Here is a 53,628-nt window from a genome sequence, read left to right as displayed (position 1 = left end):
AACATCAACTACTACATCACTATCGACATCGACGGTTTCGACCCGTCCATCGCCCCCGGCACCGGCACCCCGAGCCACGGCGGCTTCCTCTACTACGAAGTGCTGGAAATCATCCAGGCCCTGGCCAAGCGCAGCAAAGGCAACATCGTGGGCATGGACCTGGTGGAGGTGGCACCGGTGTACGACCCGACCGGCATGACCTCGATCCTCGCTGCGCAGCTGCTGCTCAACAGCATCGGCTTCATCTTCCACGAGCGGGGCAAGGTGCGGGCCGCCGCTGAAAGTGAAGTCTCTCCAGCCTGAACATCGAAACCACATAACCCGGCAGTGCATGACTGCCGGGCAGAGAGAATAAAAATGGACACGATCGTCAAAAATTACCTGCAGAAGTTTGGTGTCAGCGAAGCCACCCAGACCTTCCTTAGCAAAGCGCAGAAGATGTTCATAGGCGGTACCTGGGTCGACGCCAGCGACGGCCAGACGTCCGACGTCATCGAGCCCTCGACCGAAGGCCTGATCACCCGCATTCCCATGGGCACCACTGAAGACCTGGACCGCGCCGTGCAAGCCGCCCGGGCCCAGTTCGACGGTGGCGAATGGAGCCAGGCAAAACCGGCGCAACGCGAACGCCTGATCCAGCGCCTGGCGGATTTGATCGAACAGAACGCCGCGGAGCTGGCGCAAATCGAATCGATCGACATGGGCAAGTCGGTCGCCTTCGCCAAGGACGTCGATATCCAGGGCACCGTCGATACCCTGCGCTATTTCGCCGGTTGGGCCACCAAGCTCCACGGCCGTACCGTCGAGCCCTCGCTGCCGGGTAATTACCTGGCCTATACCCGCAAGGAAGCGGTGGGTGTGGTCGGCGCCATCGTACCGTGGAACTTCCCGCTGCAAACCATGGCCTGGAAACTTGGCGCGGCGCTGGCCACCGGTTGCACCGTGGTGGTCAAGCCCGCTGAGCTGACCTCGCTGTCGGCCCTGCGTTTCGCGCAACTGGTGCAGGAAGCGGGCATTCCGGACGGCGTGATCAACATCGTCACTGGTCGCGGCAGCGTGGTCGGCGCGGCCATGACCACCCACCCCGGCATCGACAAATTGACCTTCACCGGTTCCACCCCGGTGGGCCTTACCGTTGGCCGCGCGGCGCTGGACGACATGAAGCGGCTGACCCTCGAACTCGGTGGAAAATCGCCAGTCATCGTGTTTGCCGATGCCGACATTCCGGCCGCGGCACAAGCGGTCGCCAATGGCGTATTTTTCAACTCCGGGCAGGTATGCGATGCCGGCACGCGGGCTTATATTCATAGCAGCGTCCATGACGAATTCCTGCGTGAGCTGATCGCCTATACACGCACCCTGAAAATGGCCCCGGGCCTGGACCCGGACTGCTTCATCGGCCCACTGGTGTCAGCCCTGCAAAAGCAGCGCGTGAGCGAATACATCGAGACCGGCAAGGCCGAAGGCGCCGAACTGGTGTACGGCGGCCAACCGGTCGATGGCCCGGGGTTCTTCGTCGAGCCGACCATCTTCGCCAACTGCCGCAACGACATGCGCATCGTCCAGGAAGAAATCTTCGGTCCGGTGCTGGTGACAGCAAAGTTCGATGATGATGAAGAGGCCCTGGCCCTGGCCAATGACTCACCTTTTGGCTTGGCGGCTGCCCTGTACTCCAACGACCTGGGCAAGGTGCATCGCCTGATACCACGCCTCAAGGCCGGCTCGGTCTACGTCAACGCCCATGGCACCCTCGACCCGTCGATGCCGTTCGGTGGCTACAAGCAGTCCGGGTTCGGCAAGGACCTGGGCGCCGAGCAGCTCGATTACCTGCTCGAAACCAAGGCGGTGTGGATCACCTTGCCGTGAGTCATGGCTGACTCTTGAACGACACAAACCCTGTGGGAGCGAGCCTGCTCGCGAAGAGGCTGGCATATCCAGCATCAATGTCGCCTGAAACATCGCCTTCGCGAGCAGGCTCGCTCCCACAGGTTCCCCACCAGGGATGTCGTTCACCCAAAAGAACGCGGTTATCTCGTCATGATCTTCCAACAATAAGAGTCCATCATGAACACTAACGCCAAGTCCGCCACGAGTGTGTCCTCCCTCGACGACAAATCCGTTGTCGAGGGGCATTCGATTGACTTCATCCCCGAGAACGAGCGCACCGACAAACTGTCGAGCCAGGGCCCGTTCTGGTTCCTCGGCAATTTCACCTTCTTCACCATGACCATCGGCTTCGTCGGCCCAAGCGTCGGCCTGACCGCGCTCTGGACCACACTCGCCGGCACCCTGGGCATCATGTTCGGCACGCTGTTCATGGCGTTTCACGGTTCGCAAGGGCCGCACCTCGGCTTGCCACAGATGATCCAGTCCCGCGCGCAGTTCGGTTATCGTGGGGTGATCCTGGTGCTGCTGGCGACGCTGTTCGTGTTCGCCGGGTTCAACATCGTCAACCTGGTGCTGATGATGCAGGGCCTGCACACGCTGTTCGGTTTCAGCCCCGCGGTGATCGCGGTGGCGGTGACCCTCCCGGCGGCGGTGTTGGCGATCCTCGGCCATGACTGGATGCACCGCAGCTTCAAATGGGCGTTGTGCCTGTCGCTGCCGCTGTACGGCCTGGTGACCCTGGCGGTGTTGATGGGCTGGGTGCCGGACGCCGTGTTGCCGGCGCTGGCCGAGGGCGAAGCGGCCCCGGCACCGCTGGGCTTCAACTGGACCGGTTTTATCGCGCAGTTCGCGGCCGCGGCGAGTTACAACATCGCCTATGCCCCCTACGTGTCGGACTACTCGCGTTACCTGCCGAAGAACACCTCCAGCGGCAAGCTGATCGCCGTGGTGTTTCTCGGCGCTTCGTTGTCCGGCGCGTGGATGATTTCCGTCGGTGGCTGGCTGGCCGATCACCTGCACTCCACCGATGTACTGGTGGCCCTGGGGCAAGTCGGCAACACCGTGTCGCCACTGATGGGCACGGCGGTCGTGGTGGTGACCATCCTGGCCTTCCTGCCCGTGATCGCGATGAACATCTACAGCGCCAAGTTGACCACCCTGACCTGTGTCGATTCGATCAGGCACATCGAGCCGACCCGCAAGGCGCGGATCCTCGCCATCGCGTTCGTAATCCTGCTGCAACTGGGCGTGGCCCTGAGCATCCAGAGTTCCGGCAAAGGCCTGTCGGTGCTCGGCATCTACCTGGTGGTGATGCTGTACTTCCTGGTGCCCTGGACCTCGGTCAACCTCACGGATTATTTCTTCGTGCGCAAGGGCCGCTACGCCATCCCGCACTTCTTCATGCCCCACGGCAACATCTACGGCAGCTGGGGCCTGCGTGGCATTGCCGCCTATGCCATCGGCTTTATCTCGATGATTCCGTTCTTCTACATCTACGACGGCGTCGAACAACGCGAAGTGTATGTCGGCCCGCTGGCCAAGGCCCTGGGCAGCATCGACATCGCCTGGCTGGTGGGGCTGATCGTCTCGGGCCTGGCGTACTACTGGCTGAGCCGTTCGATCGACCTTGCGCGCGAAGAGGCCGTTATCCAGCAGGTCGAAATAACCTCCCCGCAATACACCACTGGCGACACGCTGACCCATAAACAGCAACCACGGCCGGTATTCACTCAATCGACGGTCGGGAGATAGCCATGACCACGCAAAAATACGACTACATCATCATTGGCGCAGGCTCGGCAGGTTGTGTGTTGGCCAACCGCCTGAGTGAAGACCCGGCCACCTCGGTGCTGGTCCTGGAATTCGGCGGCAGCGACAAGAGCGTGGTGATCCAGATGCCCAGTGCGTTCTCGATCCCGATGAACACCAAGAAGTACAACTGGCGCTACGAAACCGAGCCGGAAACCTACCTCAACGGCCGGCGCATTCATTGCCCGCGGGGCAAGGTGCTGGGGGGATCATCGTCGATCAATGGCCTGGTTTACATTCGCGGCCACGCCCTGGATTTCGACGAATGGGAATCCCTTGGCGCCCAGGGCTGGGGCTACAAGAATTGCCTGCCGTACTTCAAGCGCGCCGAAAGCTACGAGTCCGGTGGCGACATTTATCGGGGGCAGACCGGACCCCTGCACACCACCAATGGCAACCACATGAAAAATCCGTTGTACGGGGCCTGGGTCGAAGCCGGCGCGGAGGCGGGCTACATCAAGACCGAAGATTGCAACGGCTACATGCAGGAAGGTTTCGGTGCAATGCACATGACCGTGAAAAATGGCGTGCGCTGCTCCACGGCCAACGCCTACTTGCGTCCGGCCATGGGCCGTCCGAACCTGACGGTGATCACCCATGCGATGACGCGCCAGATCATCCTCGAAGGCAAGCGTGCAGTCGGGGTGATGTATGACCACGGTGGTCAGACCCACCAGGTTTATTGCAACCGCGAAGTCCTGATCTCGTCCGGGCCGATCGGTTCGCCGCACCTGCTGCAACGCTCCGGCATCGGCCCGGCCGAGGTCCTGCGCAAGGCCGGGATCGGCGTGCGCCATGACCTGCCGGGGGTAGGGGAGAACCTGCAGGATCACGCCGAGGTGTACATTCAGTTCGGCTGCAAGGAACCGGTGACGCTCAACAGCAAGATGGACCCGCTGAGCAAATTGATGATCGGTTTGCGCTGGCTGCTGTTCAAGGACGGCCTGGGCGCCACCAACCACTTCGAGGCCGGTGGTTTCATTCGCTCCGAAAAGGGCCTGCGCTGGCCGGACATCCAGTTCCACTTCCTGCCGGCAGCGATGCGCTACGACGGCAACAAGCCGATCAAGGGCCACGGTTTCATGGTACTCACAGGGCCGAACAAGCCGAAAAGCCGTGGTTATGTACGGGCGCGGTCGGCCGATCCGTACGAACACCCGGAGATTCGTTTCAACTACCTGGAGCGCGAAGAGGACCGCGAAGGCTTCCGCCGCTGCATCCGCCTGACCCGGGAGATCATCGGCCAGAAAGCCATGGACCGTTTCCGCGACGGCGAAATCGCTCCCGGAGCGCTGGTGACCAGCGATGAAGACCTCGACGCCTTTGTCCGTGACAACCTCGAAAGCACCTACCATCCGTGTGGCTCGTGCCGCATGGGCGAGGACGACATGGCGGTGGTGGATTCCGAGCTGCGGGTGCATGGCATCCAGGGGTTGCGGGTCATCGACTCTTCGGTGTTCCCGACCGAACCGAACGGCAATCTCAATGCGCCGACCATCATGCTCGCCGAACGGGCTTCGGACCTGGTTCGCGGGGTGAAGATGCTGCCAGCGTCGGATGTGCCGGTGGGGCTGGTAGAGAATTGGGAAAACAGCCAGCGCACGACCTTGCCAGGACGTAACGTGCGCGTTTAAGCAAATCCTGTATGGGAGCGAGCCTGCTCGCGAAAGCGATGGACCAGTCAACATCAATGTTGAATGTCATGGCCCTTCGCGAGCAGGCTCGCACCCACAGGAAAAATTCGATTGCCATTGCTAGGCTCAAACTCCCAAGACCGCAATGGAGCACCCTCATGGCTATCCTGGCCCTGCGCGCCGACGCCTCCCACATCGACACGATCGCGCCGTTATTCGACGCTTATCGTGGCTTCTACGGCCAGCCGTCGAACCTGCCCCAGTCCCGCGACTTCATCGCCGAACGCATCGCCCGCGACGAGTCGGTGATCTTCTTCGCCGAGGACACCGACGGCCAGGCGCTGGGTTTCGTGCAGATGTTCCCGACCTTTTCCTCCATCGACGCCCACCGCACCTGGCTGCTCGGCGACCTGTTCACCAGGCCCGCCGCCCGGGGCAAAGGTGTTGGTACGCTGCTGATGAATACCGCCCGCGACTTTGCACGGTTGATGGGAGCCAAGGGCATGACCCTGGAAACCGCCACCGACAACTTCAGTGCCCAGCGCCTGTATGAGTCACTGGGCTATGTACGCGATCCGGGCTACTACACCTATTGCCTGGACTTGAAACAAGACTAGGTTCAAAAAAAGCGGCAGCCTCGACGAGGCTGCCGCTCTGGAGGCAGGTTTTCATCTGCGGCGAAACGCGGCGCTTTTCGTCCATTGCAAGCAAGCTTGCTGTTGAAATTTTCTCAAGCTGCTGGCTGTTTTACTTCGCCGAACACCGGACGAAAGAAGGAGCGTTCATAGCTGAGGATGCAGCGCGTTTCTTCTGCGTACTTGAAGGCGGCGATGCATTCCGCATCCTTCATAGACTGTTGGCGATACGTTTCGTAGGCCGCAAGGCTAGGGAAGGTGAACATGGCCAGGGCAACGTTGTTGGCCCCTTCGGACGGCAGGAAGTAGCCGTGATGCTGGCCGCCGAACTTCTCCACCAGTGGAATCCACAGTTTGCCGTAGTGTTCGAATGCATCGAGCTTGTAGGGGTCCAGCGCATATTTCAGGTAGCAGGTGACCATCGGTTTTTTCTCTCTGACAGGTTAGCTATGTTCGGTGGTTGAATCGTCCGGCAGGTCGGGCAGAAGCCGCGCCGCCACGTTTGCGACAGCCTCGCCGCTGGTATCGCGCTTGAGCCATTCGGCCGGCGGCCAGCCCACCACGTTGAGGAAGGTTCGGGAGAACGAGGCTTGCGAACTGTAGCCGACTGTCGGGGCGATGACTTTGATCTGCACACCATCGCGCAATAGATCCTGGGCCAGTTTCATTCGCCAGGCGGTGACGTAGCCCATCGGCGAAATTTCCATGATCCGGGTAAAACAGGCGGCAAATTTTGACCGCGACATATTCGCAAGGCTGGCCATTTTCTCTACGGTCCAGGGCGCCTCGGGCTCCTGGTGAATGCGCTTGAACACTGTCCCGAGGCGCCCATCCTGAAGGGCGTAGAGCAAACCGCTGGATATCTTGCCCTCGCTGACCGAGCGGCGCACCAGGAGCACGAACAGGTATTCGAGCAGCAGGTTCAGGGCTTTGGTTCGACCGGGGGCCTGGTCCTGAAATTCATTGATCAGGGGGCCGAGCAGGGGCGTGAGGTTTTCCAGTTGGCGAAAGGCAAACACCAGGGTTTCCTTGAGCCCGAGCGGGAAGGGCTGCAGGGAGTTGCGTCCGAACTGGAACGAGGCGCAGATCAATTCGGCGCCCTCGACCGCGCTTGAGCGCAATTGATAACGGCAGCTGCTGGGGCAAAACAGCACACTGGGCTCGCTGATCGAGATCGTTGGCAGCCCCGGTTGCACCATGTGGATACCGCCGCGACGGATCACATGGATGAACGCCATGCCCGGCGGCTTGTCGAGCACCAATGTGCCCACCATGGGGCCGGAAAAGAACAGCCGACCCTGCAGATGTGTGCGCTCGAAGAATTCGGAAAGGATATCCATGTTGGAGACGCCTGGGTAAAGACGCTGTACGTCCTGGCAAAAGAGGAACAGGGCGCGACCGTAGGATGACGTTCTCGCCGATGGTAAACAACACCCCTGCCGGGTGCCATGGCGCAGCGCGATTTTTCCATCCTTGAGCGGAGTCAACTGTCATGAGCAACGATTCGATTCGCACCACCGCCCCGTATGCCGACCCGACAGAGCCTGCGCTGCCGGACCCGGGCATGCAGCTCGACCTGGCCCGCGCAGCACTGGTGGTCATCGACCCGCAGATCGACTTCCTCAGCCCCGAAGGTGTGAGCTGGGGTGTATTCGGCAAGAGTGTAGTGGAGCACGATGTGGTCAATCACCTCGGGCAGTTGTTTGCCGCTGCCAAAGAAGCAGGCATCACCGTCGCTGTTTCCCCGCACTATTACTACCCGTGCGATCACGACTGGCATTTCGGCGGGCCGCTGGAAAAGGTCATGCACAGCATCTGCATGTTCGATCGGCAGGGGCCGCTGAGCCTCGACGGTTTCGAAAACTCAGGTGCCGACTTCATGCCCGGGTTCAAGCCCTACATTCTCGACGGCAAGACCATCATCGCTTCGCCGCATAAAGTGTACGGCCCTGAAACCAATGACTTGGCGTTGCAACTGCGCAAGCACGGTGTTTCGCAAATCATTCTGGCGGGGATGGCGGCGAACCTCTGTGTCGAGTCGCACCTGCGTGAGTTGCTGGAGCAGGGCTTTGAAGTGGCGGTGGTCCGCGACGCCACCGCCGGCCCGAGCACGCCGGAGGGCGATGGCTACCTGGCTGCGTTGATCAACTACCGTTATATCGCCAACGCCCTGTGGACCACGGCGCAGACGCTGGACTATCTCAAGACCTGATCGCCCTGATACCAGGGGGGAGACGGCTGTACCCGATTTACTGCAGGAGCGAGCATGCTCCGGGCGGCGTTCCGACGATGGTCGTCAACGATGACGCGGGGAGCCTGGCACCCCGCGGTGCCCTCAGGTTTCTCGCGAGCATGCTCGCTCCTACAGGTTCCAATAACGCTATCGTGATCTGACCTCCCGTGCCGATCGCCAATCAGCGACATTCCATGCAGAAGTAGGGCATGACGTCGGAACTGGCATCGTAGCCATTGCTGCCATCGGCGTAATGATTGTGCCGCAGGCGGTCGGAGCCGCCTTCCGCCACCCTTGTCCCGCGCATCGAGTTGTATCCGCCTGCGGCAACGTTGTTTTGCTTCAGTCGATCGGAACCGTCCGATGCCAGTTGCCGCTCGCGCAGGCGTTCGGCGCCGCCCTCGGCCAGTTGCCGTTCTCTCAAACGATCAGCCCCACCTTCGGCGACCTTATTCTGCTTGAGCTGCCGTTCTCTCAGGCGATCGGCGCCACCTTCGGCGACCTGATTCTGCTTGAGACGCTGCGCACCATCGGCAGCCAGTTGTGGTTCCTTGGTGCGGTCTGCACCCCCCTCGGCAGCGTTGTGCACGGCCGTGTGGGCGCCGGACGTTCCGGCGCCCGCTTCGGCGGCCTGTGCGTTGGCCGCGAGCAAACCGAGGGCCGAAAAGAGGGCAAGTCCTACTGCAAGGCGGGGGGTGTTCATCATGTTCACCTAATGAGTCACGGGATTGTTCAAGCAACAAGTGGGCAGGCAGGAATGCCGGCTATTGCAGCCCTGACATTCGATGCCTGCATCTTAATTGCCTGAAAAATCCCGTCACTCATGCATAGGTTGTCCAGATCAACATCCAGGTATTAGCCGCTCATACGCAAGTATGCCGAGCGACTTTCAATCGGCAGGCAACACGGGCGGCTTGCCCTGGTCCTTCAACAGAAAGACGACGAATTTCGCCGGCTTGTCCTTGCTGGCATTGCGGCCCACCGTGTGAATGTCGTTGGGGCCTTCATGGAAGCTCTGTCCGGGCATCAACGTGACTTCCTTGCCACCCTTGACCCCCATGACGATCGAGCCTTCGAGCACATAGATGAAACCGTGGGCGTCGTGTCGATGAACCGGGTCGGCACCGCCCGGCGGGTATTCAACGGTGAGCATCAGCACTTCCTTGCCGGGGTAATCGGGCAGCGCCGTGACCGACACTTCCTTGACATCCGGGTGCGGCGCGTCGGCGGCCAGGACCCGGGCTGGCAGGGTGGACAGTGCAAGCAGGGCGAGGAGAACGTGGGTTCGCATGGGACTCTCCTGAATGTGTACGCGGTTTGCCTTATTAGACGCCAGCGCTCTTGAGCCATTGATCGAAGTGAATCTTGCCGAGGATGGGATTGGCGCCAGGGGTCAGTGACTGGTCGTTGATGATCGCGCCGTAATATCCGGCGTTGTCGTCGGTAATCACTTCACGCTGATCCTTGGTGTGTTGCAGGTAGGTTTTTGCGAACGACACCAGAGGTTGTTTGTCAGGGCCAGCCACTTCCTCGATTTTGCCGGTGGGCGCCGCCACGGCAATTTTGGCCAGTGCCGCGGCGACATCGGCCGAGGCGATCGGCTGCAGGGCGGCCGATGTCAGGCGAATGGTGTCGCCTTGTGCGCCTGATTGTGCAATGGCGCCGATGAACTCGAAGAACTGCGTAGCGCGCAGGATCGAGTAAGGCACACCGGCTTTCTTGATGATCTCTTCCTGGGCCATCTTGGCGCGAAAGTAGCCGCTTTCGAGCATCCGCTCCGTGCCCACTACCGAAAGCGCGACGTGATGCTTGACCCCGGCGGCCTTCTCGGCGGCGGCAAGATTGCGCCCGGATTTTTCGAAGAATTCCAGCACGGCGGGATCTTCGAACGAAGGTGAATTGGCGACGTCGACCACCACGTCGGCGCCTTGCAGCGCGGCCTGCAAGCCTTCTCCGGTGACGGCGTTGACGCCGGTACTCGGCGTGGCGGGCACCACATCATGTCCGCCTTCGCGCAGGAGTTTGCACAGTTGTGTTCCAATCAAGCCCGTACCGCCGATGACGACAATTTTCATGTTTGAGCCTCCGTCTGTTGGTGTGGCATGCCACGCACGTCGTGAGTAGCTAGTCTAGGCGGGCGAACGCGGGGCGTGGGTTGGCGGGATGGACGGCAGGCCTTGGCCTCGCGCGTCTGAAAAGCTTCGGTTCAGGGCCTTGGCCATGCTCAAATGGCAGCCATTTTTTTGCTTCGGGCTGGAACTGGAAATGAACAAAGTGGCGGTGATGACCCTCGTCCTGATCCTCGGTGCAGGCCTGTTCGCCACGCAAGCGAACGCGCAGGGCGATGCCGAGGCGGGCGGTAAACTGTTCAAGCGGGTGTGCGGTGGCTGCCACCAGATCGGCGAGTCGGCGCGGGCGTTTTTTGGTCCGCAACTCAACGGTGTTGTCGGACGGGTTGCCGGCAGCACCACGGACTATCAGTACTCCGACGCGATGAAATCGTCGGGCATTGTCTGGACGCGTGAAAAACTGGCGGCGTACATCGAGGACCCGAAAGCCGTGGTGTCGGGCACGCGGATGATTTTCTGGGGGATCAGCGATCGAGAGAAGATCGATGATTTGCTGGCTTACATCCAGACCTTCCCGGCACCCTGAAAACTGGCAGATGTACCTCGACCTGTAGGAGCTGCCGCAGGCTGCGATCTTTTGATCTTGCTTTGGCCCTGGAAAAATCAAAAGATCGCAGCCTGCGGCAGCTCCTACAGGGGTGCATTTTTAGCGACGCAGTTCAGCGCAATGGTCCTGCTCCGGTTGCGCTGCCGTATACCACACATAATCCGCGCTGTCGGCGCTCACGGTCTTGCCCACTTCAGCCAGCACCAGCACTGCGTTACCTTCGCCAGCGCCGAGGTCCTGCAGGTGCAACGGCACCCCCAGATCCTTGCGCACATGGAACGCCCCGGCCAGCAACAGCGCGGGCGTCGGCGCCGCCAGCAGACGTTCGGCCATGCGCCGGTCACGCTGTTGCTGCACAGCGAGCATCGCCGGCATTTGCGCTTCGGGCAGCAAGCCGCAATGGGACGCGCGGATATCGTCCAGCAATGTCGCTTGTACCCTTTGGGTAGTGGACGCTTCACCGCTGAGCGGCGGGCGCTGTCTGTAGATCTGCATGATCTGCGCCCGGTCCAGGTTGGCCGACAGCAGGGGGTAGGGTTGGCGCAGGGCGTAGGTGACCAGTGCGCCGTAGACGCCCCAATCCCAGTTGGCCTGCCAGGACAGCGCCTGGTAAGCGTCGGCCGGTGGTTGGCCGGCACGGGTCGCGGCCTGGGCCGCATCGACTTTTGCCTGTTGGTCGGGGTTGAGCATTTCCATCAACAGGCTGCCTTGTGGACGTTGGGCCGCCAGTTGGCGCAGCAGCCACAGTTGCAAGGCATGGTGATCCGGATTGTCGTGTTGCTCGCCGACCAGCACCCGTGGCGCAATCGCCAGGCGCTCGACCAGCTCCTGCGGGGTGAGGGCGCGTCCGGTGGCGAGTTCGCGGATCACCCCGAGATCGGCGTGATCTCGCCCTTGCGGGGCGATTGCCGATGGAGGCGCTGCGACGTAATGGGTTTGGCAGGCAGCCAGCAGACTGACCAGGCATAGCAGCAGAATACGCATCGGTTTTCCTCGTTAGTCGGTGGTCCCTACGCTCGCATTAGCGATAGGGGGCGGGAATCAGCGCGCGATAATCAACGGATGACCGCGTTCCGGATGCCGCTGAATCAGCACCTGCAGCCCGTACACCGCCTCCAGGGCCTGGGCGGTCAGGACTTCATCCGGTGGACCATAGGCGTGCGGGCGACCCTCCTGCAACAGCAACAAATGATCGCAATAACGGGCAGCCAGGTTCAGGTCGTGCAGGATCACCAGCACCGCCGCACCACGCCCGGCGAAATCGCGCACCGCTTGCAGAATGGTGTGCTGGTGCAGCGGGTCGAGCATCGAGGTGGGTTCGTCGAGCAGCAGGGTCTGACCCTCGGCACCCGGCCACAATTGCGCGAGCACCCGCGCCAGGTGCACACGCTGGCGTTCGCCACCGGACAGGGCCAGATAACTGCGTCCCGCCAGGTGCAGGGCGTCGGCGGCGCTCAGGGCCTGGGCGACAATTTGCGCATCGCGCACGCGCCCGCTGGCATGGGGCAGGCGACCCATGCCCACCACTTCATTGACTGAGAAAGCAAAGTTCAGGCTCGAACTCTGGGGCAAGACCGCCAGGCGTCTGGCTCGCTCCTGGCCCGGCCAGTCGGCGATTGCACGTTCGTCGAGGCTGACCGTGCCTGCGTTGGCCGGCAGCTCATCGCACAAAGCGGCCAGCAGGGTGCTTTTACCGGCGCCGTTGGGGCCCAGCACGCCGAGGACTTGACCCGGATGCAGCTCGATGTCGATGTCCGCCAGTACGGTGCGATTGCCGCGTCGCACCATTAAATTGTTGGCTCGCAGCATCAGGAGCGCCCCCGTACCAGCAGATAAAGGAAGAAGGGCGCACCGATGAGTGCGGTGACGATGCCGATCGGCAACTCGGCCGGCGCCAGCAGCAAACGCGCGACCAGATCGGCCAGCAACAACAGGCTGGCGCCGGCCAGCAATGAAGCAGGCAGCAACACCCGATGATCGGGACCGACCAGCAGTCGCATCAGGTGCGGTACCACCAGGCCGATAAAGCCGATCAGGCCGGCCGCCGCCACTGCGGCCCCCACACCCAGCGCGGTGCACAGCACCAGCTCAAGCTTGATCCGCTCGACATTGAAACCCAGGTGGCGGGCTTCGGACTCCCCCAACAGCAGCGCATTGAGCGCCGCCGCGCGCCGCGGCAACCACAACGCCACGCCCACCGCCACGATCAGCAGCGGCCACAGGCGCGGGTAACTGGCGCCGTTGAGGCTGCCCATGTTCCAGAAGGTCAGGGTGCGCAGCGTGGCGTCATCGGCCAGGTAGGTGAACAGACCAACCCCGGCCCCGGCCATGGCCGTCATCGCCACGCCTGCCAGGAGCATGGTGGCGACGTTGGTCTGGCCGTCGCTGCGGCCAAAGCGATACACCATCGCCGTGACGATCAGGCCACCGGCGAAGGCGCACACCGACAGCAGGTACGGCTCGATGGCCGGCGGCAAACCGCCCAGCAGACTGCCGCCGACGATGGCGACAGCCGCACCCAGCGCCGCGCCGCCGGACACCCCGACCAGCCCCGGGTCCGCTAGCGGATTGCGAAACAACCCTTGCATGGCCACGCCGGACAACGCGAGCACCGAACCCACCGCGATGCCGAGCAAACTGCGCGGCAGGCGAATCTGACCCAGAATCAGCTGCGCCTGTTGGCTGTCGCCTCCCTCCACCGGCAATCCGAGCAGCCGCAACCCGGCCAGGAATGTATCGCCCAGCGGCAGGCTGACCGGCCCCAGGGCCAGGGACAGCCAGAACACCAGCAGCAATAACAGACCCAGGGTAATCAGCATCGGCCGTGGCCGAACGATGGCCGTCATCGGGCGCTCTCTGTTGTCGGGAGCCCGGCCATGTGAACCTGTGCCGACGGATAGAATGCCTTCGCCCGCGGGTAACCGACGCTCGGCACGCTGTGCAATGGGCGCGGGTGCTGACTGGTGCTGTCGACGCCCACCAGCTTGCCCTCGCCAGCGAGGGCGACCACCCATTCGCTGAAGGCGCCGCCGGCACTGACCCAGCGCCGGGGCAGGGCGTCGGCCATGGTCATTTGGCTCGGGAGCAGGCCGGCGCAGGCCTGCAGGCATTTGATACGCATCAGGTCGCTTCCTTAGTCGATCAGTTGGGTGACCCATTCACCGTTGGCATCGAAACCTTCGAAGCCGGTGATGATGCCATCGACGCCCGGCTCGCGCACCCGTGATACCGATGACGCCGGCCTCGGTCGCTTGATCCGGACAACTGGCTTGTGCAGGTTGCGGCAACCAGGGATCAGCCTTGCGCAACCCATAGTGGTCGTTGGCCTGCCAGCGATGTGGCCCGAAAGATCAACCCAACGTGCCGGCCCCTGGCAATGTCATGTCTTCACCCTGCAACCCGGCGCTTCAAGGCCCGTTCAATGCACGCCAGCAGCGCATCGGTGTTGAACGGCTTGGAGAAATAACCTTCGGGTTTACGCACGCGGGCACTGAATTGTGGCGGCAGGCCGGGCTTTGCGGTGATGAACAGGGTAGGAATATGGATGTTTCTGCTCGCCAGGGACTCGTACATTTCCACTCCACACATGCCTGGCATCTGGATATCCGACACCAGGCAGTCTGTCTGCGCAGGTCCGCTGGATTCCAGGAACGCCCAGGCACTGCTGTAGGTCTTTACGGTGTAACCATAAGAGCGCAACAAACTGTCCAGTGAGACAAGAATGAGTTCGTCATCATCAACAACTGAAATAATAGCTGGGTTGAACATGTAGAAACCTGCGTCATTGCGAGTGGCGCTAATGGGAGCCCGTCATACCGCCAAGGTATGTGCTGCACAAAAGTGCAGGAACCTGCTTGGGTATGTGCAGTTGTTTTTTGCGCGGTGGTTGCGATGGGTCGCTTCTGTTGATTGCCTCACCCTGGCTGGTCATGGGGCAGGTTGTTCTCGATCATCGACAGAAAACGCGCGTTGCGCCGCACGCATTCTTCAAAAAAACGCTTGCTCGCATTGTCCTTGTTGGCGGTGGCGGATGCACGGTAGTCACGCAGCAAGGCATCGACGGCCCGCAGCCGACGCATGCCCTGACCAATGCTGGTCAGGCAGTCGGCAAAACACTGCGGCCCACAGGCGTCATTCAGGAAATAGAGCGCCGCGGTATCGGCGTAGCCCCCGAGGTCGGTGATGCCGCTGATGAGAAAATCGGCATAGTCGGTATTGGCGCGCACCAGGCGATGGAACAACTGTTGCACCGGCAGGAAGCTGCCATTGCGCACTTTCTTTTGACCCAGCCTGAGTTGCGCGAGCATGCCCAGCGTAGTGCCCAGGATCTGCGTCAATGCGTCGATGATCTCTATGCGTTCTGCGGTCGACAGCGAGGTATGCGCGCCATAGCGGCTGAGGCGCAGCGGATGACTGACGAAGTACAGCTTTTGCAGTGCGTTCATGGCAACCATCCCCAGGTCAGCGCATTGGCGCGATGAGTGGATTTTTTCGAGGTGACCAGCCTAAAGCGATGGACCCGCGATAACACTCCTACCTCAAGACACCGCGCTAGCACATGGGGTCAGGCCCGTCATACCTGGGTATGAGCGGCGGGATACTGCGGCACAACAGCGGGTTCACGGCATTGATAGACATTGCCGGTGTCGATGTCGCCGGCTCCCGGCGCCAGGTGGGGAGGAAGATGCTCATCGTGTCTGGGGGCTGTCAAAGCAATCGCAAACAGCATCTGCGTGCCGACCCCCAGGGTGCTGTCGACCCAGATCCGGCCGCCGTGAAATTCAATGATCGAGCGGCAGATCGAGAGGCCCATCCCCAGGCCGGTGGGTTTGGTCGTAAAGAACGGATCGAACAACGAGGGCAGGATATCTTCGGCAATCCCGGTGCCGGAGTCGGCGATTTCAAGCACCGCCTCGTTGCCCTGGACGGAGGTGTGTATGCGCAGCGTTCGTGGGCGGTCATGCACGTTGGCCATGGCCTGGCAGGCATTGATGATCAGGTTGATGATCACTTGCTGCAGTTGAACCCGGTCGCCCTTGATGTGAGCGCCGGGTGCACCCAGCTGCAGGTGCGGGCGAACCTGATGGTTGCCGATGTCATGTTGCATGAGCGCCAGTGAGTCTCGGACGATCTCGTCGAATACTTCGGCCTTGCGTTGCACATCGCTCTGGCGCGACAGCGCCCTGATACAGGTGATGACATCGCTTACCCTGGATGAATTCTGGATGATCCGGTCCAGCGAACGGCGGGCTTCTTCGAGGTTCGGCTCGGGGCGGTTGATCCAGCGTTTGCACGATTCTCCGCTGGTGATCACCGCCGCCAGGGGCTGGTTGATTTCATGGGCAATGGTGGCGGCCAGTTCGCCCATGGATGTAATCCGCGTGACATGGGCGAGCTTGGCCTGGGAATGAAACAGCGCTTCCTCCGATTGCCGGGATGCAGTCACGTCCATCAATGCGCCGACGTATTCAACGCGCCGGCCATGGTTGAACAGCGGATTGGCGAGCATCTGCACCTGCTTGATCCGCCCATCGGGCATGACCAGCCGATATTCCACTTCGATCAGGTTTTGCCGGCGTGCAGCCTGTTCCAGAACACTGTCGACGATGGGCAGGTCATCGGGGTGCATGCGCGCCCTGACCATGGCCAGGGTCGGTGCGACATTCAGCGGGTATTCGAAAATGCGTGAGGCCTCTTCCGACCATGACAGCATCACCGGGTCATCGATGATCAGGCCGATACTGCCGGTATGGCTGAGTTTCTGGGCACCCAGGAAAAACGCCTCTTTGCGCCGCAACGTATCGCTGGCGCGCTTGCTGCGCAGCGCCAGCAGGGTGATGGTGGTCAGCGCGATCAGGCAGCGCACGAAACCGGCGATGAGCCTGTGATCACGATACCCTTCATCGATGATGAAACTGGCGCTCAGGATGGCCATGCAACTGAAGGCAACGGTCAGGAACACCGGCACGGAAAATATGCTTGCCGACATGAACACCAGCGTGATGTACAGCAGGGTCGGCGCGACATCCAGGTCGAGCAGCGAATTGGTAATGAAGATCATGCTGCCGACGGCAATGGCGGCCAGCCAGGCGACGGGGTCTGAAAAAAAAAGTTTCTTGCAACGTTTAATGATAGACATTTGTTCTTCCGGATTTTTGCTATCGAACGGCAACTCACAAGGCATCGGTGATGCCGGGCAAACTCTTTGAAGTGTTGGTGTTTGATCGGACTGGAGAAAAAACGCCCGCCAGAAAAACCAGTGGCGGGCGCTTGGGAAAGGCCCCGGGCCAGCAAGGAGTGGGCTGGTCGGGATACAGGCGTAGACTTCACATCACCCGGCGAGGCCAGGTGGCTGAACGAGCGGTTGGCGCCTCAGGCGATTGAGCGTCAGCAGGCGCAGTACATAACCGAGTTTGATGGCGGTGGGCCCCAGTATCGTCATGGCATGGGCCATCACCAGGCCGGGCAGCGACAGATGCTGATCCAGGCCGTAAGCCAGAATGGCGCCGACGACCAGTGCGACCAGCCCTGCGATCAGCATGACGTGCGACAACTTCAAGGCCCGATGCGGATGCTCAAAAAAACCAGACATGTCGATCACCTGCGTCTTGCAGTGCCAGGGTGTAGGGTGACGGCCGTGGTTGGCACGGCCGTATCGATCGTCCTCAGGCCACCGGAATCAACGGATCGGCGGCCGCCAGCGCCACGGCTCGATCAGCCGCCGGCGGATAGATCCACAGGGTGTTGATCTGAGTCTTGAGCTCCTTGGCTTCTTGCTTGATCAGCTTGACCTGGCGATCCCAGCCCTCGGTGAATACAGCGCCCCAGGCGCCCAGGTCCACGCAGGTGACATACTTGGGTTGGCTGTAGGCGATCGGCTCGACACCCAGCAACTCGGCGGCGACGTTATTGCCGGCATAACGACCCAGGGCGATGGCGTGCTGGCAGGACATTGCCGCGAAGTTGCCCAGGTCGTCGGTGGCGGCATAGGCCACGTCACCGCTGGCGTACACATCGGCGTGACCGCGCACCTTGAGGTGCTGATCGACATGCAGGCGGCCCTGATGATCGCGGGTACCTTGCACTTGCTCGGTCAGCGAGTTGGCACGGAAACCGACGGTCCAGATCACCGTGTTCGACTCGATACGCTGGCCATCGGCAAGGGTGACGCCGTTGGCATCGACCGCGGCCACAGTGGTGTTGAGTATCCACTGGATGCCCAGGTGCTCCGAGGCTTCAACGATCGTAGGGCGGATGCCGTCACCCAGGGCGGCGCCGATTTGCGCGGCACGGTCAACCACGACGACCCGGATGTCAGCGTCTTCACCGAGTACGGCACGCAGGCGCGCCGGCATTTCGGTTGCTGTTTCGATCCCTGTGAAACCACCGCCTGCCACCACTACGGTGTTGCGGGCCGCACTGACCGGCTTGTCCTTCAGGGATTTGATGTGAGCTTCCAGGCGAGTGGCGGACTCGATCTCATCGACATCGAAGGCGTGTTCCAGGCCGTCGACCGGGGGACGCATCAGCTTGCTGCCAGCGGCCAGCACCAGGCGGTCGTAGCCCAGCTTGCCCTGGATACCTGCGGCGTTGACGTAGCTGACCTGTCTGCTGCTCTCGTCGATAACCTCGGCCGACCCCTTGACGAATTTCACCCCCACGGCGTCGAACAGCTCGTCCAACGGTGCCTTCATGGTGTGCACGTCAGGCTCGTAGAAGCGCGGGCGGATGCGCAGCTCGGCCTGAGGAGCCAACACGGTGATCTCGACGTCATTTCGATCGTGCTTGTCCAGCAGACGGGCAGCGCTCAAGGCGCTCCAGACACCACCGAACCCTGCACCAATAATCAAGATTTGCTGTTTCATTGTTTAGCTCCTGAAGAACAATCGAGGGCGTGAATAAGTTATTGCCGCACGTCCGCTGTGGCTGATTGTTTGCGCTGTCGTTCACAGCACGAAACATCGGGATCGGCTTGATCTGCAACAGATGTTATTCGAGGGTGATAACGCTGGCACTGCTACATAGGGTCAGCCCGGGTATGACTAGGTATTAATGAGCTATACCAAAGTGTTAGTTGCCTTGATAAACAAAGATCAGTGGAGTCTCGCGAGCACTGCTTCGATACAGGCGAGCAACTTTTCGGTGGAGAAGGGTTTGGGAAAGAAGGCAATGGGAATCCTGGCATGGTTACCCGGCGGCCGCTGCGCGCCGGGGTTGCCGGTAATGAAGATCACCGGGATATGTATGGCCCTGGTCGCCAGTTCTTCATACAGGGCGATCCCGTCCATTTGCGGCATTTGTATATCGCAGATCAAACAGGACGTAATAAACGGACCATCGGAATCGAGAAACTCATGGGATCCGCTGTAAGTTCGAACTGTATATCCACTGGAACGCAAGAAACTGTCCAGGGCCATGCGAACCGCTTCATCGTTGTCGACTACGGCAATCATTGCCTCTTTGTGCATAGTGGTGACCTGCGTAGTCGCGCAAAATACTTGGAGTCACTGCGCCATCAATGCAAGATACGCCGTCATGATCGGGTGCACAGTATACGTGGGTATATTCATCGTATAGCGGGCTGGGTCGCCAACACCTCGGCCATGCGTACCAGATCGGCAAAGGAGCGCGCACCCATTTTGCGCATGGCCTGGCCGCGGTGGATCTTCACGGTGATTTCGCTCAGGCCGATTTCGCCGGCAATCTGCTTGTTCATCAAGCCCGAGGCGGCCAGCGCCATGACCGTTTGTTCCCGCGCGGTCAACGTCTGGTGGCGCGCACGCAATTGTTCGGCATGGCGCTCGGACTCGCGACGCTGCCGGTCGCGGCTGTGGGCAGCGCAAACCGCATCGATCAGGTCCTGTTCGCGAAAGGGCTTGGTCAGGAAATCCACCGCGCCGGCTTTCATTGCCCGTACCGTCATGGCGATGTCACCGTAGCCGGTAATGAACACGATGGGCACGTTGATGCCGGCGGCGGCCAATTCGTTTTGAAAGTCCAGGCCACTGCTGCCTTGCAACCTCACATCCAGTACCAGGCAACTGGCCGTGTCCGGGCGCGGGTACTTCATGAAGTCGGCCACCGAGCCGAACAACTCGACCCTCAAGCCGATGGAACGCAACAGGCTGCCGAGGGATTCGCGCAGTGGCGCATCGTCGTCGACGACGAAAACCATGGAGTCGTTATGATTGATTTTGTTGAGGGGGTGTTGTTCGTTCATGGCTGGTTTCCAAGAGGCTGGACATGCAACCGCCCGGCGCGGTGTTCCTGGCGAGGGGCGCAACATTAAATGCAGGTTGGGCGGGCGGCACTCATACCTGTGTATTAGATGGCCGCGGCGTATCCCGCGTCGTTGGCGACCCGTATCGGCAAGGCAAACAGAAACGAGCTGCCCTGGCCTGTGGTGCTGGTGGCCCAGATCCGGCCCGCGTGGTAATCGATGATCGAGCGGCAAATGCACAGTCCCATTCCCAGGCCGTTTTCCTTGGTGGTGAAGAACGGTGTGAACAACTGCGGCAAGACCTCGCTGGCGATGCCCGGACCCTGGTCGGCCACCTCCAGCACGGCCTCGTTATCCTTTACCCAGGTGCGGATCAGCAGTGCCCGTTGTGTGGCGTTGACCGAGTCCATCGCCTGGCAGGCGTTGACGATCAGGTTGATGATGACTTGCTGCAGTTGCACGCGATCGGCGCTGACCTGGCCGCCGAATGCGTTCAGCTCGATGTTCGGCTTGATCTGGTGATGGGCCAGTTCATAGCGGAGCAGGCTCAAGGTCTCGCTGACAATGTCGTTGAGCGATTCGTTTCGGCGCAGCGGATCGCTCTTGCGCGACAAGGCCCGAACACGGCGGGTGATTTCGGTGGCTCGATGGGCGCTGGCGATGATTCGCTCCAGTGCCTGGCGTGCTTCGGCCAGATCGGGCTGCGGGCGGTTCAGCCAGTTGCGACAAGCTTCGCCGCTGCTGGCGATCGCCGCCAGCGGTTGATTGACTTCATGGGCAATGGACGCTGCCAGCTCACCCAGGGATGTCACGCGGGTGACATGGGCCAACTGGGTCTGGGCGCGGAACAGCGCTTCTTCGGCCTGTTTGCTGGCGCTCACGTCCATCAGCGCGCCCAGGTATTCAATGCGCCTGTGCCGGACGAGGAGTGGGGTGGCGAGCATGTGCAAATGCTTGACGCGTCCATCGGGCATCAACAGGCGGTGCCTGACTTCGATCAGGGTCGCATGGCGCGCCGCCTTTTCGAAGCCGGCCAGCACCAGGGGCACGTCATCGGGGTGGGTGCGCTCCAGGTACAAGGACGCCGAGGCGGGGGCGGCCGCCGGGTATTCGAGTATGCGTGCCACTTGCTCCGACCAGCTCATGCTCGCGAGGTTTGCGTGAAAGCCGAAGCAACCGGTCTGGGTCAGGCGCTGGGCACCGGTCATATAGACTTCCTTGTGGCGCAGGCTGTCGGATGCCTGCTTGCTGCGCAGCGCCAGGAAGATGATCGCCGCCAGCACCGTCAGGCTGCGCAGCAAGTCCGAGGTCGATTCCCAGCGGTAAAAGCCATCCTGATACAGGCATATCGACGTCAATGCCACCATGCAGAACAGCGCGACCACGATCACCGCACTGATCGACAACAGGTTGATTGCCATCAGCAACAATGCGATGTACAGCGTCGTGGTGGCGTAGTCGACCCGGGTTTCGGTATTGATCAGTATCCCGCACGCCACGATCAGCCCCATCAGCCATACCAAGAGGTTTTCCAGGGGCTTGAGACTCAGGCCGGGCGTTAGGCGAGACGTCCTTTTTTCGCCGCGGTTGTACAGCATCTTGCTGTAGATTCCTTTCACGAAGGTAGGTGCGCTGCGTGCAGTGGCAGGCTTTTTTGTCGGGGTGTCGATCATGCGCGCCTCGGTTGTTCGTTCGGGCTGGAAGCGGAGAATCGGTTCGGTATCCTAGAAGCACGGGGTCTGATTCCGTTAGGACAAAAAACCCGAAAAAACTGCCGCGGTGATCGACTTGGGCGTTTTCCGCAGTAACGACTAACCCCTTCATTGCATTGGTTTTTTTTGGCGAGGGTCATACCGAAGTATCAACCTGCCCACCCAACGCATGATCCTTTTGTCCCCAAGTACGACAGACGTTTTTCCTGCGCGGCCATAACCTGTCCAGGCACCTTCCCGAACTCAAAGGCCGCGTGCCGGGTAGCGAACCTCATGAACAGAAATGACCTGCGTCGTGCCGACATCAACCTGCTGGTGGTTTTCGAGACGATGATGCATGAGCGAAATGTCAGCCGCGTCGGTGAAAAGCTGTTCCTCGGACAGCCCACCATCAGCGGTGCCCTGGGCCGCTTGCGTGCGCTGTTCGATGACCCGCTGTTCATTCGTTGCGGTCGAATGATGGAACCGACCGCACGGGCCGAGGAAATCTTCGCCAACCTGGCACCGGCGCTGGACGGCATTGCCGCCGCGTTGAGCCGTTGCCAATCGTTCGACCCGCGCACCAGCGAGACAACGTTTCGTGTCGGCCTGTCCGATGATGTCGAATACGCGCTGCTGCCGCGGCTGTTGCGCCAATTGCGCATCGAGGCACCGCACATCACCTTGATCGTGCGCCGTGTCGATCAGCAGCAGATGTCGCACAGGTTGGGCAATGGCGACATCTGCGTGGGCATCAGTCACACCGACGAGCTGCCGGCCAACGCCCGGCGCAAAGGCTTGCGGCCCATCCGCCCGATGCTGCTGCGCGCTGACACCCGGCCGGGAGTGCTGGGGCTGGACGAGTTCTGCCGGCGGCCCCATGTGCTGGTGTCATCCATGGGCAATGCGGCGGATGACACCGACCACGTCTTGCGCCTGCTGGGCCGGCAACGCAAAGTGGTGCTGACCGTCCCGCAGTTCAGTGTGTTGCCGGGGTTGCTGGCGCAAACCGACATGCTGGCGATCGTGCCGGATTACGTGGCCAAGGCGGTGGTTTCGATGGGAGGCATGCGGGTTGAGCCGGTACCGTTGCAACTGCCCGTACCGGAACTGTCCATGGCCTGGCGCGCAGCGGTGCACAACGACCCCGGCCAGCGCTGGTTACGCTCGCGCTGCTGTGCGTTGCTGGGTGAGCCGGTCGAGTTGCAGGTGGTGCCCAAGACTCGGCCGGCGTTGCACAACGATCAGGCTTTGCTGGCGGCCAGATAGGCGCCGAGCCGCCGGCCCATTTCCTCGCCCAGTGCCTGCAAGCCACTGAGGGGGCGGACCATCACTTCGAAATCGACGATTTTTCCCTGCTCGTCAAAGCGGATCATGTCGATGCCCTTGAGCTGTTTGTCGCCGACCCTGGCGCTGAATTCCAGAATCACGTTCAAGCCGTCGGCGCTCGCCAGTTCGCGATGATAGGTGAAATCTTCGAACACCTTGGACACCGTGTTGAGAATCATCGAAACCACCGGTGCCCCGGGATACGGAGTGTGGGCCATGGGCGAGCGAAACACCGCTTGCGGGTCCAGCAACGCAGGCAAGGCCTTGAGATCGCCGGTGCGGATCATCGCGTGCCACAGGCTCAGGGACTCTGCGGCCTTGGGATGCAGTTGCAGTTCAGACATATTCAACTCCTGTTTTTTGTTGTTGTTCAAAACGTGCAGAACACTTCCTGCAGGAGCGAGCACGCTCCGGGCGGCGTTCCGACGAAAAACCTGAGAGCGCCGCGGGGTGTCAGGCTCCCTGCGTTATCGTTGACCTCCATCGCGAGCATGCTCGCTCCTACAGGGGGGAGATTGGTTTCGATCATAGATCCGTGATGCACAGCTCCCCTGTAGCGCGGATCAACGCCTGGCCATGCAGGGCATCCTTGATCAGGCCCGAGCGCTGCTCAGCCAGCCACTGCGGGCATTCGGGGTCGACGCGATAGGGTACGAAATCGGCGTATTGCTGCAGCAGACGGGCTTGCAGCTCATCCTGTTTAACGCGCAATTGAGTCAAGTCCGGCCTCGGCAAGTCGGGCGCCTTGTGCGCCGCTTGCCATTGCGCGATCAGTCCGTATTGCACCAGTTTGTTGGCTTCGATCTGTGCGGCGATCAAGTCGGCGGCTTCGTCCGGGTTCACGTTGCTACCGGTTGCCTGCTTCCTGGCGTTGTTGATGAGCAGGGTTTCCCGTGCGGTATCCTGGATCGGTTTGCCACTGTCCCACTTGGCCAGCGCCACCATATCGGCGACTTCCAGGCGCTCGTTGATGGTGTTCAGCAGTGGCTGCAGCGTTTCGGGTGCCGGGGAGGGCGTGGCGGCATGGGCGACGCTGGCGAGTAAGCCGAACAGCGAGCAAGCCAGGACTTGCGGCAAGCGTGGGCAGTGGAACATAAGCAACCTCTCGGGCACGGGATGCGCATCAAGTCTTATGTATCACAGCTGAGTCAGATGAACGATAGTTCAACGAGTACTTTCGCAATATCCCGGTTGCGCCTCAGTCGCCGGCCAGCATCCGCTCGATCTGCGCCAGCTCCCAGGTGCTGAGCAAACTCACAGGGTCGGTACCGAAACGCTGCCCACCGTCGAACGCACGGCCATCCGGGCTCTGGCAATGCAGGCAGTGACGCAAGTGAAGGTGGTCGACATCGAGGCTCAAGCGCCAACCTTCGATGTCGATCAATACCGGACCGGCTTGCCCGTCAAGTCGCCGGAGCGGGCGCAGGCCCAATGCGGCGTCACGCAGTTGCTGGTAAATCTCTCGGGCAGTAAGGGGCGGCACAGGTGTCTCCGGCGGGATGGCGGCATGGCCAGAATCGGGCACTCAGGATAGACGATCAAGAGCCAGGGGTAGAACCCTGTGACAAAAAAGCCCGGCTGATCAGGCCGGGCTTTTTTGTGGGTGCGGTGAAGCGATGGGTTCAGGCGACAGTGTTGCCTTGCAGGCGGTCGGAGCCATCGGCAGCGACAGTGTTGCCTTGCAGGCGGTCGGAGCCATCGGCAGCGACGGTGTTGCCTTGCAGGCGGTCGGAGCCATCAGCCGCGACAGTGTTGCCTTGCAGGCGGTCGGAGCCATCGGCAGCGACAGTGTTGCCTTGCAGGCGGTCGGAGCCATCAGCCGCGACAGTGTTGCCTTGCAGGCGATCGGAGCCATCGGCGGCGACAGTGTTGCCTTGCAGGCGGTCCGAACCATCGGCAGCCACACGATTCTCGATCAAACGATCCGAACCACCCTCGGCCACCCGGCTTTCAATCAGACGATCCGAGCCACCTTCAGCCACGACTGGCTGAACAGAGGTAGCAGCAAAAGCGTTAACTGCGAAAACCGAGAAAGCGATGCTGAGGAGGGTTTGGCGTTTCATGATCGTGTGCTCCGGGGTGTAGTTGTTTGGTATGGAGCTGATGTTACGCCGTGGAGTTTTTAAGAGAACTTCATTGAGGTGATGGTGAACATCGATGCGATTGATAGAGTCAGTGGCCTGCCTCGTGTAGGCATGATGATAGAGCGCAGCCTGTCGTCGGCAATGGCGCTCGACCAGGAACGCAGGGGTATGCTGGTTTTTTGCAGGTTCCGCACTCTGATCGAGAGGATAAACCGATGCACGACTATTACGATCTGGGCACCTACAGCCGCCCCGTGACGACGAGCTCAGCCCAAACCCAACTCTGGTTCGACCGCGGCCTGATGTGGTGCTACGGCTACAACCACGACGAAGCCATCCGTTGTTTCCAGAAGGCCCTGGAGCACGACCGCAACTGCGCGATGGCCTACTGGGGCATCGCCTATGCCTCGGGGCCCAACTACAACAAGCGCTGGGACGCCTTCATCGAACAAGAGCTCAAGGAGGCCGTGGCCCAGGCGCGACTGGCGACACAAATCGCCTTGGTGCACCTCGAAGGCACGACGCCAGTGGAGCAAGCCCTGATCCACGCGTTGCAGCAACGCTACCAGGCCGAGCAGACGAGCGACGTCGATGAGCTCTTCACCTGGAACGATGCCTATGCGGGGTCCATGCGCGATGTGTACCGGCGATTTCCCGACGATCCAGATGTGGTGGCGCTGTTCGCCGAAGCGCTGATCGACCGCACGCCCTGGCAGTTATGGGACTTGAAAACCGGCCAGCCGGCGGCTGGCGCCGACACCCAGGAAACCGTGGCCGTGCTCGAGCGCGCCCTGCAACGCATGGAGGAGCACGGCGACGCACCGCACCCCGGCGTGCTGCACATGTACGTCCACACCCTGGAAATGTCGCCATTCCCGGAACGGGCCCTGCGCGCGGGCGATATCCTGCGCGACCTGGTGCCAGACGCCGGACACCTGCGCCATATGCCGTCGCACATCGACCTTCTCTGTGGCGATTACCGCGGGGCCATGATCACCAATCACCGGGCAATCCAGGCCGACAGTCTCTATCTGGCCAAGGAGGGGCCAATCAACTTCTACACCCTGTACCGCAGCCACAATTACCACTTCAAGCTCTACTCGGCGATGTTCCTCGGCCAGTACCAGCCAGCCCTGGAAGCCGCCGAGCAACTTGCCGAAACCATCAAGGAAGACCTCCTGCGGGTGGAAACACCGCCCATGGCCGACTGGCTCGAAAGCTTTGTCTCGATGAAGGCCCACGTGCAGATCCGCTTCGGCAAATGGCAAGACATCCTCGCCACACCATTGCCCCAGGACCCGGCGCTGTACTGCGTGACCACGGCCATGCTGCACTACGCCAAAGGCGTGGCCTTTGCGGCTTGTGGGCAAGTCGCCAACGCCGAGACCGAGCATCACCTGTTCCTCGAGGCCTGGGCCCGGGTGCCGGACACACGCTACCTCTTCAACAACAAATGCAACGATATCCTGGCGGTAGCCGCGGGCATGCTGCGCGGCGAAATCGAGTACCGCAAAGGCAACGTCGACGAAGCTTTCGCTCACCTGCGCGAGGCGCAATCGCTGGACGATCACCTGCCTTACGACGAGCCCTGGGGCTGGATGCAACCGGTGCGCCACGCACTGGGCGCGCTGTTGCTGGAACAGGGCAGGGTGGAAGAAGCCCTGCACGCCTATCGTGCCGACCTGGGCCTGGACAACACCCTCAGTCGCGCCTCATGGCACCTGGATAATGTGTGGAGCCTGCACGGCTACGTGGAATGTTTGAAGCGCTTGGGGCGCGATGCCGAGGCGGCCGCTGCGCAGGTTCGCCTCAACCTGGCGATGGCCCGTGCGGATGTGGAGATTTCGGCGTCGTGTTTTTGCCGCAACGGCAAGCGTTGCTGCCGCTAGGTGCGAGGTTTGCCTCAAGCCTCGTTGATCTGGCTGACACTGGTGATCTGACCGTTCCAGACCATCTCGTAATGAGCGGTCTGGATGATCGAAGAGACAGGCCTTGGCGTCATCAACGCCCAGCAATCACTGCCTGGCAGACGCACCGAGCGATAACGCAGGCCCGGGCAGCCAGCTTTCCTGATTGCCCGGCCCAGTGCGTGGGAATGGCTGTAATCGTCAGGCGCATACACCGGATCGTTGATCGGCAGGGCGGTGGCGTCCTTCATCCCCGTATCCATGAATGAACACGACAGTCCCCTGAACACAAACCGCTCATAGTTCAGGCCCGATACCTTCGACCAGTACAGGCTCTGGTGATACCGCACCTCGGCCAGTGCGGTTTCCATCGAATCCGCCAGGTACAACACCCCATAGCTGCCATCGCTGAACCGCGAGCCCGCCGGATTGATGTGCGTGAAGGGCGCGGTGGCGTACGAGCAGCCAGCAATCCCGAACGGGATTTCGCTCCGTGGGATCAACTCAAGCTCACCGACCTCATTCTTCAATCGGGGATTGGTCAGCGCCTGGATCTCGAAAAGCACCTCGAATTCATCCGCGTTCGCCACGTCGTCGAACAATGCAATCGGCGGAAATTTCGAATTGACCAGCCGGTAAGCCTGCAATGCCTGCCCGGCAAACACCGCCAGCTCGCTCAACGTCACCATTGTGCGCCCCGCAGCATATCGATGCGCCGAAAGGTCTCGTACAGCGAAATCATGTCGCCCTGGGCCATGATCACCAGCGGCGAGCGCCCATTGAAAAACTCGTTGTCATTGGCCATCGAGACGAAGCCATAGACGTTGTCCGGATTGTCGAACACCAGGCGCAACGTGGCGTGAATGTTCAACACAAGACTGATGCGCTGCATCTGGTCCGCATCCAGCGCCACCGCCCAGTCGGGGTCATGCTGGCGTGCACGGGTATAGGTGCTGCGGGAAACGCGCAGGATACGACAGGCCTGCTCGCTGCTGGCGTGCCACTTTTCCAGAATGCCCACCGCAGCGCGCAGGCCGGTGACGCATTGGTTTTTGCTGAAAGATTGGGGCTGGGAAGCGACGGCCATGTGCATTACCTGTCTGTGAATCCTTAGATTCAAACATAAGGATATTGAGTCTGCAGAACAAGCGGCTCTCGACCAGCGGCGGCCTGCAGGAGACAGCGGTACGGCGAACCATGCACTGCGGTGTATCAGTTGCACCGCGTCATCGTCCTTCGCCGGCAAGCCTGGCTCCTACGGGCGATGACCACCCATCAGCCAGATCCCGCTTGCGGGGCGGACCACTAGACTTCACAGGGGGGATGAAGTCTACGCAACTCAACTCAGGAGACCTGTGATGAACAGTGCATCTTGGCTGGCGTTGGTAGTGGCGGCAGGGGCGATTTCGGGCTGCGCGAGCAGAAACGAAATTGTCGATGTCCCTCTCAATGCTACCCCGCAAAACGCAGAGCATATCGCTCGAGCCACCCTCAGCCCGGTGGGCGATCAAACCAGCATCTGGCTCACCGTCGGTGGAGTCCCCCACGACATGGCGGTATCCAGCCGTCTCGACACCGCAATCTACGCAGGCTCGTGCCAGCAATTGGGTGCGCAACCGGCGTACAAGACCCGCCAGGCCAATAGCGTCGACTACCCATCGCTGGCCCCGCGTACGCAGTATTGGGCCCAGGCACCGGTGGCGCTGAGCGACCTGACCAAGGGCGGTTATGCCTTGCTGGTTCGCACTAGCCCGGCAGACGGCAGCCGCGCACTTTTCTGCGGCAACATCAGCGCTGGCTAGGGGCGCATCAGGCAAGCCGTTCGGTACTGTGGCCTGCGCAAGTAGCGCAGGCCATGGCCTGGGTTCAGAAGATTGCGCCGTACCCGGCGGCCATCACGATGAGCGTAAGAAAACAGGCTAACTGAACGAAAAAGAAGCTGAACCGGACTGCCACGAACGCATTGGTTTGCTCATGGCAGACATTCACCAGCGACTGACACACCCGGGCAACCAGGATGACTATCGACAAGTAGTTTACCGTGGGGCCTGCGACGCCAAGGGCGGAAATCACCCACACGATGACGCCAAACACAGGCAGGTTTTCCACGCAGTTGGCGTGTGCCCTTACCCCGCGCCGATACCAATCCTCGCCCTCGAGCCGATCGCTTCGGAAAGAGGCAATCGGCGCATTCGAGAACAGTATCCTGGCCCAGCGATAGACCCCGACGGTGGCCATTAACAGCAGCAACGTCCAGGTCGCGAACCCAAGCAGCATCCACATCGGTATCGTCATGGCGGCCAGCCTCGGTCAATGGCCCATGATGGGTGACAGAGCGGTGTTGATCCGCGACATCTGGGCTGGCGTTGTCATGCGCGTCAGCAGCCGGGCAAAGTGTGGATGCTGCACGCCCGAGATAATGTACTGCCAGCGGTAGGCGTCCAGCATGCAGGCGTTGATGCGTGCTGCCTGGTCGACACTGAATGATCGTGAAGCATGGCGCGTGAAGTACTCGGCATCGGCTGTCGATTGTGCCTGCAGGATGGTGTCGACGGCCGCCACCAGTGCTATCAGGTCGTTCACTGCCTGGTCGCATTCGGCGGGCGACAGTTTTGCGTGCTCGGCCTTCCACTCCAGTTCATCGAGCACGACGTGTCGGCTTTCATCCTTCCAGTGAAACTTGAAGACGTCCTTGAACAGCGGGCACAGCGCTTCGTGCGGGGCGATGCTTTGTGCGTAGTGGGATTGAACGAACAACTCGATATGGCAAGTCAGCGCCAGCACCGACCAGGTGCTGGATGCCAGCACCACCCGCGCCACGTCGTTTGGATCGGCCACTTGACGATATCCCGCCGGCAGATGCGAGCCAATCATCGTCTCAATGCGCCGGAACAGCTCCTGATGCTTGATCTCGTCATTGGAGAAGCGCACCAGCGCTTCGAGTGCAAGCTGATCGTCGAACACATGGGCGCGACCCTGATCGAGCATTTTGGCACTGATAAAGCGCTCGACCAGGCCAAAGAGGTACGCGTAGGTTCGGCCTTGAATCTGGCTGAGCAGGCGCGCCTCGTGCGCGTCGAGAAAGGTCAGGCGGTCGACCAGCGACAGTGAGTCGGGCAGGAATTTGCGCGAGAAGTCGAAATGCCGGTCCTGCAGCAGATCTCGATCGATCTGCCATTCGGCTTTCTTTGATGACCTGACCAGTTGCGCGTAACGGGCGGCGTTGCGCGAATCAGGGGTGGGGAGGGTCGCGAAGGTGTTCATATCGATCTCCGGTTTTCCAGGTCGAGCCACAATGGGGCGGAGCCAATGACCCAGGGTGAAGCCTCTGGGGAGAGTCCTGATCGCTGAGTCCGCGTTGGTGCTAATCTAGGCCTCGCCGTCCGGGTGAAGAATGACCGCTGCGCCTGATTACTTGCTCCAGACTCCGTAAAGGAGGGGTGGCAAATGCTCGATGCGCTTTCCGATGTGTTGCGTGTGATCCGACTGTCTGGAGGGGTGTTCCTCGAGGCAGAGTTCACTGCGCCCTGGTGCATGAGCGGCAGAATTTCTGCCGACGATTGCAAACCGTTCCTGGCAGCACCTCGACATATCATTGCCTCGCATTTTGTAGCGGCGGGGCACATGCAGTTGTGCGTCGACGATGACGCCCCCCTCGACGTGCGGGCAGGCGAATTGATTTTGCTGGCGCGCAATGACGTTCATACCTTTGGCAGCGACCTGGGCGTTGCGCCCCTGTCGGCGCGCGAAGTGATTACGCCGCCGCAAGTCGGTGGCATTTCACGTATCAAGTGCGGCGGGGGCGGCGAGGCCACACAGTTGTTGTGCGGCTTCCTCGGCTCTGAAACCCCCTTCAGTCCGTTGCTTTCATCGCTGCCATCGGTACTCAAACTGGACATGCGCGCCACGGCTTCGGGGGCCTGGATTGAAAGCTCGTTCCGTTTCGCCGTGAGCGAGACCGCGGCAGGACGCGTCGGCTCAACGGCAGTCATTGCCAAACTGTCTGAATTGCTTTTCGTCGAAGCCGTCAGCCAGTATGTAGCGAGCCTGCCGGCCGAGCGGCACGGGTGGTTGGCGGGTTTGCGCGATCCGCATATCGGGCGCGCACTGGCACTGCTCCATGCCCGTCCGACCGAGGGCTGGACCGCTGAAACCCTGGCGCTCGAGGTGGGCATGTCGCGCTCGGTGTTCGCCCAGCGGTTCACCGCATTGGTCGGGCAGCCGCCGATGCAATACCTGACGCTCTGGCGTATGCACGTGGCGGCTCAACACTTGCGGGAAGGGCGGGGAAATGTGGCGCAAATCGGCTTTTCAGTCGGCTACGAATCCGAAGCGGCGTTCAGTCGCGCCTTCAAGCGCCAGTTCGGTACATCGCCCGGCACCTGGCGCAGGCAATCGGCTTGAGTCGGCATTGGGCCAGCAAAACCTTGCCGCACGCCTAGCCGCCTCCCTTCGCGATCAGGCATGATCAGGCTACATGAACCGGGACTCGCTGACCTATGCCCGTTGACCTGCAAGCGCTCTACCCCAAACTGATCCATCTGATGCTGGACACGGTCTTCGTGGTCGACAGGGATAACCAGATCGTATTTGTCAGCGATGCCTGTCAGACGCTGCTCGGTTACCGTGCTGACGAGCTGACCGGCACCCCGATCACCGACTACATGCACCCTGACGACCTGGCGAAAACGCGAGCCTCGATTGTCCGGGTCATGAATGGCCAGCCGCACTTCGATTTTCGCAACCGTTATATCCGCAAGGATGGCGGAGTCGTGCACATCCTGTGGGCGGCCTTCTGGTCCGAGGAGGTGGGGGCGCGGATCGGTGTTGCGCGCAACGTGACGGCCCTCTGGCAGGCGGAGGAGGAATTGCGCTTCCTCGCCCATCATGACCCGCTGACAGGGCTGGCCAACCGGGCGCTGTTCAATGATCGCCTGGACGTCGCCCTGCGCGCGGCACAGCGCCACGACAGCAACCTGGCGTTGCTGTTTTTGGATGTCAATGACTTCAAGGGCATCAACGATGTCCATGGCCATGCAGCGGGCGATCAGGTACTCCGCATGATTGCCCGTCGGCTGCAAGGCTGCGTGCGCGAGACGGACACGGTGGCCCGGATGGGCGGTGATGAATTCACGGTACTGTTGACCGATATCCAGTCCCAGGGCGATGTGTGCGAGAAAGTGGCGCAGATTCTCGCGGTCATGGCCGAGCCACCGGATGCCGACTCTTTCGTACTCACAATGCCGTCCTGCAGTATCGGTATCGCCTGTTATCCCGCGGACGGAGAGGATGCCGATACGCTGCTCAGCCATGCGGACGACGATATGTACCGCATAAAAAGGCAACGTTCCGCGACCGGATGACGAGCCTGGAACACAGCTTCGACGGGTGAACTAGCGCCGTGCCGACAGTTGTTGCGGCGCCAGGAATGCATCGTGGAAATAGTTACGAAACGCTTGCATGGCCGGGCTGAAATCGCGCTCGCGATGCCAGGCCAGGCCTACGCTCATAGGGGTTACCTTGTCGGTGACGGTCAGGGTTTCGATGCGTTTGCCTTCCAGCGACCAGGGACGGTGCACCAGGTCCGAAAGAATCGCCACGCCGCTGCCATTGGCGACCATGCTGCGCACCGCTTCGACTGAACTGGTGCGTATCCGCACGTTTGGCTGCTGGTGCGCATGTTCCCAGTAACGCTTGGCGCTCTGTTCGGCTTCGTCGACGGTCAACAGGATAAAGGGCTCTTGCGCAACGTCAGCCAGGCTGACGGCGGAGCGTTCGAGCAGGGGATGATGGCTGGGCAGCCATAACCGGCGTTCGGAGTTGAAGAGGGTTTCCGAGACGATGTCCGGGTGAGTGAGGTTCGCGGTCAGCACCACCGCCATGTCGAATTTTCCTTCCAGCAGGCCTTGCTCGATGGCCGTGCGCTCTTGTTCGTGAACCTCGATGGCTACGTCCGGGTGCCAGTGTTCAAGCCGTTGCAGATGGTGCGGCAGAAAGTAGCCGATCACCGTGTAGCTCGCGGCCAGACGTAACAGGCCACTGGCGCGGACGTCCGGCAGCGGGCTATTCAGCGCGTCGTCGACGCTGCGCAAAATCACATAGGCACGATTGAGAAAATGCCGCCCGGCATCGGTCAGGCTCATGCCCTGGGCCGAGCGCTGGAACAACAGCGTGCCGAGCATGGCTTCCAGTTCCTTGATCGCGGTAGTCACCGCGGACTGGGAAATGTTCAGGTGAATGGCCGCTTGGGATATTTGCCCGATCTCCGCGGTGGCGACGAAATAGCGGACCTGGCGCAGGGTCAGTGACATGGGCACTCCATTATCTGTTTTTCAGGGTTATCTGTTTTTCAGAAGATGGCCCCTCTGATAATAGATCTTCCCAAGGGGTTGGCGGGAATTTAACGTGGCCTGCATGAAGTCACAAGCGTCAGGAGCAAGCGTCATGCAGGCAGTAGATTTCAATTCGGACATGGGCGAAGGCTTTGGCCCATGGACCATCGGCGATGGCGTTGACAATGAGCTGATGGGCTTCATCAGCACCGCCAACATCGCCACCGGTTTCCACGCCGGCGACCCAAGCACCATGCGCCGCACCGTCGAACGGGCGAAACAGCTGGGCGTGGCCATCGGCGCGCATCCGGGGTTCCGCGACCTGGTCGGCTTCGGCCGCCGGCACATCAATGCACCGGCCCAGGAACTGGTCGACGACATGCTTTACCAGTTGGGTGCACTGCGTGAACTCGCCCGGGTTCAAGGCGTGGCGCTGCAACACATCAAACCTCACGGCGCCCTGTACATGCACCTGGCCCGCGACGAGCAAGCTGCGCGCTTGCTGGTGGAAAATCTCCAGCGCCTGGAGCCGGAGTTGCTGCTGTATTGCATGCCCAACTCAGTGATCTGGCACGTCGCCCGGGAGCTCGGCCAACCGGTGATCCGCGAGTTCTACGCCGACCGCGAGTACGACCTCAGCGGCTCCATCGTCTTTACCCGCAACGTACGTGCCTATGACCCGACCCAAGTGGCGGCGCGGGTGCTGCGTGCCTGCCAGGAAGGTGTGGTGCGCACCGTCGAAGGCGAAGACCTGTCCATCGAATTCGATTCCATCTGTTTGCACAGCGATACACCGGGTGCCCTGGCGTTGGTCGAGGCCACACGCAAGGCGCTCGATGACGCGGGGATCAAGGTTCGCGCACCGCGCTAAGCCCGAAATCACAACGAAACACCAGGCACAGAGACGCCAGGGTTCAAATACCGATCCATTTTTATGCCTGCCTTTCTACAACTATTCCAAGAGGAACAGACATGGCCGAACAAACCGTTATTACCCCGTTGCCGGGCACCTTCTACCGTAAAGCCACACCGGACTCGCCGAACTACGTCGAGCCGGGCGCAGAGGTCAGCGCCGACACCGTGATTGGCCTGATCGAGGTCATGAAGCAGTTTTCCGAACTGACCGCCGGGACGGCCGGTCGCCTCAGTGCCTTCCTGGTCGAAGACGGTGATCCGGTGGAGCCGGGTCAGGTCATCGCAACGCTCGATGGCCGTTGAGGGTAGGGGGCGATCATGACTCAAGGTATTCGTAAATTACTCATCGCCAACCGTGGCGAAATCGCTGTGCGGATTATCCGCGCCGCCAAAGCGCTGGGGATTCCCACCGTTGCCGCCTGCAGCGAAGCGGACGTCGACTCCCAGGCAGCGCGCATGGCCGACGAGGTGCATATCCTCGGCCCCGCCCGCGCGGACAAGAGTTACCTGAACGTCGAGGCATTGCTCGGCGCCTTGAAAGCCACCGGCGCCAATGCGGTACACCCCGGTTACGGTTTTCTCTCGGAGAACGCCGATTTTGCGCAAGCGGTTGTCGCCGCCGGCGCGATCTTCGTCGGGCCCGGCGCCGAGACGATCCGGCGCATGGGCGACAAGGCCGAAGCCCGGCGCACCGCGCAAGCGGCTGGCGTGCCGGTGGTGCCCGGTTCCCCCGGTGAGCTGTTCGACGTCGAGTCGGCGCTCAAGGCTGCCGAATCCGTAGGCTTCCCGTTGCTGATCAAGGCTTCGGCCGGTGGTGGCGGACGTGGTATTCGCCTGGCGGAAAACGCCCGGCAACTGAGCGAAGAGTTTCCCCGTTCCCAGCGCGAAGCCCAGGCCGCATTCGGTAACGGTGCGGTGTATCTGGAACGGTTTATCGGCAAGGCCCGGCACATCGAAGTGCAGGTGTTGGGCGATGGCCAGCACGCGGTGCACCTGTTCGAGCGCGAGTGCTCGCTGCAACGTCGGCGCCAGAAGATCTTCGAAGAGGCACCGTCGCCAGTGCTCAACGCCAAACAGCGTGAGACGCTCTGCGCCAGTGCCGTTCGCCTGACTGAAGCCCTTGGCTACAAGGGCGCCGGCACCCTGGAGTATTTATACGACGACGCCACCGGCGAGTTTTTCTTTATCGAGATGAACACGCGGATCCAGGTGGAACACCCGGTCAGCGAACTCATTACCGGTATCGATCTGGTCCAGGCCATGTTGCGCATTGCCGGTGGCGAGCCGCTGGGCTTCAAGCAAAGCGACATCCAGCTCAATGGCGCCGCCTTGCAGATGCGCCTGAATGCCGAAGACCCGGCGCGGGATTTCTTCCCCAGCCCGGGTCTGGTCGAATCGCTGATCTGGCCACAAGGGGAGGGTGTGCGGGTCGACAGCCACCTCTACCAAGGCTACCGCGTGCCGCCGTACTATGATTCGCTGTTGGCCAAGCTGATCGTGCATGGCCGTGACCGCAACGAAGCGTTGGCCCGTGCGCGAGTCGCGGTCGCGCAGACCACGCTCACCGGCATGGCCAGCACCTTGTCGCTGCACGGTGAGCTCCTGGAACAACCGTGGCTGCACAGCGCCGACTTCCACACCGGCACCCTGGAAACCTGGCTGGCCGAGCGCCGCAGCGGAGGTGAAGCATGAGTACCGCAATCCGCTACAGCTTTGGCGCCGACGAGCATTTGTTCGCCGAAGTCAGCGACAGCATGTCCCTTGAAGCGTTTTTCAAGGGCATGGCCGTGACCCGCGCCGTGGAGCGACTGGCGCTGGATGGCGTGCTCGATGTATGCCTGGCCAATGCCTCGTTCCAGATCCGTTTCGACCCGGACCGTATCGCGCCTCAGACCTTGCTCGAAGCGGTAAAAGGCGCAGAAGCCGAGGCCGTGGCCGAACGGACGTTGCAGACCCGGATCATCGAGATTCCGGTGCTCTATAACGATCCCTGGACCCATGAAACCTTGATGCGATTTCGTGATCGCCACCAGGACCCGAGTGCGACAGACCTGGAATACGCGGCGCGGATCAATGGCCTGGCGGACGTCGAGGCGTTCATCGCCGCCCACAGTGGCGCGCCATGGTTTGTCTCGATGGTCGGTTTTGTCGCGGGATTGCCGTTCATGTTCCAGATGGTCGAGCGCGAGCGTCAGTTGCAGGTGCCCAAGTACCTGCGGCCGCGCACCGATACACCCAAGTTGACCCTGGGTCATGGCGGATGCTTCGGCTGCATCTACTCCGTGCGCGGCGCCGGTGGTTATCAGATGTTCGGCGTCACGCCGGCGCCGATCTACGACCCGCAGCAGAACCTGGCCTACCTCAAGGAGCACATGGTGTTCTTCCGCCCGGGCGATATCGTGCAATTCAAGCCGATGGACCGTGAGGCCTATGACGTTGCCGTGGCCGAAGTGGAAGCCGGACGTTTCGATCTGCGGATTCGTCCGGTGGAGTTTTCCCTGGATGCTTTCCTGGCTGACCCCGTCGGCTATCCCAAGTCGCTGCAGGAGGTGCTGGCATGATCAAGGTACTCAAACCCGGTCTGGCGACCTCGGTACAGGACCTGGGCCGCGAAGGCTACTACCACCTCGGCATTCCGCCTTCCGGGGCGCTCGACCAATACGCATTGAGCGCAGCCAACCAGTTGGTCGGCAATCCGGCGGGGGCGGCGGCGCTTGAATGCACGTTGCTCGGCCCGGAACTGGAATTTGCGCAAGACGCGTTGGTGGCCGTGTGCGGTGCGCACATGACGCCAAAGGTCGACGGCGTAGACATGCACCTGGACACCGCGTTCTCGGTCAAGGCCGGGCAAGTGTTGCGCTTCGATTTTCCCAAGGCCGGCGCACGGGCTTATCTGGCAGTGGCCGGCGGCATTGATGTGCCGGTGGTCCTCGGCAGTCGTTCCACCTACGCGCTGGGCGCCCTTGGTGGCTTCCAGGGCCGTCGCCTGATTGCCGGGGACGAATTGCCGGTAGGTGTTGCCAGCGGCAAGGGCCGCGCCGGGGCCAGTTTGCCAATGGCGTTGCGCCAATCCCTGGGTGGCGAAATCACCCTGCGCGTGGTGCCAGGGCTGTACTACGACCGGTTGACCCCTGCGGCGGCGGACAGTTTTTTCGCCGAGGCCTGGACCGTCGGCTCGGAAGCGGACCGTATTGGCTATCGCTTCAAGGGCGGCAGCCCGCTGAGCTTTCAGCCGCGCGAGCAACCCTTCGGCGCCGGCTCCGATCCGTCGAACATCGTCGACAGTTGCTACCCGATCGGCTCGATCCAGGTTCCCGCCGGGCTCGAACCCATCGTGCTGCACCGTGATGCGGTGTCCGGTGGTGGCTACGCGATGATCGGTACGGTGATCAGCGCCGACCTCGACCTGATCGGCCAGATGCAACCCAACCAGAAAGCCCGATTCGTGGCGGTGACCCTCGAAGAAGCGCTGGAAGCGCGACGTTCCTATAAGAAAAAACTCAGCTGCCTGAGCAAGCTGTTCCCTTCCTGACGCTGCCCGTCGCACTGCGCGGGTAAAGCCAAACGGCAAGCCAACGCCGCACCACGGTGCGGTGGCGGCTGCCCGCGCTTCAACCTTTGACTGGTTCTGGAGTTCACGCATATGGCTGCTTTATCGCAATCGAGTCAAACCGGGCAGGACCCGGCCAATCACCCCGTTCCACCTCAAGCCCGCATGGGCCGACTGTCCCTGACCATGGCCTGGTGGGCGGTGTGCAGTGCGATGTTCTACATCGTGGTGGGCGCTTCCCTGGCGCTGTCTTATGGCGCGCGCAATGCGCTGATCGGCATGGTCCTGTCGGTGATCAGTTATGGATTGGTCAACAGTGTGCTCAGTCGCTTCGCGATTCGCAGCGGCTTGTCGGTGGCACTGTTTTCACGCTTGCTGTTCGGCAGCACCGGGGCATGCCTGGCCACCTTGATCTTCTTTTCCACGGCGATCTATTACGCGGTGTTCGAAGGTTCGGTGATCGCCGTGGCGCTCAATCACCTGTACCCGGAACTGGTCTATCCACTGGCCGCGTTGCTGGTGGTGCTGTACAGCGTGCCGATGATCCTGGGCAGCGTGCAGCATTGGCTGGACAAGCTCAATGGCGTGCTGTTGCCGGTCTACCTGGGCGGCTTGCTGGTGGCGGTGGGGCTGTCGATCAGCCGGTATGGCTACCAGCCGCAATGGCTGGATTTCGGCCCGGCAACCCCCAGCGCCTTCGGCTGGTGGGACTGCTTTGTCGCCTACATGGGCGTTTGGGTGCTGATGCTGTTCACCTTCGACTACGCCCGGTTTGGCAAGGAAGAAGACGCCGGGTATCACGGTCGCTGGAACTTCGGCATGCCGTTCTACGCGGTGACGTTTTTGCTCAACGGCGCAGCGGGCATCTATCTGGTCAGCAGCATTCCCCATGAAGGCGCGTTGAACGAAGTGTCGGTGGTCATGGCGATCCTGCAGTTGATGGGCCTGTGGGGGCTATTTTTTGTCTGGGCCACGCAAACCCGCATCAATACCGCCAATTACTACCTGGCGACGCTCAACATGCAGGCCTTCTTCGCCCGTTTCGGAGTGCGCGGTGCGTACTGGGCATGGGCCCTGGCGGTGGGGGTGATCGTGTACGGCTTGATGCTCGCCGATGTGTTTGCCTATTTGCTCAAGGCGTTGGCCTACCAGGGCATTTTCGTGGTGGCCTGGGTCGGCGTGGCGTTGGCGCAGATTCTTTATGGGCGCAGTGACGTGGCGGCGCTGGAACGCGTGGCTGCATTCAACCCGGTGGGCCTGACGGCGTGGTTTGGCGCCACGGCAGCGGGACTCGCCCTGATGTATGGCGGTGGTGGCCTGGGCAGCTTTTCTGCTCCCTCGACCGTGGTCCTGGCGTTTGTGTTGCAGGCCGGTTTGTCACGTCGAAGCCGGTTGCGCCTGCAGGTGGCGCAGTAGAGGAGTCGTCGTATATCTCGCTACGGGTGCCTTGTCCTTACGGCACCCGCGGCAACAGCTAGCGGGTCATGACAGGCGCGATTCGCCTGTCGCGCGGTTCAAGTACCCGGCAGCAACGCCGATGCGCGAGAATACCAGCCAGGCAAACAGCAGCACGCTCACGCCAATCAGGATCGATGCGACGCCAATCAGTGGCTCGATCGACGCGAAGCCCTTCAGCCGCAGGGTCAGCGCGCCGAGCATTACCGGCACGCCCAGGTTGTACGTCCAGAACTGCACTGCAGCCGCGCGACCTTCGGTCATGCTCGGGTGCAATGCGCCGATGACGCCGAACAGTGCCATCGATACCCATCCCAACAGATTGATGTGGGCATGTACGGCGAAGAGCGAGTGGTCGCCAGAGGCACCCATCGTCACCCCCAGCATCACGCCAATGGCAAAGTAGAGTGCAGCAAGTCGAAACCAGGTCCGCGAACGGGGAGTGTGATTCATGGCATTCACCTCAAGCGCCCTGAGGCGCGCTCAGTTGCTGGAAAATCCCTGAAATCGTGATGCCCGCAGATGCCGTGCACAGGGGCGGTGGCAGATCCGGTGCCGTACGTCTATTATGAGACTCATGTCTCATTACAAGACAAGGTATCATTTATTCCATGTCCAATCCCAAGTCAAGCCCGTCGATCGGTGAGGGTCATGCACAAGGTCGCGTCAACCAGAAACTGCGCACCCGCCAGGCGCTGATCGAGGCCGCCATCGCCTTGCGCGATGAAGGTCATCAGCCCACGGTGGCGCAAGCGGCTGAGCGCGCCAGGGTGTCGCGCGCCACGGCTTATCGCTACTTTCCCACGGTCGAGGCGTTGATCAGCGAGACAGCGGCCGATCGTGACATGCCGCCACTGGAACGCATGTGGCAGCCGGGTGACGATCCGGTCAAGGGTATGGGCCTGGCGGCGAACGCGTTGAACAAACTGCTGATCGGCGACGAGATCGGCCTGCACGTGATGGAGCGCTCGTTCATGACCGTGTGGCTCGAAAGCGAGTCCCACGAGCCCCTGCGACCGGGACGACGCCTGAGCTACATCGAGCCGATTGTCGACTCGATGAAAGACGTGTTGTCACCCAAAGCGCGCAAGCGCCTGAAGCAGGCGCTGTCGATCGTCATGGGCACAGAGGCATTGATTGCCGTGCGCGATATCGGTGGCGCGAGTATCGAAGAATCACTCGCTACTACCGCCTGGGCAGCGCGGGCGCTGGTTCGCCAGGCGCTGGATGAGGATGAAAAAAAACGTCGAAAGCGAGGCTGACGACGTTGACCCGCTACTGATTGATCGTTCCCACGCGCCGCAAAGGAATGCATCCCGTGACGCTCCGCGTCACCATTGCGCGGATCCGAGTCTTGCGTTGCTGGCGGAACGCGGAGCGTCCCTGGCGGCATTCCTTTGCTGCGCGTGGGAACGATCAACGGGAGGGAGCGCCCGTCAATCCGCCTTCTCATCATCGGCCGGCACTTCAGTCCAGCTGTCATCCGGATCAAAGTGTTTCATCGCCTGCGCCAACTTTTCGCTACCAGGCCCCAGGTCTTTTTCGAAGACCTGTCCATCATGGCTGATCATGAAGCTCATCACCCCGGTTTCACCGTACTTCGCCGGCCAGGCGATCAGTGCAAAGCCTCGGCTCATCTTGTCCCCGATGAGGTAGCTGTAGGCCCCGCCCGGTGCGGAAGGGCCCTGGCCCAGCAGGATGCGGAAGCGGTAACCGTGCCAGGGCTCGCCGGCAATGGTCTTGCCAAACTCGGGACCTAACGGGCTGATCTGCCCGCTATCGTCGTCCGCCCAATAGAGTCCGTCATGCTTGCCCGGGGTGCTGAAGATTTTCTGCGCATACTCGAGTGCGCCGTCACCGTCACGATCCACCGAGGCATAGTCCATCTGGGCATCGTGATAAGCCAGCGCCGATTGCACCGCGGCCAGCTCGTTGCGGCCAATCTGCCGTGTGCGAAGCTCGGCACTGCCGGCCTTGATGTCGAAGCGCCAACCCTTCGCGTCTTTAACGATGGGGATGGGCAGAGTCCAGTGCTCACTGCCCACCGACAGGATCGCCTTGTTGTCGCCGGTTTTTTCGATCTTATGCTGCTCGTGGTATTGCTTCAAAAACGCCTCCACGTCTTCGCGTTCCGCGCCGTCGCGAGGGATGAAACTGCGCCAGTCTTCACCCAGCAACTCGGCCAGGCGTTTCTGATCGGCATTTTTCGTACCCAATGCTTCGACAAACGCTTCAGCGGCCTTTTCCGGCGTTGCAAATTCCTGCTGCGCCGTCGCCATGCACGACCAGGCCAGAGCGACTGTGAGCGCCAGGGCATGCATAAGCACGCCCTTGCGTGCCTTTACTCGAAGATGGTTATTCAACGGCGGCCCCCCCTTGAACGCGCTGCGCCGGATGGCCGACTGATCTGATGGCCGGCTGCCCGCGAGGCGTTGGGGCGCTGGAAGGAAGCCTGGCTGGCTCGGCCACGATTGGCTTGCAGGTTGGCTTGTGACGGCGAACGCGCGCCGGCGAAGGCATTGTTGCGGGCACTGCCTCTATTGACGGCCGGTGTGGCCTGGCGGTTTTGCGCCGCCTGGCGCACCTGCGAGTTGCCCTGAGCGCGTTGACTCGCCTGGTTCCTGGGCTGCTGATTCCTCGGTTGCTGATTCTCCCGGGTGTTTCTGGCAGTGCCCTGGCTGCGGTCAGCCGCCCTCGGCCTATCGGCCGCATTTGATCTATCGGCCGCCCTCGGTCTGTCTGCGCCGGCCTGCATCCGATTGCTTGCCGAGGCCCTGGACTGGGCTTCGCGCGCCCGATCACGGGCCTCAAGGTTGCTGGTGGCAGGTCGTTCGATACCGTGCCGGTCCATCGAGCTACGGGCATTTTCACGCGCCTGGGCGCGCTGGGCATTATCCCCTCGATAGGCCTGGCGCTGACTGGCTCCGCCCAGTTGCCGGCCATACTGTTCGCGGCTCCTGTTGTCCCGATAGGGCACGCCATTGCGATGCGCGGCGTTATGCTGCCACTTGTTCTGATTGTTGCTGATTCGGTTGTTGGCATTGATGTTGTTGTAGCGATTGACGTCGATGTCGACGTCGTTGTTGCCCCAGTCACATTCACCCCACAACGCACCGACGATGGCCACACCGGTACCAAACGCCAGCCCGGCCATCAGCGCCTGGCCGGGATAATAGGCGGGCGGCGGTGGATAGTAGGCAGGTGGCGACGCCGGATAGGCCCAGGTGCCGTAGGTGGTTGTCGGGTTATAGGTGGGCACATACACAACCTGCGGATCGGACGGTTGAATGATGATGGTGGAGCTGCTGCTGGCGGGGGCCTGGGCCGGTGCCTGCGTTGTGGTCGGTGCGGGTGCCGCTGGCGCAGCGTTCTGGATCGTTACGTTCTGATATTGGTTGCTCTGCAGGTTACCGGCTGCCTGGGCCTGGCGACGCAAGCGTTGCACGCCATTCATGAGGTCGTCGGGCTGCGCCAGGAAGGCGTCACCCAGGCGTTGGACCCAGACCGGATCCTGCCCCAGCGTTGCCAAGACCTGCGGGAAGGCAACCAGCGCCTGCACACTCGGGTCCCAGGGCTGGCTCGCCACTTGCTTGACCGCTTCATCGCCCTTGGCGTCCGGGTGAGCCTTCGACCAGGTAACCGCCTCGGCGACTTCCCCGGGATAGGTGGACGCCATCAATACCTGTGCCAGCAGCGGGTCCGGGTAGAGCGCGATGGGCGCGAGCATTTGATCCAGCTGTTCCTGGGTAAATACCGGGTCTTTGGCGGGCACCGTGGCCGCTGCCGTATTGGCAGGGCTGGCTGTCGGGGTGGGGGCTGTATCCGCCGCCTGCGCCACGAGGGGCGGGCTGCTCAGAAAAAACATCGCTGACAACACGTAGAAAAATGGAGTACGCATCACAGCTCCCTGTGGTCAGGCAGATTTGAAATGAGTGGATCAATGCCAGGTAAATGCAAACCGACTGTGCAAACCCGGACCTCAACTTCGACGCCGTCCATTGATAGTAGCAAACATAAAAATTCTGCCCGAAATACCTTCGGTTCCCGGACCAATAGCAGTCGATGGATGCCGCTCAGTGCAGTGAACACGAAAAAGCCCGGCTGATCAGGCCGGGCTTTTTGCGGGTGCGGTGCAGCGATGGGGTCAGGCGACAGTGTTGCCTTGCAGGCGGTCGGAGCCATCGGCGGCGACGGTGTTGCCTTGCAGGCGGTCGGAGCCATCGGCGGCGACGGTGTTGCCTTGCAGGCGGTCGGAGCCATCGGCAGCGACGGTGTTGCCTTGCAGGCGGTCGGAGCCATCGGCGGCGACGGTGTTGCCTTGCAGGCGGTCGGAGCCATCGGCGGCGACGGTGTTGCCTTGCAGGCGGTCCGAACCATCGGCAACGACGCGATTCTCGATCAAGCGATCCGAACCACCCTCTGCCACCCGGCTTTCAATCAGACGATCCGAGCCACCTTCAGCGACAACAGGCTGAACAGAGGTAGCGGCAAAAGCGTTAACTGCGAAAACCGAGAAAGCGATGCTGAGGAGGGTTTGGCGTTTCATGATCGTGTGCTCCAGGGTGTAGTTGGTTGGTATGGAGCTGATGTTACGCCGTGGAGTTTTTAAGAGAATTTCATTGACGTGATGGTGAACATCGACGCTATTGATAGGGCCAGCGCGAGCCCCCTGGTCAGCGTGATGATATGGCACGGAGCATTGATTACATTGCGTATCAACTGTAATGCGCGATCACACCGTTATCATCAATGCCAATCGCCCATAGAGTCAGCCTGACGATTTTGTTTATGGCGTAGTCAAGGTGCCTCTCATGGTTCACATTATGAAAACAACTGCCCTGGCAGCACTTCTTGTCGCAAGTGCAGCCATGCCGCACGTTCAGGCACAACCCTTGCCACTGGATAAAACCGCTGCCTTGCGTAATGAAGACGTGGAATGGCGCAGCTTCCCCGCCTTCCCCAAAGAGGTAAAACTGGCTGTTATCGCCGGCGACCCGAGCAAGCCAGCACCCTATGTGGTACGAGTCAAAGTGCCCAACGGCATTCGATTAATGCCCCATACTCATCCTGAAGATCGTATCTACACCGTCATGTCCGGTGTTTTCTATATTGGCTTCGGAACGGTTTTCGATCCGGACAAACTGGTTGCCTACGGGCCGGGCAGCGTCGTGATACTCCCGGCCAATACGCCGCATTTCCATTGGGCAAAATCAGGAGAGTACATCTCGCAGGTCTACGGGACGGGGCCGTTGGGGCTTGAGTATGTGGACAGCCGTGACGATCCTCGCTAATCCTGTAGGAGCCGGCTTGCTGGCGATCGCGTACGTGCAGTCGACACTAATGTCGCCTGATGAACTGCGATCGCCAGCAAGCCGGCTCCTACAGCGCATATCCAGGTTGCAAGGGGTTGGACATGCAAAGCACGGGGATCAGGTCTGGGGCAAGTTTACAGTGTTATCGTCAACGACCATCGCGAGCATGCTCGCTCCTACATGCTAATGCCCGATCCTCCCAATTCTTTCGGTACATCCTTGAACTTCGGTAATCCATCTTCAATACGCAACACCGACTCCTGATAATGCACATGAACCCCTGGCGTGTACTCAAGATCCGGGATGAGCGCAGCATACACATCGATGAGTCCCATCCCCGGGTGCTCGGTGAAGAGATGTCCGCCGCACGTCTTGCACCACTTGCGGTAACTCTGTGGTGTCTTGTTGTAGGTGCCGATGTTGTCGGCGCCCCGAGTCACTTGCACCGCCTCCGGTTTCCACAGGGTGAAGGCATTGACCGGCCCCGCCGACCAGTGCCGGCACGACTCGCAATGGCAATAGCCCATCGCGGCCGGCTCACCGCTGACGGTGAACTCGACTGCACCGCAAAAACAACTGCCTTTGTAAGACTGTTCAATGTTCATGGCATGACTCCTTGATCAATGGTCAGGCTATAGCTCGCACAAACGTTACCTGTCTTCACCCGTCGATGTAGCGCACCGCTGTCGCCGGCGTGCGTCGCACCTGCAGGTCGAAAATGTCCGGGCGTGCATAGTGCCCGGTGACGTCGAGCGCCCGCCGTGCAGGGGCCACGAGTGAGACGTCGATGTCCGCATACAGAATGCCTGCCTCTCGGTGCAATGGGCCGGCCACGATCCGGCCTTGGGGATTGACCACTACCGAGTCGCCGTCGTTGATCCATTCGTCTGGATCGGCAAACAGTTGCGCACGGGACGGGAAGTCGTCAGGGACGTCGCTGCCGCGCAGTGCGGTGCCACTGCCAAGCACCCAGCAGCGGCCTTCGAGGGCAATGTGACGCATCGTACTGATCCAGCCCTCGCCAGTGTCGTAAGTGGGCGCGACATAGATTTCCACCCCTTGGGCATACAGCGCGTAGCGCGCCAGCGGCATGTAGTTTTCCCAGCAGATGAGCGCTCCCACGCGGCCGACGGGTGTATCCACCGCGCGCAACCCGGACGCATCACCAAAGCCATGCACCATGCGCTCGGGATTGGTGGGCATCAGTTTGCGGTGTCGGTTGAGCACGGCGCCGTTCACGCCGATAACGACTACGCTGTTATAGAGCGTGCCCCCTCCATTGCGCCGGTCGCATTCATTGATGCCGCACACGATCGTCACCGCGTGAATCCTGGCCGCCTCGCACAATTGGCACAGGTCACCGTTCACAATATCAACGGCATTGGCCAGCAGCCGCGTATGCAACTGGCCGATGACAGCGCCGTCCTTTCCCGCCGCCAGCCGCCAGATCCACGACGGGTAACCTGGAATGAACGATTCGGGCAGAACAATCAGCGAAGCTCCCGCCGTCGCGGCCTCAGAGACCGATTGCACGGCCCGGGCGATCGTCGCACTGCGATCGAGCAGCACGGGCGGGCGCTGAATAATGGCGATCTTGGTCATGATGTTCTCCTGGGGCGGTTGGCTGTCGGAGACTTGAGCGTGCGCGTGGCGAAGTCGCGGGGCTAGTTCAATATCTGAAGCGTTGCAGCGATGGGAGTGCAGGCAATGAACGAAAGCTACGGTCAGTTCTGCACGGTCGCGCGCGGTGCCGAGGCACTGTGCGAGCGCTGGACACCCTTGGTCGTGCGCGAACTGTTGTGCGGCAGCAAACGCTTCAATGAACTGCACCGCGGCGTCCCCCGGATGTCCACCGGCTTGCTGGCACAGCGGCTGCGCCATCTGGAAGAAATCGGCGTGGTGCATCGCACCGCGGTTGGCAAAGTCTGGGAGTACAGCCTGACCGAGGCGGGCGAGGAATTGCGCCCCATCATCATGGCGCTGGGGCATTGGGGCGCGCGCTGGATCGGCAGTCGCCTGCGCGATGACCAGCTCGACGCGGGCCTGCTCATGTGGGACGTGCGCCGGTTCGTGCGTCTCGAGACGTTTCCGTCCCGGCCGGTGGTTATCCAGTTCAAGTTTCGCGATGCGCGGTCCGGCGAGCAAGCGTGGTGGCTGGTGGTCGAGGAGGGTGTGGCAGACCTGTGCCGCGACGACCCCGGGCGTGAGTTGACGCTCGTTGTGGATTCAAGCGTGCGTGCCTTGACCGAGGTATGGGCGGGCGACCGCACACCGCGGGAGGTGCTTGAGTCGCGAGAGCTGCGTGTGGATGGCGCAGCGCAGGATGCGCAAAACCTGTGGCGCTGGCTGGGTACGAGCGCGTTTGCCAGTACCCGGAGCTCGGCGCGTTAGCCGTTCAAGTAAAACGAGCGGCTACAGCCCACTGAACATCCCGATAATCACGGCATTGACCAGGTCAATGAAGAATCCGCACACCAGCGGCACGATCAGAAAGGCCTGGTGAGCCGCACCGTACTTCTGGGTCACGGTCGTCATATTGACGATGGCTGTCGCGGTGGAACCCAGCGCAATACCACCGAAGCCTGAAGCGATCACGCTGGCTTCGTAATTGCGGCCCATGAAGCGAAAGACCAGAAAATACGTATAGAGCACGGTCAACAGGATCTGCAGGGTCAATGCGCAGGCAATGAATAGCAGCGCGCCGCTGAGCTGCCACAACTGCAAGCCCATCAACGCCATGGTCAGGAACATGCCCAGGCAGACATCGGAAATCAGCGACAGGCCCTGGCTGGCGCCGCTCCAGGATTTCAGGCGCTGCTCGCCGATCAGCCCCCGGACGAGGTGGTGAATGACGATACCGGCGAACAGACAACTGACGAACTTGGGCAGGGTGATCCCGCTGTCGACCAGCAGCAGGTTGAGCCCATAACCGAGCATCAAGGTCAAATTGAGCCACATCCACGCCCAGAGCACGTCGTAGTAGTCCAATGGCTTGCTTTGCTGTTGTTCGAGGATGCCGATTTCCAGCGCCGCATCCCCGGATGGCGTCAGTTGATGGCGACGGATCAGGCGGTTGGCGATAGGGCCGCCGATCACACAAGCGGCAATCAGGCCAACGGTGTTGCTGGCGATCCCCAATTCGTGCGCGTTCTGGATGCCCAGCCTTTCGACGAACAGCGGTGCCCAGGCCAGGGTCGTGCCGACCCCTCCGGTGAGGGAAATCGAGCCCACCATCAGGCCAGCCTTGGGATCAAGCCCGAAAACCTCGGCCATGCCCATGCCCAGCGCGTTCTGCAGGAAAATGAACACCGCAGCGAGCACCAGCAGGATCAGCAGTGGTCGCCCACCCTTGATCAGCTGGCGCATGTCCGACCTCAAGCCGATACCGGCAAAGAAATAGAGCAGCATGGTGTCGCGAACTTGTAGATCGAACTCGACCTGGATGTTGAGACCGAAGTACAACAGACTCGTGACCGCCGCACACACAAAGCCGCCGACCACCGATTCTGGAATACAGTATTGACGCAGCAAGGTGCTGTGCTGGACCAGCGTCTTGCCCAGGAAGAGCAGCAGGATGGCCAGGGTGAAGCTCACCAGTCCATGAACAGCGAAGAGTTGGGCGGTCATCTATAGCCTATTGAAAAACCTCAAAAAAATATTATCCAGTGTCGATCGCACGGTTTTGCGACCTGGATCAATGAAAGTACAGATCGCCGATGAATCCGGATGCGGTCAAGGCCCGGGTTCGGCGAAGTGAGTCAAGCACCTGATCCCGGAACACGCAATCGCCGGAGCAGGGGAGCGTACCCTTGAGACTGACCTGGAGCCTTGCATGAAAGTTGGCGTGATCTCCGATACCCATGGCCAGCTCCGCAACGAAGCACTCGCGGCGTTGCAGGGCTGTGAACGAATCATTCATGCCGGCGACATCGGAAAGCCGCAAGTACTCGAACAACTGGCGTTGATTGCGCCACTGCATGTCGTGCGCGGGAACAATGACCTGGCAGCTGCGTGGGCGGAACATCTCGCCGACCACCTGAGTTTCGAACTTGAGGGATGGCAGACGTTGCTGGTGCATGACATTGCCGATGCACCGGCAGTGCTGGCGCCAGGCACGAGGCTGGTGATTACCGGGCATTCCCACAAGCCGTGCATTGAGTGGCGCGGTGAACGGCTGTACCTCAATCCAGGCAGTGCAGGGCCGCGACGGTTCAAGTTACCGGTGACATTGGCGTTGCTTGACGTGCAAGAGGGGTCGATTGAACCGCGTCTGGTTTCGTTGCTGGAGTGTGGGTTTTCTTAGAGGCGGGTGTTGCATGTCTTTGATAAAGAGGGCAACAAGCAAGGCTGAATTGAGGGGGTAGAGGGGGCAATGGAATGCCCCATTTAAAAATCTTCTGCCTCGGGCGCCCGAAAGGCCTTGCTGTAGAAACCGGACTGGTCGAAACAGCAGACCTGCTTCTTGCCGGATGCAAGCATATCGCAGGCATCACCTATTCGTTTTGCGCGCGTCTTGAGTTGCTTGGCTGAAGTAATCCAGTGTATCCAGTCTACCCGTGCGAGGGTCGTCGTATTCTTCCAGACTTCATGAGCCTGTGGAGTGGATGCCAGTGCCTCCTGAAAATCTGCGGGGATCTCAGGCTCGGGTTCCTTTTTCACGGGGGTCAGCTCGAGGGTGACGACATCCCCAACGGCCGCGCCTGCGGCTGCGAGTAGCTCGCCACTGACCTGCAACCAATGGCTCAACTGACCGTCCGGCTCAAGGGTTGCCTGGAAAGGGTGCCCATTGATTGTGCCTTCAACGGTCGTCCTACCTCGCCTCGGAAGTAGTTCACTCACTTCTCTTGGCAGCACTACGAACGCCCACGACGTATCATTACCAGGCTTTGTCGGACGAAGAAGTTTTGCTTCGAATCGGGATTTCATCATCACGGCCTCCTTACCGCAAAGTCTAAGTTCGCACCTGGTGGCCCATATCAGCGGTTATTGCGCAAGATGAAGAAATTCAAAGCGCCGGCCAGGCAAAGCCACACTAGATATGGAAACAGGATCAAGCCGGTGATGACATCAAGCCGCAAAGCCAGAACCACCATTACAGCGACCACAAGCCAAAGCAGCGTGAGGATCACCATGCTGGCGAGAATACGTTGAGCGCCGAAAAACACCGGCGTCCACAGCGTATTCAGTGCAATCTGCGCGGCCCACAAAGCCAGCACTACCTGACTATCAGGTATCTGGGTCAGGCGATACCCAGCCCAGGCGAGCAACAGGTAAATAGTCGTCCAGGCGACTGGAAACAGCCAGTTGGGCGGCGTGAAACCGGGTTTGGCGAGAGATTCGTACCACTGGCCCGGTTGGAAAAAAATGCCTGTGCTGGCCGCAGCCCCGCAGGCCAGGAGAAAAATGTAAAAAGTCATCACTATTCCTTTGTGGAGTTCCGTGTCTTGAGTTGCGAAGGCATGTCCGCAGCATTAAGTAGAAGACGCTTTGTGAAGAGAATAGTTTGGGTTTGCGGATGGCATTTTTCTGCTGACCGAAAGTGAGCCAATAATCACGATTTTTCAGCATTACCGAGGTGTGTTTATGAACAACGTCAAAAAGGTGGTCATCGAGGACTGGGAGGGTGATGGCTGCATTCGTATCCCAGATGAGACATTGCAGGAGATGGGAGTCGACGTCGGAGACACCCTCTACCTGATCGAAGAGTATGTGGGTACGACTCGCTGTGTCGTGCTCAGTAAGACCCCACGAGTCGCTGATCGCACCGATGAGCTGGTCAGGTATTGGAGTGAAAACTAGAGTGCCTGGACTATCTGGTCCTCACAATGTCCTTCGCTTATGAGCAAACGAGTAAGGCGGTTTTGCAAAAAAATCTGAAAAACTGACGACCAACGGGTGCCTTCTAATCGTAACTATAGGTATTTAATAAGTTTTTTTGAGTTCGTGCTTGACGCCCCAGCAGTAAAAAACGTTTAATTGCGCCGCGGCCCAGATAGCTCAGTCGGTAGAGCAGGGGATTGAAAATCCCCGTGTCGGCGGTTCGATTCCGTCTCTGGGCACCACCTTTCGCTTTCAGGTGGCTTCAACACCACCCGAAACACCCCAAGAAACCCGCCTTGTGCGGGTTTTTTGTTATCTGCGTTTTTTATTTACTCCGCCGCCTGCGCCCGCAAGCGCCGCCCAATCACGTCCATCAAGTCACAACCATCACGCAACGGAATCGCCAGCAGCTTGGAAAAGTCCGACAATACCACCGTATCGCAACCAATCTCGGCGCGAAAGGCGATGTTCTCCAGTACCTGCGTCACCGTGCGAATGCGGTAATCCGCCATGGCTTGCAGAACGTCGAGTGGGGCTTGGGTGTCGATGAGCAGGGAGGCCGGGATCAGGTCGATTCCGGTGAGGGGCATATATCGATTCATTTGAAGATCTCTGTTTGATTGGCTCAAGGCCGTCACTCAGTCGTCGCCAAACGAATGGGTGGCAGCTGTGCGCAGGTTGGCGAACCGGCACAGAGAAAACCGGCAGACCCGAAAGTCTCCCGCGCACAGCCGCCATAACAGCGGCTTTGCGGGTGCGATGATACCTGCAATGAAGCGGATAGCCTTCGCATTCTCTGTGATCAGGTCGCCAAACCTGAATCGCCATTTGGGCGACGAGGCTGACTATAAACCCCAGAGGATCAACGCGGTAGGTGAGGTATTCCGAGCTTTATGTAGGACCTGCGACGATGAAACTTCAGACCTTTCCCATCACTTCGCTGGAAATCCAAACACAGACCTGAGATGGTCATCGCCCGTTGGTTTCCGCCACCGAAGCTATCCTCAATCAACACGCCCGCCGTCGAGATGGACCTCTACCCAATGCAAACCCCAGCCCAACCGCAACGCGCCCTCTGGAAAACCTACCTGCTGTTCCTCGCCCCCATGGTTCTGTCCAATTTCCTGCAATCCATGTCTGGCACCGTCAACAGCATCTACATCGGCCAGATGCTCGGCACCCAGGCTCTGGCGGCCGTGTCCGGCATGTTCCCCATCGTGTTCTTTTTCATCGCCCTGGTCATCGGCCTCGGTGCGGGGGCGGGTGTGTTGATCGGGCAAGCGTGGGGGGCACGGGAGACGCATTTGGTGAAGGCGATTGCCGGGTCGACGTTGTTGTTGGGGTTGTTGATCGGGTTGGTGGCAGCCGTGGTGGGTAGTGTGTTCGCACGGTCTTCCTTGGTGGGGTTGGGGACACCGGGGGATGTGCTGGACGATGCGGTGGCGTATGCGCATGTGATGTTGTGGTTCATGCCGACGCTGTTGGTGTTTGTGTTGTTCACGCAGTTGTTGCGCGGGGTGAGTGATACGTTGTCGCCGTTGTTGGCGCTGGTGGTGTCGACCTGTATCGGCCTGGCACTGACGCCGGCGTTGATTCGTGGCTGGTTGGGCTTGCCGCCGATGGGGATTCAGAGTGCGGCGTTTGCCGGCTTGGCGGGCAACCTGGCGGCGATGGGGTGGCTGGCGTGGCGCTTGATTCGCAAGGGCCATCCGTTGGCGCCGGACCGGGAATTTTTTGCGGCAATGAAGCTGGACATGGCGATTCTAGGCAAGGTGTTGCGCATCGGTTTGCCCACCGGGTTGCAGATGGTGGTGTTGTCGTTGTCGGAGCTGGTGATCCTGGCGCTGGTGAACCAGCACGGTTCCCAGGCGACGGCGGCGTACGGCGCGGTGACGCAGATCGTCAATTACGTGCAGTTCCCGGCGCTGTCGATTGCGATCACGGCGTCGATCCTCGGCGCGCAGGCGATCGGGGCCGGGCGCATCGAGCGGATCGGACCGATCCTGCGCACGGGGTTGATGATCAACGTGTGCCTGACCGGTGGGTTGGTGGTGTTGGGGTATCTGCTGTCGCACTGGTTGCTGGGCTCGTTCCTCACTGAGGACGCGACGCGCAGCATGGCTGAGCACTTGTTGCACATCATGCTCTGGAGCCTGTTGGTGTTCGGCTTCCAGGCGATCATCGGCGGCATCATGCGCGCCAGCGGCACGGTGATGGTGCCGGTGGCGATTTCGATTGTGTGCGTGGTGGGCGTGCAGTTGCCGGTGGCGTATCTGCTGGATGCGCGGTTTGGGTTGCAAGGGGTGTGGATGGCGTTTCCGGTGGCGTATCTGGGGATGCTGGCGTTGCAGACGCTGTACTACAAGCTGGTGTGGCAGCATCAGAAGATTGAGCGGCTGGTGTAGGGAGGCGCCAAGATCGCAGCCTTCGGCAGCTCCTTCATTAGCCACTGCCAACGTTGATCCATGCCGCGTCGGAGCCTGTGGGAGATTGTTGTCTGAGTACATATCCATTGCTGCGGTAACGGCCACCTATGGTTCCGCTTTTACAGCGGGTAACTTTGAAAAGCGCAAAGTAACCAAACGCTCTTGCCCCACCACTCGGTGCCTCGCTTAGGCTCGGCATGCCCTCTCTCCGGCATTGCTCCGTGGGTCGCCGCGATGGGCCATCCATGGCCCAGCGCGGCTAAACCGGCGTCCTGCCGGTTTCCCCACTGCGCAATGCCTGCGTTCGGCCATCGTGGTTAACGGGGCGCCTGCGATCAAAAGCAAAGCGAGGCGGCCTTAAAGCCGACCTGACTGTTATGGGTGCACCTGGATCCCCTGTAGGAGCGAGCCTGCTCCGGGCGGCGTTCCGACGATGGTCGTCAACGATAACGCGGGGTACCTGTCAGCCCGCGCTGCTCTCAGGTTTTTCGCGAGCATGCTCGCTCCTACAGGGGATCGCGGACAAGCCTGCAATCAGGTCGGCTGTCAGGCCGCCTCGCTTTTGATTGTGATCTGGCTTTTGATGTTCTTGCCCCCTCACGCCCTGAGCCTGTCCGTCAACCTGTGACGACCTCCATCGGCGCTTCTACCAACGTCGATCCACGCCGCGTCAAAGCCTGCAAGTAAGCCTTTTCGTCATAGAAGGTGCTGGT

At 60.8% G+C, this 53,628-nt stretch carries 60 protein-coding genes, 1 tRNA gene and 1 pseudogene (1 of these 62 only partly in view); 25 read left to right on the top strand and 37 right to left on the bottom strand.

Going from position 1 to position 53,628, the window contains the following annotated elements:
* The 5 genes from speB to CGA21_RS26735 all read left to right on the top strand — a co-directional run.
* On the top strand, positions 1-303 hold the 3' end of the coding sequence (gene speB / locus CGA21_RS26755) for an agmatinase (protein ID WP_188265405.1). The gene continues 699 nt to the left of window position 1, outside the view; the window shows 303 of its 1,002 coding nt (coding positions 700-1,002); the start codon falls outside the window, past its left edge; the stop codon is at positions 301-303.
* A gap of 54 nt (positions 304-357) precedes the next feature.
* Entirely contained in the window at positions 358-1,866 is a 1,509-nt protein-coding gene (locus CGA21_RS26750; protein WP_188265404.1) for an aldehyde dehydrogenase family protein, read from the top strand.
* Positions 1,867-2,064: 198 nt separating this feature from the next.
* Positions 2,065-3,639, top strand: coding sequence for a purine-cytosine permease family protein (locus tag CGA21_RS26745; RefSeq protein WP_110754985.1), 1,575 nt, complete (start codon positions 2,065-2,067; stop codon positions 3,637-3,639).
* A 2-nt stretch (positions 3,640-3,641) separates the two neighbouring features.
* Positions 3,642-5,330 carry a choline dehydrogenase gene (gene betA / locus CGA21_RS26740; protein WP_188265403.1) on the top strand — a complete coding sequence of 563 codons (1,689 nt, stop codon included), beginning with the start codon at positions 3,642-3,644 and terminating at the stop codon, positions 5,328-5,330.
* Between the two features lie 158 nt (positions 5,331-5,488).
* Positions 5,489-5,947, top strand: a complete 459-nt coding sequence (locus CGA21_RS26735; protein ID WP_110754983.1) for a GNAT family N-acetyltransferase — start codon at positions 5,489-5,491, stop codon at positions 5,945-5,947.
* Positions 5,948-6,060: 113 nt separating this feature from the next.
* Here the strand turns inward: CGA21_RS26735 and CGA21_RS26730 are convergent, their stop codons facing one another.
* Entirely contained in the window at positions 6,061-6,387 is a 327-nt protein-coding gene (locus tag CGA21_RS26730; protein WP_188265402.1) for an NIPSNAP family protein, read from the bottom strand.
* A gap of 21 nt (positions 6,388-6,408) precedes the next feature.
* Positions 6,409-7,305 (bottom strand): AraC family transcriptional regulator, encoded by an 897-nt coding sequence (locus CGA21_RS26725; RefSeq protein WP_188265401.1) that lies wholly within the window; start codon positions 7,303-7,305, stop codon positions 6,409-6,411.
* Positions 7,306-7,457: 152 nt separating this feature from the next.
* On the opposite strand from CGA21_RS26725, the gene CGA21_RS26720 reads away from it, so the two are divergent.
* The gene (locus CGA21_RS26720) at positions 7,458-8,177 is read left to right on the top strand and encodes a cysteine hydrolase family protein (protein WP_033042620.1); all 720 of its coding nucleotides are present in this window, start codon (positions 7,458-7,460) and stop codon (positions 8,175-8,177) included.
* 202 nt (positions 8,178-8,379) lie between these two features.
* Here CGA21_RS26720 and CGA21_RS26715 read toward each other — a convergent pair whose 3' ends face one another.
* The 3 genes from CGA21_RS26715 to CGA21_RS26705 form a co-directional block, all read right to left on the bottom strand.
* A complete protein-coding gene (locus CGA21_RS26715) occupies positions 8,380-8,901 on the bottom strand; it encodes a phage infection protein (RefSeq protein ID WP_223194274.1) in 522 nt (173 codons plus the stop codon).
* A gap of 186 nt (positions 8,902-9,087) precedes the next feature.
* Positions 9,088-9,489 (bottom strand): cupin domain-containing protein, encoded by a 402-nt coding sequence (locus CGA21_RS26710; protein WP_110754980.1) that lies wholly within the window; start codon positions 9,487-9,489, stop codon positions 9,088-9,090.
* A gap of 34 nt (positions 9,490-9,523) precedes the next feature.
* Complete coding sequence (locus CGA21_RS26705; RefSeq protein ID WP_188265400.1) at positions 9,524-10,273, bottom strand: SDR family oxidoreductase; 750 nt, start codon at positions 10,271-10,273, stop codon at positions 9,524-9,526.
* 190 nt (positions 10,274-10,463) lie between these two features.
* Between CGA21_RS26705 and CGA21_RS26700 the strand changes: the two genes are divergently transcribed.
* Complete coding sequence (locus CGA21_RS26700) at positions 10,464-10,853, top strand: c-type cytochrome (RefSeq protein ID WP_110754995.1); 390 nt, start codon at positions 10,464-10,466, stop codon at positions 10,851-10,853.
* Positions 10,854-10,973: 120 nt separating this feature from the next.
* Here the strand turns inward: CGA21_RS26700 and CGA21_RS26695 are convergent, their stop codons facing one another.
* From CGA21_RS26695 to CGA21_RS26635, 13 genes and pseudogenes are all read right to left on the bottom strand, one after another.
* Entirely contained in the window at positions 10,974-11,858 is an 885-nt protein-coding gene (locus tag CGA21_RS26695; RefSeq protein WP_188265399.1) for a ChaN family lipoprotein, read from the bottom strand.
* Positions 11,859-11,915: 57 nt separating this feature from the next.
* Positions 11,916-12,683, bottom strand: a complete 768-nt coding sequence (locus tag CGA21_RS26690) for a heme ABC transporter ATP-binding protein (RefSeq protein ID WP_110754977.1) — start codon at positions 12,681-12,683, stop codon at positions 11,916-11,918.
* Positions 12,683-13,666: a FecCD family ABC transporter permease gene (locus CGA21_RS26685; RefSeq protein ID WP_188265411.1), complete on the bottom strand. Its 984-nt coding sequence runs from the start codon at positions 13,664-13,666 to the stop codon at positions 12,683-12,685. The genes CGA21_RS26690 and CGA21_RS26685 overlap by 1 nt, the downstream gene beginning before the upstream one ends.
* Before the next feature lie 119 nt (positions 13,667-13,785).
* A pseudogene (locus CGA21_RS26680) lies at positions 13,786-13,995 on the bottom strand (hemin ABC transporter substrate-binding protein); the annotation flags it as partial.
* 12 nt (positions 13,996-14,007) lie between these two features.
* Positions 14,008-14,187 carry a hypothetical protein gene (locus CGA21_RS26675; RefSeq protein WP_146235767.1) on the bottom strand — a complete coding sequence of 60 codons (180 nt, stop codon included), beginning with the start codon at positions 14,185-14,187 and terminating at the stop codon, positions 14,008-14,010.
* Between the two features lie 74 nt (positions 14,188-14,261).
* Positions 14,262-14,642, bottom strand: coding sequence for a response regulator transcription factor (locus tag CGA21_RS26670; protein ID WP_110754975.1), 381 nt, complete (start codon positions 14,640-14,642; stop codon positions 14,262-14,264).
* A gap of 146 nt (positions 14,643-14,788) precedes the next feature.
* On the bottom strand, positions 14,789-15,319 hold the full coding sequence (locus CGA21_RS26665; RefSeq protein ID WP_188265398.1) for a ferritin-like domain-containing protein: 531 nt from the start codon (positions 15,317-15,319) through the stop codon (positions 14,789-14,791).
* 128 nt (positions 15,320-15,447) lie between these two features.
* Positions 15,448-17,013: a sensor histidine kinase gene (locus CGA21_RS26660; protein ID WP_188265397.1), complete on the bottom strand. Its 1,566-nt coding sequence runs from the start codon at positions 17,011-17,013 to the stop codon at positions 15,448-15,450.
* A 192-nt stretch (positions 17,014-17,205) separates the two neighbouring features.
* Positions 17,206-17,466: a transmembrane sensor/regulator PpyR gene (locus tag CGA21_RS26655; RefSeq protein WP_110754974.1), complete on the bottom strand. Its 261-nt coding sequence runs from the start codon at positions 17,464-17,466 to the stop codon at positions 17,206-17,208.
* Between the two features lie 73 nt (positions 17,467-17,539).
* The gene (locus tag CGA21_RS26650; protein WP_188265396.1) at positions 17,540-18,739 is read right to left on the bottom strand and encodes an NAD(P)/FAD-dependent oxidoreductase; all 1,200 of its coding nucleotides are present in this window, start codon (positions 18,737-18,739) and stop codon (positions 17,540-17,542) included.
* Positions 18,740-18,967: 228 nt separating this feature from the next.
* The gene (locus CGA21_RS26645) at positions 18,968-19,342 is read right to left on the bottom strand and encodes a response regulator transcription factor (protein ID WP_110754972.1); all 375 of its coding nucleotides are present in this window, start codon (positions 19,340-19,342) and stop codon (positions 18,968-18,970) included.
* Positions 19,343-19,440: 98 nt separating this feature from the next.
* A complete protein-coding gene (locus CGA21_RS26640) occupies positions 19,441-20,094 on the bottom strand; it encodes a response regulator transcription factor (protein ID WP_110754971.1) in 654 nt (217 codons plus the stop codon).
* 104 nt (positions 20,095-20,198) lie between these two features.
* Entirely contained in the window at positions 20,199-21,767 is a 1,569-nt protein-coding gene (locus tag CGA21_RS26635) for a sensor histidine kinase (protein ID WP_223194273.1), read from the bottom strand.
* 312 nt (positions 21,768-22,079) lie between these two features.
* Between CGA21_RS26635 and CGA21_RS26630 the strand changes: the two genes are divergently transcribed.
* Positions 22,080-23,054 carry a LysR family transcriptional regulator gene (locus CGA21_RS26630; protein ID WP_188265395.1) on the top strand — a complete coding sequence of 325 codons (975 nt, stop codon included), beginning with the start codon at positions 22,080-22,082 and terminating at the stop codon, positions 23,052-23,054.
* Here CGA21_RS26630 and CGA21_RS26625 read toward each other — a convergent pair.
* The 4 genes from CGA21_RS26625 to CGA21_RS26610 all read right to left on the bottom strand — a co-directional run bounded on the left by CGA21_RS26625 (position 23,030) and on the right by CGA21_RS26610 (position 25,177).
* A complete protein-coding gene (locus CGA21_RS26625) occupies positions 23,030-23,458 on the bottom strand; it encodes a nuclear transport factor 2 family protein (protein ID WP_110754969.1) in 429 nt (142 codons plus the stop codon). The genes CGA21_RS26630 and CGA21_RS26625 overlap by 25 nt on opposite strands.
* Positions 23,459-23,639: 181 nt before the next feature.
* Complete coding sequence (locus CGA21_RS26620) at positions 23,640-24,209, bottom strand: chorismate mutase (RefSeq protein ID WP_110754968.1); 570 nt, start codon at positions 24,207-24,209, stop codon at positions 23,640-23,642.
* 103 nt (positions 24,210-24,312) lie between these two features.
* Complete coding sequence (locus tag CGA21_RS26615; protein WP_110754967.1) at positions 24,313-24,597, bottom strand: hypothetical protein; 285 nt, start codon at positions 24,595-24,597, stop codon at positions 24,313-24,315.
* Between the two features lie 139 nt (positions 24,598-24,736).
* Entirely contained in the window at positions 24,737-25,177 is a 441-nt protein-coding gene (locus tag CGA21_RS26610; RefSeq protein ID WP_168757556.1) for a hypothetical protein, read from the bottom strand.
* Positions 25,178-25,413: 236 nt separating this feature from the next.
* Between CGA21_RS26610 and CGA21_RS26605 the strand changes: the two genes are divergently transcribed.
* Complete coding sequence (locus CGA21_RS26605) at positions 25,414-27,087, top strand: tetratricopeptide repeat protein (RefSeq protein ID WP_188265394.1); 1,674 nt, start codon at positions 25,414-25,416, stop codon at positions 27,085-27,087.
* 14 nt (positions 27,088-27,101) lie between these two features.
* Here the strand turns inward: CGA21_RS26605 and CGA21_RS26600 are convergent, their stop codons facing one another.
* Positions 27,102-27,794, bottom strand: coding sequence for an RES family NAD+ phosphorylase (locus CGA21_RS26600; RefSeq protein ID WP_110754965.1), 693 nt, complete (start codon positions 27,792-27,794; stop codon positions 27,102-27,104).
* Positions 27,788-28,192, bottom strand: coding sequence for an antitoxin Xre-like helix-turn-helix domain-containing protein (locus CGA21_RS26595; RefSeq protein WP_188265393.1), 405 nt, complete (start codon positions 28,190-28,192; stop codon positions 27,788-27,790). Before CGA21_RS26595 ends, CGA21_RS26600 begins: the two co-directional genes overlap by 7 nt.
* 271 nt (positions 28,193-28,463) lie before the next feature.
* Here CGA21_RS26595 and CGA21_RS26590 point away from each other — a divergent pair, with 271 nt between their 5' ends.
* Positions 28,464-28,907 (top strand): hypothetical protein, encoded by a 444-nt coding sequence (locus CGA21_RS26590; protein ID WP_188265392.1) that lies wholly within the window; start codon positions 28,464-28,466, stop codon positions 28,905-28,907.
* 64 nt (positions 28,908-28,971) lie between these two features.
* On the opposite strand, the gene CGA21_RS26585 is transcribed toward CGA21_RS26590, so the two are convergent.
* Positions 28,972-29,400: an MAPEG family protein gene (locus CGA21_RS26585; RefSeq protein WP_188265391.1), complete on the bottom strand. Its 429-nt coding sequence runs from the start codon at positions 29,398-29,400 to the stop codon at positions 28,972-28,974.
* 15 nt (positions 29,401-29,415) lie between these two features.
* Positions 29,416-30,369, bottom strand: a complete 954-nt coding sequence (locus tag CGA21_RS26580; protein WP_188265390.1) for a diiron oxygenase — start codon at positions 30,367-30,369, stop codon at positions 29,416-29,418.
* A gap of 183 nt (positions 30,370-30,552) precedes the next feature.
* Here CGA21_RS26580 and CGA21_RS26575 point away from each other — a divergent pair, with 183 nt between their 5' ends.
* Positions 30,553-31,509 (top strand): AraC family transcriptional regulator, encoded by a 957-nt coding sequence (locus CGA21_RS26575; RefSeq protein WP_188265389.1) that lies wholly within the window; start codon positions 30,553-30,555, stop codon positions 31,507-31,509.
* Positions 31,510-31,604: 95 nt separating this feature from the next.
* Complete coding sequence (locus tag CGA21_RS26570) at positions 31,605-32,468, top strand: sensor domain-containing diguanylate cyclase (RefSeq protein ID WP_188265388.1); 864 nt, start codon at positions 31,605-31,607, stop codon at positions 32,466-32,468.
* Between the two features lie 30 nt (positions 32,469-32,498).
* Here CGA21_RS26570 and CGA21_RS26565 read toward each other — a convergent pair whose 3' ends face one another.
* Entirely contained in the window at positions 32,499-33,416 is a 918-nt protein-coding gene (locus tag CGA21_RS26565) for a LysR family transcriptional regulator (protein ID WP_020800698.1), read from the bottom strand.
* A gap of 133 nt (positions 33,417-33,549) precedes the next feature.
* Between CGA21_RS26565 and CGA21_RS26560 the strand changes: the two genes are divergently transcribed.
* The 6 genes from CGA21_RS26560 to CGA21_RS26535 all read left to right on the top strand — a co-directional run bounded on the left by CGA21_RS26560 (position 33,550) and on the right by CGA21_RS26535 (position 39,318).
* Positions 33,550-34,308: a 5-oxoprolinase subunit PxpA gene (locus tag CGA21_RS26560; protein ID WP_110754958.1), complete on the top strand. Its 759-nt coding sequence runs from the start codon at positions 33,550-33,552 to the stop codon at positions 34,306-34,308.
* Positions 34,309-34,409: 101 nt separating this feature from the next.
* Complete coding sequence (locus CGA21_RS26555) at positions 34,410-34,655, top strand: acetyl-CoA carboxylase (protein WP_110754957.1); 246 nt, start codon at positions 34,410-34,412, stop codon at positions 34,653-34,655.
* Between the two features lie 15 nt (positions 34,656-34,670).
* Positions 34,671-36,044, top strand: a complete 1,374-nt coding sequence (locus tag CGA21_RS26550; RefSeq protein ID WP_110754956.1) for an acetyl-CoA carboxylase biotin carboxylase subunit — start codon at positions 34,671-34,673, stop codon at positions 36,042-36,044.
* Positions 36,041-36,913, top strand: a complete 873-nt coding sequence (locus CGA21_RS26545; RefSeq protein ID WP_110754955.1) for a 5-oxoprolinase subunit B family protein — start codon at positions 36,041-36,043, stop codon at positions 36,911-36,913. Before CGA21_RS26550 ends, CGA21_RS26545 begins: the two co-directional genes overlap by 4 nt.
* Positions 36,910-37,884, top strand: a complete 975-nt coding sequence (locus CGA21_RS26540; protein ID WP_188265387.1) for a biotin-dependent carboxyltransferase family protein — start codon at positions 36,910-36,912, stop codon at positions 37,882-37,884. Before CGA21_RS26545 ends, CGA21_RS26540 begins: the two co-directional genes overlap by 4 nt.
* A 111-nt stretch (positions 37,885-37,995) precedes the next feature.
* On the top strand, positions 37,996-39,318 hold the full coding sequence (locus tag CGA21_RS26535; protein ID WP_188265386.1) for a purine-cytosine permease family protein: 1,323 nt from the start codon (positions 37,996-37,998) through the stop codon (positions 39,316-39,318).
* Positions 39,319-39,384: 66 nt separating this feature from the next.
* Here the strand turns inward: CGA21_RS26535 and CGA21_RS26530 are convergent, their stop codons facing one another.
* Positions 39,385-39,810 (bottom strand): hypothetical protein, encoded by a 426-nt coding sequence (locus CGA21_RS26530; RefSeq protein WP_110754952.1) that lies wholly within the window; start codon positions 39,808-39,810, stop codon positions 39,385-39,387.
* 158 nt (positions 39,811-39,968) lie between these two features.
* On the opposite strand from CGA21_RS26530, the gene CGA21_RS26525 reads away from it, so the two are divergent.
* Positions 39,969-40,619 (top strand): TetR/AcrR family transcriptional regulator, encoded by a 651-nt coding sequence (locus CGA21_RS26525; protein WP_110754951.1) that lies wholly within the window; start codon positions 39,969-39,971, stop codon positions 40,617-40,619.
* Between the two features lie 174 nt (positions 40,620-40,793).
* Here CGA21_RS26525 and CGA21_RS26520 read toward each other — a convergent pair whose 3' ends face one another.
* From CGA21_RS26520 to CGA21_RS26510, 3 genes are all read right to left on the bottom strand, one after another.
* On the bottom strand, positions 40,794-41,678 hold the full coding sequence (locus CGA21_RS26520) for a DUF2950 domain-containing protein (protein ID WP_188265409.1): 885 nt from the start codon (positions 41,676-41,678) through the stop codon (positions 40,794-40,796).
* Positions 41,679-41,716: 38 nt separating this feature from the next.
* Entirely contained in the window at positions 41,717-43,255 is a 1,539-nt protein-coding gene (locus tag CGA21_RS26515) for a DUF3300 domain-containing protein (RefSeq protein ID WP_188265385.1), read from the bottom strand.
* A gap of 246 nt (positions 43,256-43,501) precedes the next feature.
* Positions 43,502-43,903 carry a hypothetical protein gene (locus CGA21_RS26510; RefSeq protein ID WP_188265384.1) on the bottom strand — a complete coding sequence of 134 codons (402 nt, stop codon included), beginning with the start codon at positions 43,901-43,903 and terminating at the stop codon, positions 43,502-43,504.
* Positions 43,904-44,168: 265 nt separating this feature from the next.
* On the opposite strand from CGA21_RS26510, the gene CGA21_RS26505 reads away from it, so the two are divergent.
* Complete coding sequence (locus tag CGA21_RS26505; RefSeq protein WP_218278492.1) at positions 44,169-44,648, top strand: cupin domain-containing protein; 480 nt, start codon at positions 44,169-44,171, stop codon at positions 44,646-44,648.
* 197 nt (positions 44,649-44,845) lie between these two features.
* Here the strand turns inward: CGA21_RS26505 and CGA21_RS26500 are convergent, their stop codons facing one another.
* Together CGA21_RS26500 and CGA21_RS26495 are read right to left on the bottom strand one after the other, a co-directional pair.
* Positions 44,846-45,274, bottom strand: coding sequence for a GFA family protein (locus CGA21_RS26500; protein WP_110754947.1), 429 nt, complete (start codon positions 45,272-45,274; stop codon positions 44,846-44,848).
* Between the two features lie 55 nt (positions 45,275-45,329).
* Positions 45,330-46,271 (bottom strand): carbon-nitrogen hydrolase family protein, encoded by a 942-nt coding sequence (locus CGA21_RS26495; RefSeq protein WP_033042939.1) that lies wholly within the window; start codon positions 46,269-46,271, stop codon positions 45,330-45,332.
* 105 nt (positions 46,272-46,376) lie between these two features.
* Here CGA21_RS26495 and CGA21_RS26490 point away from each other — a divergent pair, with 105 nt between their 5' ends.
* Complete coding sequence (locus CGA21_RS26490) at positions 46,377-47,060, top strand: winged helix-turn-helix transcriptional regulator (protein WP_110754945.1); 684 nt, start codon at positions 46,377-46,379, stop codon at positions 47,058-47,060.
* Between the two features lie 21 nt (positions 47,061-47,081).
* On the opposite strand, the gene gltS is transcribed toward CGA21_RS26490, so the two are convergent.
* A complete protein-coding gene (gene gltS, locus CGA21_RS26485) occupies positions 47,082-48,296 on the bottom strand; it encodes a sodium/glutamate symporter (RefSeq protein ID WP_110754944.1) in 1,215 nt (404 codons plus the stop codon).
* 205 nt (positions 48,297-48,501) lie between these two features.
* Here gltS and CGA21_RS26480 point away from each other — a divergent pair, with 205 nt between their 5' ends.
* Entirely contained in the window at positions 48,502-48,972 is a 471-nt protein-coding gene (locus CGA21_RS26480; protein WP_110754943.1) for a metallophosphoesterase family protein, read from the top strand.
* A gap of 83 nt (positions 48,973-49,055) precedes the next feature.
* Here CGA21_RS26480 and CGA21_RS26475 read toward each other — a convergent pair whose 3' ends face one another.
* Both CGA21_RS26475 and tspO read right to left on the bottom strand, forming a co-directional pair.
* Entirely contained in the window at positions 49,056-49,598 is a 543-nt protein-coding gene (locus CGA21_RS26475; protein ID WP_188265383.1) for a YdeI/OmpD-associated family protein, read from the bottom strand.
* Between the two features lie 47 nt (positions 49,599-49,645).
* Complete coding sequence (gene tspO / locus CGA21_RS26470) at positions 49,646-50,086, bottom strand: tryptophan-rich sensory protein TspO (RefSeq protein WP_033041482.1); 441 nt, start codon at positions 50,084-50,086, stop codon at positions 49,646-49,648.
* Positions 50,087-50,252: 166 nt separating this feature from the next.
* Here tspO and CGA21_RS26465 point away from each other — a divergent pair, with 166 nt between their 5' ends.
* Together CGA21_RS26465 and CGA21_RS26460 are read left to right on the top strand one after the other, a co-directional pair.
* A complete protein-coding gene (locus CGA21_RS26465) occupies positions 50,253-50,468 on the top strand; it encodes a hypothetical protein (RefSeq protein WP_033041483.1) in 216 nt (71 codons plus the stop codon).
* A 187-nt stretch (positions 50,469-50,655) separates the two neighbouring features.
* Positions 50,656-50,731 (top strand) — tRNA-Phe (locus CGA21_RS26460).
* Positions 50,732-50,818: 87 nt separating this feature from the next.
* On the opposite strand, the gene CGA21_RS26455 is transcribed toward CGA21_RS26460, so the two are convergent.
* Positions 50,819-51,091 (bottom strand): hypothetical protein, encoded by a 273-nt coding sequence (locus CGA21_RS26455; protein WP_129442062.1) that lies wholly within the window; start codon positions 51,089-51,091, stop codon positions 50,819-50,821.
* Positions 51,092-51,532: 441 nt separating this feature from the next.
* Here CGA21_RS26455 and CGA21_RS26450 point away from each other — a divergent pair, with 441 nt between their 5' ends.
* On the top strand, positions 51,533-52,894 hold the full coding sequence (locus CGA21_RS26450; protein WP_033044603.1) for an MATE family efflux transporter: 1,362 nt from the start codon (positions 51,533-51,535) through the stop codon (positions 52,892-52,894).
* Positions 52,895-53,628 lie beyond the last annotated feature (734 nt).

The organism is Pseudomonas sp. PSB11, from assembly GCF_014596605.1.
In the GTDB taxonomy this organism is placed as follows: Bacteria; Pseudomonadota; Gammaproteobacteria; order Pseudomonadales; family Pseudomonadaceae; genus Aquipseudomonas; species Aquipseudomonas umsongensis.
Note: the sequence above shows the minus strand (reverse complement) of the source record. Positions and strands in the feature narration are given on the sequence as shown.

Excerpts from the sequence above, each read along its gene's own strand:
- gltS (WP_110754944.1), bottom strand. The coding sequence starts at position 48,296 with ATGACCGCCCAACTCTTCGCTGTTCATGGACTGGTGAGCTTCACCCTG.
- CGA21_RS26670 (WP_110754975.1), bottom strand. The coding sequence starts at position 14,642 with ATGTTCAACCCAGCTATTATTTCAGTTGTTGATGATGACGAACTCATT.
- CGA21_RS26645 (WP_110754972.1), bottom strand. The coding sequence starts at position 19,342 with ATGCACAAAGAGGCAATGATTGCCGTAGTCGACAACGATGAAGCGGTT.
- CGA21_RS26590 (WP_188265392.1), top strand. The coding sequence starts at position 28,464 with ATGAACAGTGCATCTTGGCTGGCGTTGGTAGTGGCGGCAGGGGCGATT.
- CGA21_RS26735 (WP_110754983.1), top strand. The coding sequence starts at position 5,489 with ATGGCTATCCTGGCCCTGCGCGCCGACGCCTCCCACATCGACACGATC.
- CGA21_RS26455 (WP_129442062.1), bottom strand. The coding sequence starts at position 51,091 with ATGAATCGATATATGCCCCTCACCGGAATCGACCTGATCCCGGCCTCC.
- CGA21_RS26510 (WP_188265384.1), bottom strand. The coding sequence starts at position 43,903 with ATGAAACGCCAAACCCTCCTCAGCATCGCTTTCTCGGTTTTCGCAGTT.
- CGA21_RS26660 (WP_188265397.1), bottom strand. The coding sequence starts at position 17,013 with ATGTCTATCATTAAACGTTGCAAGAAACTTTTTTTTTCAGACCCCGTC.
- CGA21_RS26500 (WP_110754947.1), bottom strand. The coding sequence starts at position 45,274 with ATGAACATTGAACAGTCTTACAAAGGCAGTTGTTTTTGCGGTGCAGTC.
- CGA21_RS26575 (WP_188265389.1), top strand. The coding sequence starts at position 30,553 with ATGCTCGATGCGCTTTCCGATGTGTTGCGTGTGATCCGACTGTCTGGA.
- CGA21_RS26750 (WP_188265404.1), top strand. The coding sequence starts at position 358 with ATGGACACGATCGTCAAAAATTACCTGCAGAAGTTTGGTGTCAGCGAA.
- CGA21_RS26745 (WP_110754985.1), top strand. The coding sequence starts at position 2,065 with ATGAACACTAACGCCAAGTCCGCCACGAGTGTGTCCTCCCTCGACGAC.
- CGA21_RS26640 (WP_110754971.1), bottom strand. The coding sequence starts at position 20,094 with ATGAACGAACAACACCCCCTCAACAAAATCAATCATAACGACTCCATG.
- CGA21_RS26600 (WP_110754965.1), bottom strand. The coding sequence starts at position 27,794 with ATGGTGACGTTGAGCGAGCTGGCGGTGTTTGCCGGGCAGGCATTGCAG.
- CGA21_RS26505 (WP_218278492.1), top strand. The coding sequence starts at position 44,169 with ATGGTTCACATTATGAAAACAACTGCCCTGGCAGCACTTCTTGTCGCA.
- CGA21_RS26675 (WP_146235767.1), bottom strand. The coding sequence starts at position 14,187 with ATGGGTTGCGCAAGGCTGATCCCTGGTTGCCGCAACCTGCACAAGCCA.
- CGA21_RS26525 (WP_110754951.1), top strand. The coding sequence starts at position 39,969 with ATGTCCAATCCCAAGTCAAGCCCGTCGATCGGTGAGGGTCATGCACAA.
- CGA21_RS26705 (WP_188265400.1), bottom strand. The coding sequence starts at position 10,273 with ATGAAAATTGTCGTCATCGGCGGTACGGGCTTGATTGGAACACAACTG.
- CGA21_RS26560 (WP_110754958.1), top strand. The coding sequence starts at position 33,550 with ATGCAGGCAGTAGATTTCAATTCGGACATGGGCGAAGGCTTTGGCCCA.
- CGA21_RS26545 (WP_110754955.1), top strand. The coding sequence starts at position 36,041 with ATGAGTACCGCAATCCGCTACAGCTTTGGCGCCGACGAGCATTTGTTC.
- CGA21_RS26565 (WP_020800698.1), bottom strand. The coding sequence starts at position 33,416 with ATGTCACTGACCCTGCGCCAGGTCCGCTATTTCGTCGCCACCGCGGAG.
- CGA21_RS26630 (WP_188265395.1), top strand. The coding sequence starts at position 22,080 with ATGAACAGAAATGACCTGCGTCGTGCCGACATCAACCTGCTGGTGGTT.
- CGA21_RS26555 (WP_110754957.1), top strand. The coding sequence starts at position 34,410 with ATGGCCGAACAAACCGTTATTACCCCGTTGCCGGGCACCTTCTACCGT.
- CGA21_RS26725 (WP_188265401.1), bottom strand. The coding sequence starts at position 7,305 with ATGGATATCCTTTCCGAATTCTTCGAGCGCACACATCTGCAGGGTCGG.
- CGA21_RS26495 (WP_033042939.1), bottom strand. The coding sequence starts at position 46,271 with ATGACCAAGATCGCCATTATTCAGCGCCCGCCCGTGCTGCTCGATCGC.
- CGA21_RS26720 (WP_033042620.1), top strand. The coding sequence starts at position 7,458 with ATGAGCAACGATTCGATTCGCACCACCGCCCCGTATGCCGACCCGACA.
- CGA21_RS26530 (WP_110754952.1), bottom strand. The coding sequence starts at position 39,810 with ATGAATCACACTCCCCGTTCGCGGACCTGGTTTCGACTTGCTGCACTC.
- tspO (WP_033041482.1), bottom strand. The coding sequence starts at position 50,086 with ATGACTTTTTACATTTTTCTCCTGGCCTGCGGGGCTGCGGCCAGCACA.
- CGA21_RS26450 (WP_033044603.1), top strand. The coding sequence starts at position 51,533 with ATGCAAACCCCAGCCCAACCGCAACGCGCCCTCTGGAAAACCTACCTG.
- CGA21_RS26585 (WP_188265391.1), bottom strand. The coding sequence starts at position 29,400 with ATGACGATACCGATGTGGATGCTGCTTGGGTTCGCGACCTGGACGTTG.
- CGA21_RS26650 (WP_188265396.1), bottom strand. The coding sequence starts at position 18,739 with ATGAAACAGCAAATCTTGATTATTGGTGCAGGGTTCGGTGGTGTCTGG.
- CGA21_RS26550 (WP_110754956.1), top strand. The coding sequence starts at position 34,671 with ATGACTCAAGGTATTCGTAAATTACTCATCGCCAACCGTGGCGAAATC.
- CGA21_RS26570 (WP_188265388.1), top strand. The coding sequence starts at position 31,605 with ATGCCCGTTGACCTGCAAGCGCTCTACCCCAAACTGATCCATCTGATG.
- CGA21_RS26710 (WP_110754980.1), bottom strand. The coding sequence starts at position 9,489 with ATGCGAACCCACGTTCTCCTCGCCCTGCTTGCACTGTCCACCCTGCCA.
- CGA21_RS26465 (WP_033041483.1), top strand. The coding sequence starts at position 50,253 with ATGAACAACGTCAAAAAGGTGGTCATCGAGGACTGGGAGGGTGATGGC.
- CGA21_RS26715 (WP_223194274.1), bottom strand. The coding sequence starts at position 8,901 with ATGAACACCCCCCGCCTTGCAGTAGGACTTGCCCTCTTTTCGGCCCTC.
- CGA21_RS26620 (WP_110754968.1), bottom strand. The coding sequence starts at position 24,209 with ATGTTCCACTGCCCACGCTTGCCGCAAGTCCTGGCTTGCTCGCTGTTC.
- CGA21_RS26695 (WP_188265399.1), bottom strand. The coding sequence starts at position 11,858 with ATGCGTATTCTGCTGCTATGCCTGGTCAGTCTGCTGGCTGCCTGCCAA.
- CGA21_RS26610 (WP_168757556.1), bottom strand. The coding sequence starts at position 25,177 with ATGAAACGCCAAACCCTCCTCAGCATCGCTTTCTCGGTTTTCGCAGTT.
- CGA21_RS26475 (WP_188265383.1), bottom strand. The coding sequence starts at position 49,598 with ATGATGAAATCCCGATTCGAAGCAAAACTTCTTCGTCCGACAAAGCCT.
- CGA21_RS26665 (WP_188265398.1), bottom strand. The coding sequence starts at position 15,319 with ATGAACGCACTGCAAAAGCTGTACTTCGTCAGTCATCCGCTGCGCCTC.
- CGA21_RS26655 (WP_110754974.1), bottom strand. The coding sequence starts at position 17,466 with ATGTCTGGTTTTTTTGAGCATCCGCATCGGGCCTTGAAGTTGTCGCAC.
- betA (WP_188265403.1), top strand. The coding sequence starts at position 3,642 with ATGACCACGCAAAAATACGACTACATCATCATTGGCGCAGGCTCGGCA.
- CGA21_RS26480 (WP_110754943.1), top strand. The coding sequence starts at position 48,502 with ATGAAAGTTGGCGTGATCTCCGATACCCATGGCCAGCTCCGCAACGAA.
- CGA21_RS26540 (WP_188265387.1), top strand. The coding sequence starts at position 36,910 with ATGATCAAGGTACTCAAACCCGGTCTGGCGACCTCGGTACAGGACCTG.
- CGA21_RS26730 (WP_188265402.1), bottom strand. The coding sequence starts at position 6,387 with ATGGTCACCTGCTACCTGAAATATGCGCTGGACCCCTACAAGCTCGAT.
- CGA21_RS26535 (WP_188265386.1), top strand. The coding sequence starts at position 37,996 with ATGGCTGCTTTATCGCAATCGAGTCAAACCGGGCAGGACCCGGCCAAT.
- CGA21_RS26605 (WP_188265394.1), top strand. The coding sequence starts at position 25,414 with ATGCACGACTATTACGATCTGGGCACCTACAGCCGCCCCGTGACGACG.
- CGA21_RS26515 (WP_188265385.1), bottom strand. The coding sequence starts at position 43,255 with ATGCGTACTCCATTTTTCTACGTGTTGTCAGCGATGTTTTTTCTGAGC.
- CGA21_RS26635 (WP_223194273.1), bottom strand. The coding sequence starts at position 21,767 with ATGATCGACACCCCGACAAAAAAGCCTGCCACTGCACGCAGCGCACCT.
- CGA21_RS26690 (WP_110754977.1), bottom strand. The coding sequence starts at position 12,683 with ATGCTGCGAGCCAACAATTTAATGGTGCGACGCGGCAATCGCACCGTA.
- CGA21_RS26700 (WP_110754995.1), top strand. The coding sequence starts at position 10,464 with ATGAACAAAGTGGCGGTGATGACCCTCGTCCTGATCCTCGGTGCAGGC.
- CGA21_RS26520 (WP_188265409.1), bottom strand. The coding sequence starts at position 41,678 with ATGCATGCCCTGGCGCTCACAGTCGCTCTGGCCTGGTCGTGCATGGCG.
- CGA21_RS26595 (WP_188265393.1), bottom strand. The coding sequence starts at position 28,192 with ATGGCCGTCGCTTCCCAGCCCCAATCTTTCAGCAAAAACCAATGCGTC.
- CGA21_RS26625 (WP_110754969.1), bottom strand. The coding sequence starts at position 23,458 with ATGTCTGAACTGCAACTGCATCCCAAGGCCGCAGAGTCCCTGAGCCTG.
- CGA21_RS26490 (WP_110754945.1), top strand. The coding sequence starts at position 46,377 with ATGAACGAAAGCTACGGTCAGTTCTGCACGGTCGCGCGCGGTGCCGAG.
- CGA21_RS26580 (WP_188265390.1), bottom strand. The coding sequence starts at position 30,369 with ATGAACACCTTCGCGACCCTCCCCACCCCTGATTCGCGCAACGCCGCC.